General features: G+C 68.6%; 49 protein-coding genes and 8 pseudogenes (1 of these 57 running past the window's edge). 24 read left to right on the top strand and 33 right to left on the bottom strand.

All coding sequences use genetic code 11. The annotated features are described in order from the left end of the window. Positions 1-20: 20 nt before the first annotated feature. Genes EOT10_RS16575 through EOT10_RS16615 form a run of 9 tightly spaced genes read right to left on the bottom strand, consistent with a single transcriptional unit; the run spans position 21 to position 10,361 of the window. Complete coding sequence (locus tag EOT10_RS16575; protein ID WP_189491653.1) at positions 21-425, bottom strand: hotdog fold domain-containing protein; 405 nt, start codon at positions 423-425, stop codon at positions 21-23. A gap of 54 nt (positions 426-479) precedes the next feature. Next, on the bottom strand, positions 480-1,484 hold the full coding sequence (locus tag EOT10_RS16580) for an ABC transporter ATP-binding protein (RefSeq protein ID WP_127828993.1): 1,005 nt from the start codon (positions 1,482-1,484) through the stop codon (positions 480-482). After that, positions 1,471-2,481 carry an ABC transporter ATP-binding protein gene (locus tag EOT10_RS16585; protein ID WP_127828994.1) on the bottom strand — a complete coding sequence of 337 codons (1,011 nt, stop codon included), beginning with the start codon at positions 2,479-2,481 and terminating at the stop codon, positions 1,471-1,473. Before EOT10_RS16585 ends, EOT10_RS16580 begins: the two co-directional genes overlap by 14 nt. A gap of 17 nt (positions 2,482-2,498) precedes the next feature. Next, positions 2,499-4,049 carry an ABC transporter substrate-binding protein gene (locus EOT10_RS16590; RefSeq protein WP_127828995.1) on the bottom strand — a complete coding sequence of 517 codons (1,551 nt, stop codon included), beginning with the start codon at positions 4,047-4,049 and terminating at the stop codon, positions 2,499-2,501. A 36-nt stretch (positions 4,050-4,085) separates the two neighbouring features. After that, positions 4,086-4,973 (bottom strand): ABC transporter permease, encoded by an 888-nt coding sequence (locus EOT10_RS16595; RefSeq protein WP_127828996.1) that lies wholly within the window; start codon positions 4,971-4,973, stop codon positions 4,086-4,088. Between the two features lie 10 nt (positions 4,974-4,983). Next, the gene (locus EOT10_RS16600) at positions 4,984-5,904 is read right to left on the bottom strand and encodes an ABC transporter permease (RefSeq protein ID WP_127828997.1); all 921 of its coding nucleotides are present in this window, start codon (positions 5,902-5,904) and stop codon (positions 4,984-4,986) included. Continuing rightward, a complete protein-coding gene (locus tag EOT10_RS16605) occupies positions 5,901-6,737 on the bottom strand; it encodes an enoyl-CoA hydratase/isomerase family protein (protein ID WP_127828998.1) in 837 nt (278 codons plus the stop codon). The genes EOT10_RS16600 and EOT10_RS16605 overlap by 4 nt, the downstream gene beginning before the upstream one ends. Then, positions 6,734-8,869 carry an acetate--CoA ligase family protein gene (locus tag EOT10_RS16610; RefSeq protein WP_189491656.1) on the bottom strand — a complete coding sequence of 712 codons (2,136 nt, stop codon included), beginning with the start codon at positions 8,867-8,869 and terminating at the stop codon, positions 6,734-6,736. Before EOT10_RS16610 ends, EOT10_RS16605 begins: the two co-directional genes overlap by 4 nt. Before the next feature lie 46 nt (positions 8,870-8,915). Continuing rightward, positions 8,916-10,361, bottom strand: a complete 1,446-nt coding sequence (locus tag EOT10_RS16615; RefSeq protein ID WP_431313294.1) for an aldehyde dehydrogenase family protein — start codon at positions 10,359-10,361, stop codon at positions 8,916-8,918. 177 nt (positions 10,362-10,538) lie between these two features. Between EOT10_RS16615 and EOT10_RS16620 the strand changes: the two genes are divergently transcribed. Then, on the top strand, positions 10,539-11,339 hold the full coding sequence (locus EOT10_RS16620; protein ID WP_189491659.1) for an enoyl-CoA hydratase-related protein: 801 nt from the start codon (positions 10,539-10,541) through the stop codon (positions 11,337-11,339). Positions 11,340-11,376: 37 nt separating this feature from the next. Beyond that, on the top strand, positions 11,377-11,505 hold the full coding sequence (locus tag EOT10_RS42590) for a hypothetical protein (protein ID WP_262985414.1): 129 nt from the start codon (positions 11,377-11,379) through the stop codon (positions 11,503-11,505). A gap of 98 nt (positions 11,506-11,603) precedes the next feature. Here EOT10_RS42590 and EOT10_RS16625 read toward each other — a convergent pair whose 3' ends face one another. The 7 genes from EOT10_RS16625 to EOT10_RS16655 form a co-directional block, all read right to left on the bottom strand. Next, complete coding sequence (locus EOT10_RS16625) at positions 11,604-12,245, bottom strand: TetR/AcrR family transcriptional regulator (protein ID WP_189491662.1); 642 nt, start codon at positions 12,243-12,245, stop codon at positions 11,604-11,606. A gap of 127 nt (positions 12,246-12,372) precedes the next feature. After that, positions 12,373-13,737, bottom strand: a complete 1,365-nt coding sequence (locus tag EOT10_RS16630; protein ID WP_127829002.1) for an MFS transporter — start codon at positions 13,735-13,737, stop codon at positions 12,373-12,375. 78 nt (positions 13,738-13,815) lie between these two features. Beyond that, positions 13,816-15,138, bottom strand: a complete 1,323-nt coding sequence (hisD, locus tag EOT10_RS16635; protein WP_127829003.1) for a histidinol dehydrogenase — start codon at positions 15,136-15,138, stop codon at positions 13,816-13,818. Between the two features lie 153 nt (positions 15,139-15,291). Further along, positions 15,292-16,290, bottom strand: coding sequence for a LacI family DNA-binding transcriptional regulator (locus tag EOT10_RS16640; RefSeq protein ID WP_127829004.1), 999 nt, complete (start codon positions 16,288-16,290; stop codon positions 15,292-15,294). Between the two features lie 67 nt (positions 16,291-16,357). Continuing rightward, complete coding sequence (locus tag EOT10_RS16645; protein WP_127829005.1) at positions 16,358-17,527, bottom strand: NAD(P)/FAD-dependent oxidoreductase; 1,170 nt, start codon at positions 17,525-17,527, stop codon at positions 16,358-16,360. Further along, positions 17,524-18,963, bottom strand: coding sequence for a sodium:solute symporter family protein (locus EOT10_RS16650; RefSeq protein ID WP_127829006.1), 1,440 nt, complete (start codon positions 18,961-18,963; stop codon positions 17,524-17,526). Before EOT10_RS16650 ends, EOT10_RS16645 begins: the two co-directional genes overlap by 4 nt. A 331-nt stretch (positions 18,964-19,294) precedes the next feature. Then, the gene (locus EOT10_RS16655; protein WP_127829007.1) at positions 19,295-20,017 is read right to left on the bottom strand and encodes a GntR family transcriptional regulator; all 723 of its coding nucleotides are present in this window, start codon (positions 20,015-20,017) and stop codon (positions 19,295-19,297) included. Between the two features lie 143 nt (positions 20,018-20,160). Here EOT10_RS16655 and EOT10_RS16660 point away from each other — a divergent pair, with 143 nt between their 5' ends. Then, positions 20,161-21,738, top strand: coding sequence for an alpha/beta hydrolase domain-containing protein (locus EOT10_RS16660; RefSeq protein ID WP_127829008.1), 1,578 nt, complete (start codon positions 20,161-20,163; stop codon positions 21,736-21,738). On the opposite strand, the gene EOT10_RS16665 is transcribed toward EOT10_RS16660, so the two are convergent. After that, the gene (locus tag EOT10_RS16665; RefSeq protein WP_189491665.1) at positions 21,735-22,256 is read right to left on the bottom strand and encodes a VOC family protein; all 522 of its coding nucleotides are present in this window, start codon (positions 22,254-22,256) and stop codon (positions 21,735-21,737) included. The genes EOT10_RS16660 and EOT10_RS16665 overlap by 4 nt on opposite strands. 202 nt (positions 22,257-22,458) lie before the next feature. On the opposite strand from EOT10_RS16665, the gene EOT10_RS16670 reads away from it, so the two are divergent. Beyond that, positions 22,459-23,643 (top strand): low temperature requirement protein A, encoded by a 1,185-nt coding sequence (locus tag EOT10_RS16670; protein WP_223281008.1) that lies wholly within the window; start codon positions 22,459-22,461, stop codon positions 23,641-23,643. A 139-nt stretch (positions 23,644-23,782) separates the two neighbouring features. Here the strand turns inward: EOT10_RS16670 and EOT10_RS16675 are convergent, their stop codons facing one another. Next, positions 23,783-26,857: a glycoside hydrolase family 18 protein gene (locus tag EOT10_RS16675; RefSeq protein WP_189491667.1), complete on the bottom strand. Its 3,075-nt coding sequence runs from the start codon at positions 26,855-26,857 to the stop codon at positions 23,783-23,785. A 296-nt stretch (positions 26,858-27,153) separates the two neighbouring features. Here EOT10_RS16675 and EOT10_RS16680 point away from each other — a divergent pair, with 296 nt between their 5' ends. Further along, on the top strand, positions 27,154-27,654 hold the full coding sequence (locus EOT10_RS16680; RefSeq protein WP_223281009.1) for a DNA glycosylase AlkZ-like family protein: 501 nt from the start codon (positions 27,154-27,156) through the stop codon (positions 27,652-27,654). 27 nt (positions 27,655-27,681) lie between these two features. Here the strand turns inward: EOT10_RS16680 and EOT10_RS16685 are convergent, their stop codons facing one another. Continuing rightward, positions 27,682-28,377, bottom strand: coding sequence for a DUF4232 domain-containing protein (locus EOT10_RS16685; RefSeq protein ID WP_127829012.1), 696 nt, complete (start codon positions 28,375-28,377; stop codon positions 27,682-27,684). 308 nt (positions 28,378-28,685) lie between these two features. Next, positions 28,686-28,874 (bottom strand): annotated as a pseudogene (locus EOT10_RS41955) (site-specific DNA-methyltransferase); the annotation flags it as partial. 14 nt (positions 28,875-28,888) lie between these two features. Between EOT10_RS41955 and EOT10_RS16695 the strand changes: the two are divergent. From EOT10_RS16695 to EOT10_RS16705, 3 genes and pseudogenes are all read left to right on the top strand, one after another. Next, positions 28,889-29,164 (top strand): annotated as a pseudogene (locus EOT10_RS16695) (IS256 family transposase); the annotation flags it as partial. A gap of 24 nt (positions 29,165-29,188) precedes the next feature. Further along, positions 29,189-29,914 (top strand): 2-phosphosulfolactate phosphatase, encoded by a 726-nt coding sequence (locus EOT10_RS16700; RefSeq protein WP_317617349.1) that lies wholly within the window; start codon positions 29,189-29,191, stop codon positions 29,912-29,914. Further along, on the top strand, positions 29,911-30,432 hold the full coding sequence (locus EOT10_RS16705; protein WP_127829014.1) for an AAA family ATPase: 522 nt from the start codon (positions 29,911-29,913) through the stop codon (positions 30,430-30,432). The genes EOT10_RS16700 and EOT10_RS16705 overlap by 4 nt, the downstream gene beginning before the upstream one ends. An 847-nt stretch (positions 30,433-31,279) precedes the next feature. Here EOT10_RS16705 and EOT10_RS16710 read toward each other — a convergent pair. After that, positions 31,280-32,090: pseudogene (locus EOT10_RS16710) on the bottom strand (IS5 family transposase). A 239-nt stretch (positions 32,091-32,329) separates the two neighbouring features. Here EOT10_RS16710 and EOT10_RS43120 point away from each other — a divergent pair. Further along, positions 32,330-32,431 (top strand): annotated as a pseudogene (locus EOT10_RS43120) (transposase); the annotation flags it as partial. Here EOT10_RS43120 and EOT10_RS16720 read toward each other — a convergent pair. The 4 genes and pseudogenes from EOT10_RS16720 to EOT10_RS16730 form a co-directional block, all read right to left on the bottom strand. Continuing rightward, positions 32,414-32,848 (bottom strand): annotated as a pseudogene (locus EOT10_RS16720) (winged helix-turn-helix domain-containing protein); the annotation flags it as partial. The pseudogenes EOT10_RS43120 and EOT10_RS16720 overlap by 18 nt on opposite strands. 228 nt (positions 32,849-33,076) lie before the next feature. Beyond that, positions 33,077-33,232: a hypothetical protein gene (locus EOT10_RS41315; RefSeq protein ID WP_189491670.1), complete on the bottom strand. Its 156-nt coding sequence runs from the start codon at positions 33,230-33,232 to the stop codon at positions 33,077-33,079. 100 nt (positions 33,233-33,332) lie between these two features. Beyond that, a pseudogene (locus EOT10_RS41960) lies at positions 33,333-33,523 on the bottom strand (TetR family transcriptional regulator); the annotation flags it as partial. A 152-nt stretch (positions 33,524-33,675) separates the two neighbouring features. Further along, a complete protein-coding gene (locus EOT10_RS16730) occupies positions 33,676-34,446 on the bottom strand; it encodes a transposase (protein ID WP_127829016.1) in 771 nt (256 codons plus the stop codon). Positions 34,447-34,546: 100 nt separating this feature from the next. Between EOT10_RS16730 and EOT10_RS16735 the strand changes: the two genes are divergently transcribed. The 5 genes from EOT10_RS16735 (at position 34,547) to EOT10_RS16755 (ending at position 39,467) form a co-directional block, all read left to right on the top strand. Next, positions 34,547-34,960, top strand: coding sequence for a hypothetical protein (locus EOT10_RS16735; RefSeq protein WP_127829017.1), 414 nt, complete (start codon positions 34,547-34,549; stop codon positions 34,958-34,960). Positions 34,961-35,243: 283 nt separating this feature from the next. After that, a complete protein-coding gene (locus tag EOT10_RS16740) occupies positions 35,244-36,851 on the top strand; it encodes a GMC oxidoreductase (protein ID WP_127829018.1) in 1,608 nt (535 codons plus the stop codon). Positions 36,852-36,879: 28 nt separating this feature from the next. Continuing rightward, positions 36,880-38,292, top strand: coding sequence for a lipase family protein (locus tag EOT10_RS16745; protein WP_127829019.1), 1,413 nt, complete (start codon positions 36,880-36,882; stop codon positions 38,290-38,292). A 408-nt stretch (positions 38,293-38,700) separates the two neighbouring features. Then, positions 38,701-38,907: a hypothetical protein gene (locus tag EOT10_RS16750; RefSeq protein ID WP_127829020.1), complete on the top strand. Its 207-nt coding sequence runs from the start codon at positions 38,701-38,703 to the stop codon at positions 38,905-38,907. Positions 38,908-39,278: 371 nt separating this feature from the next. Next, a complete protein-coding gene (locus tag EOT10_RS16755; protein WP_127829021.1) occupies positions 39,279-39,467 on the top strand; it encodes a DUF6381 family protein in 189 nt (62 codons plus the stop codon). A 146-nt stretch (positions 39,468-39,613) separates the two neighbouring features. Here EOT10_RS16755 and ku read toward each other — a convergent pair whose 3' ends face one another. Next, positions 39,614-40,381, bottom strand: a complete 768-nt coding sequence (ku, locus tag EOT10_RS16760; protein ID WP_189491673.1) for a non-homologous end joining protein Ku — start codon at positions 40,379-40,381, stop codon at positions 39,614-39,616. Positions 40,382-40,838: 457 nt separating this feature from the next. On the opposite strand from ku, the gene EOT10_RS16765 reads away from it, so the two are divergent. Next, complete coding sequence (locus EOT10_RS16765; RefSeq protein ID WP_127829023.1) at positions 40,839-41,519, top strand: class I SAM-dependent methyltransferase; 681 nt, start codon at positions 40,839-40,841, stop codon at positions 41,517-41,519. Between the two features lie 10 nt (positions 41,520-41,529). Here EOT10_RS16765 and EOT10_RS43125 read toward each other — a convergent pair whose 3' ends face one another. Together EOT10_RS43125 and EOT10_RS16775 are read right to left on the bottom strand one after the other, a co-directional pair. Then, the gene (locus EOT10_RS43125) at positions 41,530-41,739 is read right to left on the bottom strand and encodes a hypothetical protein (RefSeq protein ID WP_431313295.1); all 210 of its coding nucleotides are present in this window, start codon (positions 41,737-41,739) and stop codon (positions 41,530-41,532) included. Positions 41,740-41,801: 62 nt separating this feature from the next. Further along, positions 41,802-42,152, bottom strand: a complete 351-nt coding sequence (locus tag EOT10_RS16775; protein ID WP_223281010.1) for a hypothetical protein — start codon at positions 42,150-42,152, stop codon at positions 41,802-41,804. A 181-nt stretch (positions 42,153-42,333) separates the two neighbouring features. Between EOT10_RS16775 and EOT10_RS16780 the strand changes: the two genes are divergently transcribed. Then, positions 42,334-42,774, top strand: coding sequence for a hypothetical protein (locus tag EOT10_RS16780; RefSeq protein ID WP_127829024.1), 441 nt, complete (start codon positions 42,334-42,336; stop codon positions 42,772-42,774). Between the two features lie 544 nt (positions 42,775-43,318). Next, positions 43,319-43,807: pseudogene (locus EOT10_RS43130) on the top strand (DNA glycosylase AlkZ-like family protein); the annotation flags it as partial. 50 nt (positions 43,808-43,857) lie between these two features. Here the strand turns inward: EOT10_RS43130 and EOT10_RS43135 are convergent. Then, positions 43,858-44,331: pseudogene (locus tag EOT10_RS43135) on the bottom strand (MFS transporter); the annotation flags it as partial. Positions 44,332-44,915: 584 nt separating this feature from the next. Between EOT10_RS43135 and EOT10_RS16790 the strand changes: the two are divergent. Continuing rightward, positions 44,916-45,344, top strand: coding sequence for a helix-turn-helix domain-containing protein (locus EOT10_RS16790; protein WP_223281041.1), 429 nt, complete (start codon positions 44,916-44,918; stop codon positions 45,342-45,344). Here the strand turns inward: EOT10_RS16790 and EOT10_RS16795 are convergent. After that, the gene (locus EOT10_RS16795; RefSeq protein WP_127829026.1) at positions 45,292-46,068 is read right to left on the bottom strand and encodes a GntR family transcriptional regulator; all 777 of its coding nucleotides are present in this window, start codon (positions 46,066-46,068) and stop codon (positions 45,292-45,294) included. The two genes, EOT10_RS16790 and EOT10_RS16795, sit on opposite strands and share 53 nt — an antisense overlap. Before the next feature lie 380 nt (positions 46,069-46,448). Here EOT10_RS16795 and EOT10_RS16800 point away from each other — a divergent pair, with 380 nt between their 5' ends. From EOT10_RS16800 to EOT10_RS16825, 6 genes are all read left to right on the top strand, one after another. After that, positions 46,449-47,453 carry an ABC transporter substrate-binding protein gene (locus EOT10_RS16800; RefSeq protein ID WP_431313296.1) on the top strand — a complete coding sequence of 335 codons (1,005 nt, stop codon included), beginning with the start codon at positions 46,449-46,451 and terminating at the stop codon, positions 47,451-47,453. A 92-nt stretch (positions 47,454-47,545) separates the two neighbouring features. Beyond that, positions 47,546-48,379 carry an ABC transporter permease gene (locus tag EOT10_RS16805; protein WP_223281011.1) on the top strand — a complete coding sequence of 278 codons (834 nt, stop codon included), beginning with the start codon at positions 47,546-47,548 and terminating at the stop codon, positions 48,377-48,379. Beyond that, positions 48,367-49,206 (top strand): ABC transporter permease, encoded by an 840-nt coding sequence (locus EOT10_RS16810; RefSeq protein WP_127829028.1) that lies wholly within the window; start codon positions 48,367-48,369, stop codon positions 49,204-49,206. Before EOT10_RS16805 ends, EOT10_RS16810 begins: the two co-directional genes overlap by 13 nt. After that, positions 49,203-50,306 carry an ABC transporter ATP-binding protein gene (locus tag EOT10_RS16815; RefSeq protein WP_127829029.1) on the top strand — a complete coding sequence of 368 codons (1,104 nt, stop codon included), beginning with the start codon at positions 49,203-49,205 and terminating at the stop codon, positions 50,304-50,306. Before EOT10_RS16810 ends, EOT10_RS16815 begins: the two co-directional genes overlap by 4 nt. Positions 50,307-50,359: 53 nt before the next feature. Further along, the gene (locus EOT10_RS16820; protein ID WP_223281012.1) at positions 50,360-51,079 is read left to right on the top strand and encodes an HAD family hydrolase; all 720 of its coding nucleotides are present in this window, start codon (positions 50,360-50,362) and stop codon (positions 51,077-51,079) included. A gap of 4 nt (positions 51,080-51,083) precedes the next feature. Then, a complete protein-coding gene (locus EOT10_RS16825; RefSeq protein ID WP_127829031.1) occupies positions 51,084-52,949 on the top strand; it encodes a phosphocholine-specific phospholipase C in 1,866 nt (621 codons plus the stop codon). A 286-nt stretch (positions 52,950-53,235) separates the two neighbouring features. On the opposite strand, the gene EOT10_RS16830 is transcribed toward EOT10_RS16825, so the two are convergent. The 3 genes from EOT10_RS16830 to EOT10_RS16840 all read right to left on the bottom strand — a co-directional run. Further along, entirely contained in the window at positions 53,236-54,753 is a 1,518-nt protein-coding gene (locus EOT10_RS16830) for a PucR family transcriptional regulator (protein ID WP_127829032.1), read from the bottom strand. A 183-nt stretch (positions 54,754-54,936) separates the two neighbouring features. Further along, a complete protein-coding gene (speB, locus tag EOT10_RS16835) occupies positions 54,937-55,926 on the bottom strand; it encodes an agmatinase (RefSeq protein WP_127829033.1) in 990 nt (329 codons plus the stop codon). Positions 55,927-55,999: 73 nt separating this feature from the next. Beyond that, positions 56,000-57,281, bottom strand: the 3' portion of a protein-coding gene (locus EOT10_RS16840) for a purine-cytosine permease family protein (RefSeq protein ID WP_127829034.1). The gene runs 164 nt beyond the window's last position; the window shows 1,282 of its 1,446 coding nt (coding positions 165-1,446); its start codon lies off the right edge, out of view; its stop codon occupies positions 56,000-56,002.

Consider the following 57,281-nt stretch of genomic DNA (forward strand, 5'->3'; position numbering starts at 1 on the left):
TGATGAAGCGTCACATCCCGCTACTCGCTGTCGAGATCAGCACGCGGCATGACGCTGACGTAGTCGCCTCGTGCGACGACCTCCGGCGGCTCGTGGACGATCCCCTTCGTGGTCTGACCGCGCTCTCCCGGATCTGTGCTGATCAGTTTCACGACCTCGGTACGCATCGTGCGGGACCGGTTGCCCACCCGGATGAGTTCGCAGCGGACCTCGATGTAGTCACCGACGTGACACACCGCGGTGAAGTCGACGCTCTCCCAGCGGGCGAGGTATCCGGCGGACTCGCCACGCATCACACCCAGCATCGCGCCGGCGTCGGACATCAACTGCATGTAATGCGCGGCCGGGATGACTCCACCCGCGTACTTGGTGTCATCGGCCCGCAGTCGCACACGGAGCGTGGTGCTGGTCGGGGTGCCGTCCATCATGTGCCTCCTGGTCGTGGAAGAAGTGGAAGAGGTGGAAGAGGTGGCGCCCGGTCACTCGGGGAAGTGGCATGCGACGGTGCGCTCGCCGGCGCCGGCCGGCTCGAGTGCGGGGTCGAGCGAGGCGCACAGGTCGCTCGCCTTCCAGCAGCGGGTACGGAACGCGCAGCCCGACGGCACCCTGGCGGGCGAGGGGAGGTCGCCCTGAAGCACGATGCGGGCACCGCGCGCGTTCGCGTCGGGGTCGGGTGCGGGCGCCGACGACAGCAATGCCTTGGTGTAGGGGTGCTTCGGGTCGTCGTACACGGTGTCGGTGGGGCCGTACTCCACGATGCGGCCGAGGTACATCACCGCGATGTGATCGGAGATGGTCGCGACGACGCTCAGGTTGTGTGCGATGAAGATGTACGCGACGCCGAGCTCGTCCTGGAGGTCCTTGAGCAGATTGATGACCTGTGCCTGGATCGACACGTCGAGCGCGGAGACGGGTTCGTCGCAGATGACCACGTCCGAGCCGGAGGCCAGAGCCCGTGCCAGACCGACGCGTTGCTGCTGTCCGCCCGAGAGCTGGCTGGGCCGCCGGTCGGCCAGGTAGCCGGGGAGGCCGACGGCGTCCATCAGTTCCGCCGCACGTGCGTCGCGCTCGGCGCGTGGGCCCTTGGAACGCAGCACGTCGAGCGGTTCGCGGATGATCTGCTGGACGGTCATCCGCGGATCGAGGGAGGTGAACGGCGACTGGAAGACCATCTGCACGCGCCGCATCAGCTCGTCCCGCCGGCGTCGCCCCACCGCGTCCACGCGGTGTCCGGCGACCGAGAGGGAACCGCTGGTCGGCTCCTCCAGGCCGACGAGAAGTCGGGCGAGGGTGGACTTGCCGCATCCCGACTCGCCGACGACGCCGACGGTCTTGCCGGCGGGCACCTCCAACGAGACACCCCGGACGGCCTGGATGAGGCCGCCCTTGCCATGGCCCGGGTACGACTTGACGAGTGCGTCCGCCGACAGCACGGGATCCGCCACCCGGGCCTCGTCCCGGACGGCCGGATCAGTCGGCACCATGGAAATTCTCCTTCCAGTATCGGCAGGCCGACGCGTGGCCCGGTGCGACGATCTCGAGGCCGGCGGGAACCGACGCGCAGTCGGCCCGCGCGTAGGCGCACCGGGTGTGGAAGCGGCATCCGCTCGGCCGCGTCGTCGGGCTCGGCGGCGAGCCGGGGATCGACGCGAGACGCTCCGCGCGCCGGTCCGACCGTGGTACGGCGTTCAGGAGGCCTTCCGTGTACGGGTGCCGTGGCGAGGTGAAGATGTCCCGCATGCCGCCGGACTCGACCACGGCGCCCGCGTACATCACGGTGACGCGTTCCGCGATCTCGGCGACGACTCCCATGTCGTGCGTGATGATCACGAGCGCCATCCCGGTCTCCTGGCGCAGGTCCCGCAGCAGCTGCAGGATCTGCGCCTGGATCGTCACGTCGAGTGCCGTGGTCGGTTCGTCGGCGATCAGCAGGTCCGGATCGAGGGCGAGTCCGGTGGCGATCAGAACGCGTTGCCGCATCCCGCCGGAGAACTGGTGGGGATAGTCCTTGAGGCGTTCCGCCGCCGACGGAATCCCCACCAGGTCCAGGAGTTCGACCGCTCGCTTCCGGCAGCGTCCCGCGCTCCAGCCTTTGCGGATACGGAGCGCCTCGGTGAGCTGGTAGCCCACGGTGAGGGACGGGTTCAGCGAGGACAGCGCGTCCTGGGCGATCAGCGCCATCCGGTCGCCCCGGATCTCCCGCATGCGCCGGTTCGACAGGGTGGCCAGTTGCACGCCGTCGAAGGCGACCGCTCCCCGGATCCGTGTGCGTCTGTTCTCCGGATACAGGCGCAATACGGCTCGCATCGCCGCCGACTTGCCCGAGCCCGACTCTCCGACGATGGCCACCGACTCGCCGCGGCCGATGGACAACCCGAAGTCGTTCACGGCGGCGACGGTGCCGAGCGGGGTCATGAATTCGACCGAGAGCTGCTCGACCGTCAGCAGTGGACTGTCGTTCTCGCGCGTGGCTGACGTCATGTCCCCTCCTCGGCCGGTCACTTCAGCCTGATGTCCTGGAGGGTGATTCCCTCACCCATCTCCGGCGTCCAGACCATGCGGTCACTCAGGCCGTACATGGCGTCCGGCTGCCACATGGCCCCCACGGCGTACTGGTCGTGGATGACCTTCTGGGCCTTCTGCCAGAGCTCGGTGTTCTTCTTCTCGTCCGTCGTCCGGCCGGCCTCGGCCGACAGGTCGTCGAATTCCTTGATCCGGGCGATGCTCGACGTGGCGGAGGACTGGATGAAGGAGTTCAGCTTGCTGGCGTCGCCCTCACCGAAGTCCCAGCCGATGATGTAGAAGGGGCCCGCGCTGCCGCTCGTCATCTGGTTGATGAGACGGCCCCACTCGACGGTCTGGGGCTTGATGTCAAAGCCGGCCGCGTCGAGTTGCTGGTTCATCGCTTCGTAGATCTGCTTGTCCGCCGGGTAGCGACCCTCCGAAGTCTTGGTGTGGAGGGTGAGCTTGCCGGTGTACCCGGCCTCCTTGAGGAGTTCACGGGACTTCTTCGGGTCGTAGCTGTACGGCTGGATCGACTTGTCGAACTGCTTGACGTCCGGGTCCATCGGAACATTGAGAACTCGTCCGTGTCCCTTGAGGAGTTCGTCGACGATCCCCTTCACGTCGATGGCGTGCGCGAACGCCTCGCGGACCTTCGGGTTGTCGAAGGGCGGCTTTCGCATATCAAGGAGCACGGTGTTGACGAGGCCCTTGTGGCTCGATGCCACGTGCACGCCGTCCGCGTCGTCGACGTGCTTGACCTCTTCGACCGGAACCCGCTCGATCATGTCCACTTCGTGGGCGCGCAAGGCGTCCACGCGTGTCTTGTCCTCGGGCACGAACACGAAGGTCGCCCCTGTCACCTGCGGCTTCCTGCCCCAGTACGAGGTGTTCGGCGATACGGTCACCGACTGCCCCTTGTTCCAGGAGGCCAGCTTGTACGGGCCCGTGCCGATGGGCTTCTCGGCGACCTTGGCGTAGCCGGCCTCGCTGAAGTACTTGGGTGGCACGATGTAGACGCGGCCGGTTCCGCCGAAGGGCTGCATGCGTCGCGGGAGCACGGGATCGGGGTACTTGGTGACGATGTCGACGGTGTATTCGTCGACCGCCTTGACTTCCTTGACGGACGCGATCTGACTGGCGCTGACCGACGAGGTCGTCTTCGGGTCCAGGATGCGTTCGATCGAGTATTTGACCGCCTCGGCGTCGAAGGGTTCGCCGTTCGTGAACTTGACGCCCTTGCGCAGTTCGAAGCGCCAAGTCGTGGGGGTGACGAGCTTGTAGGACGTGGCGAGCTTCGGGACCAGCTTGTGCGTCTTCTTGTCGAGGTCGAGCAGGGTCTCGTAGATCTGGTTCATGATGGCGAGGTCGGGACCGCTCGCCGAACGCTGGGGGTCGAGCATGTCCACCCCGGCACTCAGCGCGATCTTTATCCTGCCGTTTCCGCCGCCGCCCTTCGCCGAAGGGTCTTCGACGGAGCATGCTGAGCTTCCTGCCAGGAGGGTTCCGGTGGCGATAGCCGCCACCAGCCGGCTGGATCCTCTCATTACGGATCTCCTTACCTGCGCACAGGCACTAGGAACCTAATTCGGGGACAAGCGGTCACGGACCGCTTCACTGATGATGTTGACGCTGAGAACGAGGAGGAATATCGCGATTCCCGGGGTGATGGTGATCCACCAGGCCGATGCCATGTAGTCGCGTCCGTCGCTCAGGATCTCGCCCCATCCCGGGGAGGCGGACGGCGCCGAGAGGCCGATGAATCCCAGGCCGGAGATGATGACGATCGCGTTGCCGAAGGCGAGGGCGCCCAGGACCAGGATGGACGAGGCGACGTTCGGGAGAATGTGCCGGAAGACGATCCGGAGACCCGATCCCCGCATGACGCGGACGGCCAGAATGTATTCCAGTTGGCACACTTCGCGGGTCTCGATATGGACCACGCGGGCGATTTCGACCCATGACGCGAGTGCGACCACGAATACGACGAGCCAGAAGCTTGCCCCCAGAATGCCGACAACGGCAAGAGCGAGGAGGAAGAAAGGAAAGGAGAGCTGAAGATTGGTCAGCAGAATCAGCAGATCTCCGAGCCGGCCACCGCGATATCCGCAGTACAGGCCCAGAAGGGCGCCGACGGCGGTGCCGATCACGACGGCGAGGGCCGCCTGCACCACGATCGTCTGCGCTCCGGCCAGCACGAGGGACCACAGGTCCCGGCCCAGCGCGTCGGTGCCGAACAGATGGCTTCCGGCGGCGGTCCGGCTCCCGGGCGGCAGGAGCCGGCCCCTGAGATGCTGCGCGCCGGCGTCCATCGGCGCGAGCTTGTCCCCGGCGACGGTGATGACGGCGAAGGCCGCGACCATGAGGACCGCGATGACGGTCGGTACGCGATGGCGCAGAACGCCGCGGAACCTCCGGACACCCACCGACGGGCGGGCCTTGGACGCGTTCGCTTCCAGCGTCGTGGTCATCGGTTCCTCCTCACACCGCTGTCCTCAGGCGCGGGTTGGCGGCGCGGGCCAGCACTTCGGTCAGGACCGTGACGACGGCGAAGATCACGGCGACGTAGACGACGATTCCCTGGACGACGGGGAAGTCGCTCCGGCTGATCGAATGGACGGCCAGCGTGCCGACCCCGGGCCAGGCGAAGACCGTCTCGGTCAGCACGGCCCCGCCGAGCAGGCTGCCGAACTGCACTCCGCCGAGCGCGAGGACCGGCAGCAGCGCGTTGCGCAGTACGTGAACTGTCATGACACGGCCTTCACTTGCCCCCTTGGTCCGGGCGGTGTCGACGTAGGGCATCGGCAGCACGTTGAGGACGGAGGCGCGGGTGAGGCGGGCCATGTTCGGAAAGAGGTAGAGCATCAGGTTGACGCTCGGCAGGACGAGGCTCGCGACGCCGGCCGTGCCGAAGGTCGGCAGCCACCCCAGCGTGACGGCGAAGACCTGGAGCAGCAGGAGCCCCGACCAGAACGACGGAACCGAGTTCCCCACCACGGCGACGGCCTGCACGACCCGGTCGAGTACACCTCCCCGCCGCATCGCGGCCAGGGTTCCGAGGGGTACGGCGACCAGGACGGTCAGCGCGAACGACGCCGCTGCGAGAATCGCGGTGTTCGGCAGGTAGCGCAGCACGACGGCCGACACCGACGAGCTGTCGAAGTAGGACTTCCCCAGGTCGCCCCGCGCCGCCCCGCCCAGATACGAGAAGTACTGGGAGAGGAGCGGCTTGTCGATCCCCAGCTGTGCTCGCAGCTGGGCGCGCTGTGCGGCACTGGCGTCCTGGGGAAGGATGAGGCCCGTCGGGTCGCCACTCATGCGGACGAGGACGAAGGTGAGCGTGAGCGCGCCGAAGACGACCAGAAGACCGATCGCAATGTGCTTGACCAGGAGTTTCCTCATGGCTGGGAAGGTTCGACGGGGCGCGGGGTGGGCTGGTAGTACTCGGTGCGCCACGCGGCCGCCTTCTTGGCGCCGTTCTCCTCGACCTGCCGCTTGAACTCTCGGGTCACCTCGTCCTCGAACGTGGCCACGTGGGCCGCGGTGTCCACCCAGCCGTCCATGTGCGCGATCATTCCGGCGGTCTCGTAGGCGCGGTTGATGCCCTGCTTGGTGGCGCGCAGTGCTCCGGAGGGCAGCTTCCGCAGCCGGTCGGTGACGTCGTGCACCCGTTCGTCGAAGCGTTCGTCAGGTACGGCCTCCGACACGAGGCCCATGCGGAGGGCCTCGGCGGCGTCGAACCGGTCGCCGAGCAGCAGCACTTCCTTGGCCTGCTTGTGGTTCACCATCCACGGCACCATGAGGAATGCGATACCGGCCCCGAACTGGACCTCTGGCAGGCCGAGTTGACAGGACTCGGACGCGATGGTGAAGTCCGCCGGAAGTGCGAGTTCGAAGGCTCCGGCCAGGCAGTATCCGTGGACGGCGGCCACGACGGGCTTGGGCGAGTTCCAGATCGTCCAGCGGGTCCGGTTGGAGCCGGAACGCAGGCTGTCGATCCGCGATTCGGCGTCCCCGTCCGCCACCTGCTCGGCCAGATCGAATCCGGCCGAGAACGCACGGCCCCTCCCCCGCAGCACGATCACGCGGCAGGCGTGGTCCTTGGCGGCCCGCTCGACCAGCCGCCCGATCTCGTCGTACATCGGGAAGCTGAGGGCGTTGAGCTTGTCCGGGCGGTTCAGCCAGATGGTGAGGACGCCCTGCGACTGTTCGGCCTGTACCCATTCATCGGTCATCGTCGGCTCCTCGGGTCTCCCGTTTCCGGCTCGCTCTCCAGAACGACCGCGGCGTCGACGGCCTGCAGCCTGCTGCCCACCACCGTGAGCGGATTGATGTCGACGCTCTCGATGTCCGCGTCGGCACGGCACATGGCGTGCAGCGCGCTCACCTGCCGATGGAGGTCTTCGAGGTCGACGGCCGGCTTTCCGCGCCAGGCACGGAGGTACGCGGCCACCGGCGAATTCTCGATCGCGTGGGCGAACTCGGTGCTGTCGAGAGGCGGAATCATCACGGCGACGCGGGCCGCGACCTCGCTCAGGACGCCGCCGATGCCGACGACGACCGTGTGTCCGAAGGTCGCGTCCTTGCGGATGCCGAGCAGCAACTCCCGTTCGGCGGCTATCTGTTGTGACACCGTGCAGGCGATCCCCGGTCCGGCGCCGGGGATCGCGCTCATCTGCCGGAACGCGGCCGCCACCTCGTCGGCCGAGGAGAGCCCGAGCCGGACGCCGTTCACGTCCGACTTGTGGGCCACGTCGGCGAGTTGGGCCTTGAGGACCACGGGGTATCCGATGGCTTCCCCGGCCGCCACCGCCTCCTCGGCGGAGGTCACAAGTTCCTGACGGACCGTGGTGACTCCTGCGTCCGCGACCCGCTGGAGGGACTCGTACTCGGTCAGGGCGTACCCCGGGCCGGCCCCGGACGGCGATGCCTGGTCCTGCCCGGTCCCTTCCTGTCCCTCGGTCCGGGCCAGGAAGGAGCCGCGCGCCTTGAGTGCCGCGAGGGCGGCCGCCGCCTCCGCGAGTGAGCCGTAGCACGGCACACCGCTGAGGCGCATCGCGGTGAACGCCTCCTCGTGTTCCTTCGCGAAGGGCGTGTAGAAGACGATCGGCTTGCCCAGCTCCTCCTGCAGGGTGGCGAGGAGCGGGGCCGCGCTCTCGAAGGTTCGTCCGTTGTCGTCGACGAGGCCCGGGCGCCACCCTTCGCCGTACAGGCCGTAGCTGAGGCCGCCGTGGAACTCCGGGCGGCTCAGGGGGTAGCGCATCAGGGTCTTGAACAGGGTGAGGTCCTCGGTGAACCCACCGGTCATGTCGACAGGGTTGGACATCGGAGCCCAGGGCGGCAGGTACTGGCCAAAGGTGTCCCGCAGTTCCTGGTCGAAGGCCGGGACGGTCATCCCGGCTCGCTCGACACAGTCGGTGCCGACGGTGGAGTGCCCTCCTCCCGATCCGACGATGGCTATGTTGTCGCCCTTCATCGGCGGACAGCGCAGGAGCGCCTCGGCGACGGCCATCACGTGGTCCAGGTCGCGGACCTGCACGACCCCGGCCTGCTCGAAGGCCGCGTCGTAGATGTCCTCGGCGGCCGAAAGACGCGAGGTGTGCGAGGCAGCCGCTCGGCGCCCCGCGTCGGTCACACCACCCTTGATGGCGACGATCGGCTTGCGCTCGGCGACGGCACGGCACCGGGCGATGAAGTCGGCACCGGCGTCCTCCTGGAGACTTTCCAGGTAGAGCAGGATCACGTCGACGGCGTCGTCCTGCCCCATGTACTCGACGTAGTCGATGGCGGGGATGTCGGCCTGGTTGCCGAAGCTGACGAACGACTCGAAGCCGAGGTCGTGCCGCCTGGCGTTGTCGAACAGGGTGAGCGCGATGTTGCCGCTCTGCGAGACGAAGCCGATCCGGCCGGGTGCGAGGTGTTCGACGTCGGTCAGGTTCATCCTGCTGCCGGTGCTGAACACGCCCATGCAGTTCGGGCCGACGACGCGCATGCCGAGTTCGTTGCACCGGGCGACCATGTCCCGCTGGATCCTGGCACCGTCGTCGCTCATCTCGGCGAAGCCCGCCGTGAACACGACGCCGACCTTGACCCCCGCGGCCGCCGCCTCGGTCATGGCCTGCGGCGTCGCCTGCATTCCGACGGCGCCGAAGACGAGGTCCGGCACCTCCGGAAGGTCCTTAACCGAGGGGTAGATCGGTTCGCCGTCGACCGTGCCGCCGTTGCGACCCACGGCGTACACGCGGCCTTCGAAGCCGTATCCGCGTACCTTGCCGAAGAATTCGTTCCCACTGCGCGTCGATGTCGCGGAGACACCGATGATCGCGATGCTTTTCGGGGCGAAGAGTGCCCTGAGGTAGTGGTCCACCTGGATTCCTCCTGTCCTCACTGACTCACGTGGCTGACCAGGTTCTTCAGTCGCGACCCGCATCCGCGGGAAGCTGGAGGGACTGCGGTTCGAGGTACTCGGCCATGCCGTGCACGCCGAGTTCGCGGCCGTAGCCGGAGTGCTTGAACCCTCCGAAGGGGGCGGCGGGGTTGAAGGCACCGCCGTTGACGTCGACCTGTCCGGTGCGGATGCGCCGGGCGACCCGTACGGCGTGGTCGGTGTCGCCGGACCAGACCGAACCGCCGAGCCCGTACCGGGTGCCGTTCGCGATCTCGACGGCCTCGGCCTCGTCCCGGTAGCCGATGACCGACAGGACGGGCCCGAAGATCTCGTCCTGCGCGAGGGTGGACGCCGGGTCGACGTCCGTGAAGATCGTGGGCCGTACGAAGTAGCCGTCGCCGCATCCATCGGGGGACGTTTCCCCGCCCGCGAGGAGTCGGGCTCCGTCGCCGAGGCCCGCGCGGATGAACGCTCGTACGCGTTCCCGCTGTTGGTCGCTGATCACGGGGCCCATCCGGGTCTTGTCGTCGGTCGGATCACCCACGGTGTGCTTCTCGGCGGCCGCCTGTGCCAGGTCGTTGACGTGTTCCAGCCGGTCGGCCGGCACGAGGAGGCGGGTCCACGCGTTGCACGCCTGGCCGGAGTTGAAGAACGCGTTGGCGACGCTGACCTTCACCGCGGTGGAGATGTCGGCGTCGGGCAGGACGAGACTTGCGGACTTGCCGCCGAGCTCCAGCGTCACACGCTTGACGGTGCGTGACGCGGCGGCGGCCACGGCTCGCCCGACGCCGACCGATCCGGTGAACGAGACCAGGTCCACGTCGTCGTGGTCCACCAGCGCCCGGCCGGTCACGGGCCCTCCGGTGACGACGTTGAGCACACCCTCGGGCAGGCCCGCGTCCGTCAGGATTGCGGCGAGCATCAGGGCCGACAGCGGGGCCAGCTCACTGGGCTTGAGGACCACCGTCGCACCGGCCGCCAAGGCCGGGACGACCTTGCTGGTGACCTGATGCAGGGGGAAGTTCCACGGAGTGATGGCGGCGACCACGCCCACGGGCTGATGGACGATCAGCGAGTGCCCGATCCGCTGCTCGAAGTCGTAGGACGCGAGCAGGTCGGCCGTCGTCGCCGTGACGATGATGGGCAGTTGGGCGTGCACGGAGCGGGCGATCCGGATCGGAGCACCCAGCTCGGCCGTCACCACCTGGGCGATCTCCTCCCGGCGGTCCTCGAGCAGCTTCGCGGCCCGGCGCAGCACGGCGACCCGGTCCACCACGGGCGTGGCGGCCCATGTCCCGAGCGCCTTGCGCGCCGACCGGACCGCGTCGTCGACGTCTGCGGGTCCTGCGTCGGCAACGGTCGCGATGACGCGTCGCGTCGCCGGGTTCTCCACCTCGATGAGCGGCGCTTCGCCGGCCGGTGACGGTCGAGTGACACCGTCGATGAACTGGCCATGGTGGGGCGTTGGCACGAATCCCTCCTTCCAGGGCACGGCCGTTCCACCGCGTGATCGATCGCGGGGTGTTGGTGACGTTAAAACTAAACACTCACTTAGACAAGGGCTCCGTACGATGACTAGGGCCGGTATTCACTGGGGTATAGACCTAAACGATCGCTTAGAACTGACGATTGGCGGAGGCAACCCATGATGAGTGACACCAAACCGGTGGACCTGCGGGTGGAGGCCGGCATCGCGACGGTGACGCTGAATCGACCGGACCGGCTCAACTCCATGACCGCGGAACTGCTCCACCTGGCGACGAGCACGTTCGAGACTGTCGCCAGCGATCCCACGATCCGTGTGCTGGTGCTCACGGGAGCAGGCCGCGCCTTCTGCGCCGGCGGCGACCTCTCCCAGGGCGCCGGCGGAGCGGTCACCGCGGGCGTCGGCCCCGCGTCGCGAGCCAAGCTGCTGCGGCAGTTCATGGAGACGTCGAGGCTGCTGCACGAGATGCCGGCCGTGACCATCGCCGCCGTCAACGGGGCGTGCGCCGGCGCCGGGTTGTCGTGGGCGTGCGCCTGCGACCTCCGCTACGCCTCGGCGACGGCGAAGTTCAACGCGGCCTTCCTCAACGCAGGCCTCTCAGGCGACTTCGGCGGAACATGGACGCTGCCCCGCATCATCGGCGCCGGCCGGGCCCGGGAGAAGTACCTGGTGTCCGAACCGTTCGACGCCGCCGAGGCGGAACGGATCGGACTCGTCTCACGCGTGTTCGCCGGCCCGGACCTGCTGCCCGAGGTGGAGGCCATCGCCCGCCGGATCGCCGCCTCCGCTCCCCTCGCCGTCTCACGCATCAAACAGAACCTCGCCGACAGCACACGCGTGGACTTTGGTCACGCACTCGACCTCGAGGCACAGCGCCATACCGAATGCGTGGAGTCCGACGACGGCAAGGAGGCCGCGCAGGCCTTCATGGAGAAGCGGGCACCACGGTTCACGGGGCGATGACAACCACCTCTCCGCGAACTGCTACAACCGCGGTGATGTGAACGTGCCGTTCGGCGGCTTCAAGCAGTCCGGTTTCAAGCAGGCCGGTTTCAAGCAGGCCGGCTTCAAGCAGTCCGGCTTCAAGCAGTCCGGCTTCGGGCGCGACAAGTCACCGCACGCGATCTAGCCGTACACCCAGCTCAAGACCTCTTGGTTCCACCTCGGCGACTGAGCACGAGGTGGAGCGGGCGTCCCGTCGCCGGGACGCCCGCTCCACCTGCCGCGTCACACTCCCCCGTACGTGGGCGCCTCGAACTGCGGTCCCCGGGACGCGCCCACCAGCGACAGGGCCATGTGTCCGTAGCGCCATGCGATTTCATCAGGACTCAGCGGCCCGGAGGGGCGGTACCAGCGGGCCACGAAAGTACACATCACGACCACCGCGCGGCTCGCCTCGCGTGGCCACGGCGCCGCGAACACACCTTGATCGCATCCGTCCTGCACGCACTCGTCGAACATGCGCTGCAGCGTGTCCCGTTGTGCGATGTGCCGCTCGCGGTTGGCGTCGTCAAGGCTCCTGATCTCGCTGTTGACGATGAAACTCGAGGCGACGTCGGACGCGTTCCAGAGCACATGCGACTGCGCGGCGGCGAACAGTCGCGCCACGGGATCCGGGCCGGCCCGCCTCAGCGCCTCTTCCGTCCGCTCGATGGAGTTGGCCATGAACCTAGTGATGATCTCCATCAGAAGGTCCTGCTTGGACGTGTAGTAGTGATAGAGCGCGGCCGCGGTCACACCGGCCTCCTGGGTGATGTCCCGGACCGACGATCCGTCGTAACCGTGCTCGTAGAAGCAGCGAACGGCAGCATCGATGATCACCTGACGGCCGGGGCGGCGCGCGCCCGCCCCCGTGTTGCCACGTGTCACAGCCAGAGACATCCCTTGCAAGTCGCGGCCCTTGTCAACCCTTCGTTCCCCACCCGCGCCACCCTACTCGCCCCTGTCGGGGCGCCATGAGCGCGGTGAGCGAGCCGGGGCGCGCGACGAACGGCGGCTACACAGCCTGCTTGGTCTCGCTCACTCGTCGCGTCTGATGCGCGGCATCACCGATCTCGTCGAGTTCACGGTCCCGCCGGTCGGGGGCGAAGGCGATGGCCGCCATCGCGATCAGCGTGGTCGCGATGGCGAAGGCGATCACCATCCACAGGCTTCCGCCGGCCCACAGGACCATCGCTCCCGCCAGGGCGGGCGTGAAGCTCGCCAGCAGGACGGACGCCATCTGGTAGCCGATGGAGATGCCGGAGTAGCGCACCGCCGTCGGGAACATCTCGCAGTACAGGGCGGGCAGCGGCGCGTACACCATGGCGTGGCCCAGGGCGAGGAAGAGCACCACACCGGCGACGATCGCCCACAGCCGTCCCGTGTGGACGAGTGCGAAGACGGGCCAGGTGGTGACCACGACGAGGGCACCGCCGATGAGGAAGGTGCGGACGCGTCCGATGCGGTCGGAGACGGCGCCGAAGACCGGGATCATCACGATGTTCACCGCGGCACCGATCATCGACGCCGTCAGGCCGTAACTCCTGGGCACGTGCAGGGTGGTGGTGACGTAGGACAGGATGAACGTCGTGAACAGGTAGTAGTTCCCGGCCTCGGCGAACCGGCCGAAGATCGTGATCAGCAGCGACTTGCGGTGATCGCGGAAGAGGATCGCCGCAGGCGCCTTGCGGCGATCGAGGTCGGCCTCCATCTTCGCCTTCTCCGCGAGGAATTCGGGGCTCTCCGTGGCCCGCAGCCGGATCGCGAAGCCGACGCCGGCCAGCACCGTGCTCAGCAGGAACGGCACGCGCCAGCCCCACGTCTCGAACGCGTCGCCGGACATCCACGACGCGAGCGAGACCGCGGCGGTGCCCAGGAGCAGACCCGCCGAGACTCCGATCTGCGGCCACGCACCGAAGTACCCGCGCCGCTCACGCGGGGCGTTCTCCACCGCGATGATGGCCGCCCCTCCCCACTCGCCGCCGACGGCGAATCCCTGCGCGAGACGCAGCACGCACAGCAGCAGCGGTGCCGCGATCCCGATCTGCTCGTACGTCGGGACGAGACCGATCGCCGCGGTCGCGACGGTCATGATCGAGAAGGTGAGGATCAGCGTGGACTTGCGCCCGATACGGTCCCCGAGGTGCCCGGCGACGAACGCGCCGACGGGGCGGGCCAGGAAGCCGACGCCGAAGGTGGCGAGCGAGACGATCTGGCCGATGCCGGGTGCGAGGTTCGGGAAGAACAGCGGCCCGAACACGAGCGCCGCGGCGACGCCGTAGATCGTGTACTCGTACCACTCGACGATCGCGCCGATGGTGCCTGACTGCAGGGATCGGCGTCTGATCTGCTCCGGTGTCAAGGGGGCTGCGGTGGCCATGGGATCTCCGTTGATCGGGGGGCGGAACGGGGACGTGCGGGGAGGGGGCGGGGCGGTCGCCGCCCCCTCGGGCAGGGGTCAGACGCGGGCGGCGCTCGCGTAGTGGTCGGTCCAGGGCAGCTGGGCGCCGGCGTACTTGGCGGCCCGGACGTCGCCGGATCGGGCGTGCCCCTCGAACAGCTCGACGCGGGCGGCGCGGCCGCACAGCTCGCCGAGGGCTGCGGACGCCTTCGGGTCACGGACCTCCTGGTACGTGACCGTGCGCAGGTACATGCCCACCCACAGGCCACCGGTGTAGCGGGCGGCGCCGCGGGTCGGCAGGACGTGGTTGGTGCCGATGACCTTGTCGCCGTACGAGACGCAGGTGCCCTCGCCGAGGAAGAGGGCGCCGTAGACGTGCATCTTGTCCAGGGCCTCACGGGGGTTCTCGGTGAGGATCTGTACGTGCTCGTAGGCGAAGGTGTCGGCGATGCGGTAGGCCTCGTCAAGATCGTCGGCCAGGACGATCTGCCCGTGGTCGCGCCAGGCGGGGCCCGCGATGTCGCCGGTCTGCAGGCCGGGCAGGATTTCGTCGATGTGCTCCTGCACGGCGGTGGCGACGCGCTCGCTGGTCGTGATCAGCGCGGCGGGCGAGTCCGGACCGTGCTCGGCCTGCGAGAGCAGGTCGACAGCGGCGACGAACGGGTCGGCGGTGTCGTCGGCGACGACGAGGATCTCGGTCGGTCCGGCGAACAGGTCGATGCCGACCTCGCCGAACAACTGCCGCTTGGCCTCGGCCACATAGGCGTTGCCAGGTCCGGCCAGCATGTCCACGGGCGTCATGGTCTCGGTGCCGACACTCATCGCGGCGATGGCCTGCACGCCGCCGAGGATGTGGATCTCGTCCGCGCCCGCGAGGTGCATCGCGGCGACGGTCGCGGCGGGGATCTCGCCGCGGATCGGCGGGGTGCAGGCGACCACGCGCGGCACCCCGGCGGCCTTCGCGGTCACGATGGTCATGTGCGCGGAGGCCGTCAGCGGGTAGCGGCCGCCGGGGATGTACGCGCCGACGGACCGGACCGGAACATGGCGGTGGCCGAGGAAGACGCCGGGCTCGGACTCGATCTCGATCTCGGCCATGGAGGCGCGCTGGGCCTCGGCGAACCGGCGGACGTTGGCCTGGACGGTCTTGATGTCCTCGATGACCTGCGGGTCGAGGCTGTTCATGATCTCGGCGAGCCGGGCCTCGTCGAGCCGGAAGGACGCCGGCTCCCAGCGGTCGAAGCGCGCGGAGAGTTCACGGACCGCCTCGTCGCCTCGGGCGCGGACGTCGGCGATCAGCTCGCGGACGGTCTGCGCGACGGCGTCGTTGCCCGACGGGGCGGTGGACTGGCTGACAGCGGCCTTGATGGTGCGGGACACGCCGAGCTCCTCACTCAGGGATGGATACGTATCCATTGGATACGTATCCACATCATGGAAGGCAGATGCTCGACGGTCAAGAGGCGATGTACGCGAGGTGATGTACGAGAGGTGACGTACGAGAGCTGATGTGCGAGAGGCGAGGGGAAGCGGTCAGGCGGGAGGCGCCGTGGTGGAGCGCTCCACGAACTCGACGGGCAGGACCTCGTGCCGGTGCGGCAGGTCGGGATCGTCGAGGCGGTCCAGGAGCAGCTCCACTCCGACCTGGGCGATGCGCTCCAGGGGTTGGCGCACGGTCGTCAGGTCGATGCGCTCCCACGCGGACAGTGACACGTCGTCGCAGCCGACCACGCTCAGTTCGGCCGGCACCGGGACGCCGGCCGCCGCGGCCGCGTTCAGCGCCGCGTACGCCATCACGTCGTTGTGGCAGAACAGCGCCGTGGGCGGCTCGGAGCTCGCCAGCAGGGTGCGCACCGCCTCGTACGCGGTGCTGTAGTCGTAGGCGCCGTCGATCTCCGTGAGCGTGACACCGCCCGCGCCCCCGACCTCGCGGCGGAAGGCGAGCCCGCGCTGCTGCGCGGTGCTCGCCCCTGCGACACCGCGGACCATCGCGATCCTGCGGTGTCCGAGGCCGAGCAGATGCCGGGCCGCGAGCTCACCCGCGGTCACGTTGTCGGCCTCGACCTGGTCGGCCGGGAAGCCCTCGAGCGTGCGGTGGCACAGGACCACCGGGATGCCGTGGTCGGTCGTCCGGTGCGCGAGGGGCTCCCCTTCGAGCGCCGACGTGAACACGACCCCGTCGACGCCTTCACGGCGCAGCAGCGCGAGCCCCTCCTCTGCCGACATCACGTCGGTGACCAGCGAAAGGCGCAGGCCGCGTTCGTGCAGGACGCGCTCCACGGCCTTGACCATCACCGGGTAGAAGGGGTTGGTCAGGTCGCGGATCACGACGCCGATCAGGCCCGAACGCGCACCGACGAGGCTGCGCGCGGCCTGGCTGGGCTGGAAGTCGTACTTGGCCACGACTTCGAGGACGCGCCGCTTGGTCTCGGGCGCCACGCTCCCGCCGTTCAGCACCCGGGAGACCGTCGACTGCGCGACACCCGCCTCCCGCGCGATCTGCACGCTCGTGACCGTGGGCCGCCGCGCCATGATTCCTTACCTCCGGGTCGTGTCGAGGCAAGGATACGGATCTACGTCCGCGCCCGGGGCCGAGAGGTCACTGCTGTCCGGCGAAGCGGGCGGGCTGCAGGGCCGGCAGGCGCGTCCGGCCGACCAGGCGTCCGGGGCGGAAGTCGGTCAGGAGGTCGTCTGGTTCGCCGGTGATCAGCTCCTGCGCGGCGAGTCGGCCGAGAAGGGGGCCGAGGGTGATGCCGCTGTGGGTGGCGAGGGTGTAGACGCGGGTGCAGTCGCCGAGGAAGCCCGCGACCGTGAGGCCGTCGGCAGGCAGGGCACGCTGTCCGACCCGCAGCGATTCCAGGCGGGCGCCTTCGGTTCCGGACAGCAACTCGCCCAGGCGGCGGCACAGTTCGGCAGCGTGCGGGCCGTCCGCGGCGGGCGGGTCCGCCGGGTCGGCGTGCGCGTCGAGGTCGAGACCCTGCACGATGAGGCGGCCCGCACCGTCGGGGCGGACGTTGATCCGGGGGGTGGTGAGGACTCGGTCGAGGCGGGTCGGGAGCGGGTTCGTGTAGCCGAGCAGGCCGACGGTGGCGGTACCTGCGGCGTCGGGGTCGGCCATGGGGACGCGATGACCGGCCGTCGCGGTGAGGTGCTCCGTCCAGCGGCCGGCCGCGATCACGACCGCGTCGGCCTCGTCGGCAGTGCCGTCGGACAGTTCGACGCGTACGCCGTCCGCCGTTTCGCGCAGGCCGGTGACTTCCGCCGGACGGCGCAGCCGGGCGCCCAGGTCGCGGGCCTCTCCCCACAGACGGGAGACGAGCAGGGCGGGGAAGACATGGCCTTCCTCGGGGTAGTACGCGATGTGTCCGGCATCGGGGGCCAGGCGCAGGTCGGGGACCAGACGGCGGGCCTCGCGCGGGGTGATCCAGCGCACGGGGTACTCCCGGTCGAGGAGTTCACCGACCGACGCGGCGAGCCGCTCGGATCCGGCCGAATCCCCGGCCCACTCCAGGTTTCCGTTGCGGACGTACCAGGCCGGGGCCGTGCCGGGCTGTTCGGCAAGTGCTTCGTGCTCGGCCATTCCGCCGACGTTGAGCTCGTGGTACGAACGGGGGTTCTTGTTGTGGGAGTTGGTCCAGGCGAACGAGGTGGCGGAGGTGCCGGCCAGCGCGTGATCCCGTTCGTAGACGGTCACTTCGGCTCCGGCGCGGGCCAGGGAACGGGCGGTCGCGGCGCCCAGGACACCGAGTCCGATCACGGCGGTCTTCATGCGTTGCTCACAATCTCTCGCGGGGTGGTGGGGACGCGCTTCTCGGATGTGCTCGCGGTCAGCAGCAGGAGGACGACGGCAGAGGCGGCGATGCCGTAGACCGCGTACGGCACGGTGGTGCCGAGGTACTGGGCGACGCCGCAGCCGGCGAGACCGGCGAGCATGCCGCCGATCGCGGCGGCGGGGCTGAGCCTGCGGCGGCGGTGCAGGAGGTAGCCGAGGAAGATCGGGGCGGCGAGCGCGGCGGCGGAGTAGGCGTACGAGGCGACGAGCCAGGCGAGTGCGGTGGGGAACGCGATCGCGAGCAGGGCCGCGACGGCCGCGACGGCGACGGTGATGAGCCGGGAGAGCATGACGGTCCCGCGCTCGCCCGACCGCCCTCCCGCGACGGTCTGGTAGACGTCGCGCGTCAGGGTGGCGACCGTGGACTGCAGTGCGGCGCCGCTGGTCGCCACGATCGTCGCCACGAGGAAGGCGGCGAACAGGACGAGCATCCACGTGGGGAGCTGGGTGAGCAGCCACCCCGCCGCATCCTCCTGGTTGGCGAGCCGGGGATTCATCGCGTGGACGGCGAGACCGATACAGCCCGCGTACACCCCGCTGACCAGCATGGTCAGTCCGGAGAACGCCAGGCCGCGGCGGGCGTCGGAGACCTTCTTGGTGGCGAACACCCGCTGGTAGTAGAGCTGGTTGGTGAGGGTGCCGGGGATGATCGCGGCGGCCCAGAGCCAGATCTGCTGCCAGCCGACCGCCGACACTCCGGCGGGGCTCCACAGCCGCTCCGGCACGGTCGCGGTGATACGGCCCCAGCCGCCGGCCAGATGGATTCCGTAGAACGCGACGACGAGTGCCATCGCGATCTTGAAGAGTCCGAAGACGAAGTCGGCCCACGCGACCGAGGTGAGGCCGCCGGGCAGGACGAACGTCAGCGAGGCCAGGGTGATCACGGCCACGAGCGCGGGCGTCGATATCCCGGTCAGCTGGCCGAAGAGCTTGGCGAAGGCGACGAACTGGGTGACGATCCAGCCGAACGGGACCACGAGCGCGGCCAGTGCGGCGACGGCTGTGACGAGCCGGTGCTGCCCGAAGAGCCGGGTGACGACGTCGGGGACGGTGGTGAAACTCTGTTCGCGCAGCCATCTCGCGATCAGTGTCAGCAGGAGGAAGCCGACCAGGACGCAGCCTTCGTAGACGAACACGGACCACCCGGACCGGTAACCGATGCCCACGTGGGCGATGAGGACGCCACCGCCCGCCGCCGCGGCGAACTGGGTGATGACGACGACGAACAGCGGTAGTGACTCGTTGGCGGAAAGCCAGTCGCGGGACGTCCTGGCGCGGCGTCCGAAGTAGAGGGACATCGCCGCGCCCCAGCCGATCACCAGCAGACTGGCGACACTGATGCCGATGATCTGTCCGGTCGAACCTGTGTGCATGGGTGCCTCCGGCGGCCGGGCGGCGCGGCCCGGCTCAGGTGGGTGAGGGCGTGCTCGGGAACCGCCTCACGGGGAGCGGGGCGGGGCGAGCCTGGGTGAGGAGAACAGGAGCCGCGCCCGGATGAAGCCGGGGCGGCGCACAGGGAGGGAAAGGCCCGATTCGGGTGGCCGTGCGCAAGTCGGTCGGGCGATAAGGGAGTTACGCGTCCACGGACAGGGCGTTACGCGTCAGCGGAAGGGGAGTTATGCGTCAGCGGACCGGGAGTTACGCGTCAGCGGACGGGGAGTTACGCGTCAGCGGACGGGGAGTTACGCGTCAGCGGACGGGGAGTTACGCGTCCGCTGACGGCTGGACGGTCTGTTCCAGGAAGAACTCGACGAGGTCAGGACGGCTGATGTCCCAGCGCGCCTCGGCGAGTTTGCCGTCGGCCAGCCAGGTCAGGCGGCGCAGCCGGATCACCGCCTGCCCCTCGGGCACCCGCAGCCGAGCCGCGGTCTGCGCGTCGAGGGCGATCGGGTCGATGTAGATACGGGACTTCGCCGCCGGCACGCCGAGCCGGGCGAAGTAGTCGTGGGTGGTCAGGTGGTCGAGGTCTTCCTCCTGCAGTCGGGGGGCGAGTGCGAACGGGACGGCGGACAGTTCGACCGCGATCACGCTGTCGTCCAGGTCGTACTTCAGGCGGCGCAGCCGGTGCACCGGGGTCTCGTCGTCGACGCCCGGCATGGCCACCCCCGCCTCCCGGGCCGGGACGACGGTCGCGGACTCCACGGCGTGCCGCCCCGGGATCTCCGGGCCGCGCAGCGCCGGGTTCACGAACCTCAGCAGGTTCTCCTGGCGTGCCCCGTCGGTGACGAAGGTGCCTCGCCTGCGGTGTCGCTCCACCAGTCCGGCCTGTGCCAGTTCGGTCAGTACGCGCTGCGCGGTCGCGCGGCCGATCGCGTACTGCTCCTGGAGTTCGGCCTCCGTCGGAAGCCGGCTCCCGGGCGCGAGGGCACCCGAGCGGATCCGCTGTTCGAACTCGTGGCGGATGCGCAGGTACACCGGGACTGTCATGGCCAGAAATGTAGAGCCCGTCAATTGACCGGTCAATACCCGTATTTCCCAGTCAATTGCCCCTTCGCACGCATCTTCTCTTGACGATCCATCGACCCTCGCCCAATTCTTTGGATACGTATCCAGCCTACGGAGGAGAGTGCATGCCCAGCACAGTGACGGCCCGTCGGACGCGTGGCGCGCTGCCCCGGCACCTACGAATTCTGGCGGCCGCGACCCTGGTGGCCGGCGGCCTGGCCGGCGCCACCTCACCCGCGCAGGCCGAGCCCGGCACCGGCTCCCGCGGCGGCGAGGGCCTGCCCGTGATCTCCGGGCCGCTCCCGGACACCCCGACCTCGCACGCGTTCGGCGCCGCCGCCTACGAACAGGTGCCCGAGGACCTCGCCAAGTCCGGTTACACCGAGGGCGAGTACACCGTCAGCGGCACGGCGAACGTGTACGACTGGCCGGAACCCGGACCCGCCGTCGTGCGGACCGCGGACGCCCCGTACACCACCCGCATGCTGGTGCGGCGCCCCTCGGATCCGAAGAAGTTCAGCGGGCGAGTAGTCGTCGAGATGCTCAATCCGTCCAGCCGCTTCGACCTCAATATCGGCTGGGCCCATATGCACCGGCAGATGGTGCGCAATGGCGACGCGTGGGTCGGCATCACGGTGAAGCCCACGGCCCTGGAGGCGCTGAAGAACTTCGACCCGGAGCGCTACAGGAACCTCTCCCTCGCGAACCCGCTGCCTCTGAACGACCCCCGCAACTGCACCCGAGTACCCGCGGATTCGTCCCGCAGCACCGAGAACGGTCTCGCCTGGGACATCGACGCCCAGGTGGGACGGTTGATGCACAGCACCTCCGCGGCGAACCCGCTCTCCTACGACGGACGCGTGACGGTCCGCCGGGTCTACGGATTCGGGTACTCACAGACCGGCGGCTACCTCTACAACTGGATCAACGGCGTGCGGCCGCTCGCCGACCGGGCGAACGGCGGCCGCCCCCTCTACGACGGCTATCTCATCGCGGGCGCCGGAGGATCCTTCGTCGGCATGGTCCCGATGAACCAGTGCGCCCCCGTTCCGCCCGCCGGCGACCCCCGCTACCGGCTCAAGGACGTCGGCGTGCCGGTCATCCACGTCATGACACAGTCGGACTACCTGACCGGCATCGACTCACGCCGCCCCGACAGCGACGCACCCGAAGACCGCTACCGCCACTACGAGATGGCCGGCACCGGCCACTCCAGCCCCGACCACCTGTACTACTCGGCTCGCCCCTCCGACATCGAGAGGACCGGGCGCGAAGCCCCGCGAATGATCTGCAACGAGGGCCCACGCAGCCGCTTCCCCAGCTACGTCTTCCTCGACGCGATGCTGCGCAACCTGGAGGGGTGGACCGAGGACGGCGTCACCCCACCACACGCGGCCCCCATCACCGTGAAGAACGGCACACCCGTGCTGGACGAGCACGGCAACGTCACGGGGGGCCTGCGCTCGCCCTACCTCGACGTGCCCACCAGTACCTGGTACGGCAACTCCACCCCCGGCTCCTGTGATATCGCCGGACACGAAGTGCCCTTCTCCCGCGCGCAGTTGTCCGCCCTGTACCCGTCGCACGGCGCATACGTGAGCGCGGTCTCGGCGAACACCCGTCGCCTGGTGTCCGAGCGTACGATCACTCCCGAGGACGGCCGCGCGCTGATCCGCGAGTCGACGACGTCGGACGTCCCCTAGACCTTTCCGCTCCCGCTGAGCGTCCGGACGTCAGCTCGCGAATCCGCCCTTGGGCTCGATGATCTCCAGGTTGGTGCCGTCGGGGTCGTTGAAGTACGCGACTTTGGTGCCGAGCGCCGCTTCGGGGGTGACCTCGCCGGGATGAAGGTGTAGTCGTCGCCGAGGAAGTCGTAACCGGCCTCCTTCATGCGCCGGTACACGGCGTCGAAGTCGTCGACCTTGAAGCACAGGTGCATGGAGCCCGGGCGGTTCGCCTTGCCGTTCGTGCGCTCGCCCACCGGGTCCTGGAACTGGATCAGATCGATGCCGAGCCCGTCCATGTTGATCGTCGCGTACCGCAGCTTCGCGTTCGGCAGCCCCTGTGTGCGGCCGAAAGGCTCGCTGTTCATCGTCCCCTGCGCGACGGGATCTCGACCGGTCAGGGCTGTGTAGAACGCGATCGAGGCGTCCAGGTCGGAGACGGAGATCCCGACGTGAGCCCCCAGGGTGAGGTTCATCGGAGTCGCGGAGACTGCCATCGGACATCCCTTCTCAGGAGCCATCGGTGCTCTTCGATTCTTGCGAGAAGGCAGCACACCCGCATCTCACGGACGGACGGCCGACCGAGCGGCCCGGCGCGGCGCGGCGCACGGTCCCGCTCAGCGCGCGGGACCCTGCGCCGTCGGCCTACCGTGAACACATGTCCAGCCGTGTCACACCGCCCGCAACGGGTTCTCTGCCGTGAGCAACGCGTCGATCGGGGTCCTGCGCAGGAGCGTGGCCCCGCTGGAACTCTTCTTCGACCTGGTCTTCGTCTTCGCGATCGGCCAGCTGGCCGAACACCTGCTGGCGGAGCTGTCCTGGCGCGGTGTCGCCGAGACCGCCGTGATGCTGATCGCGGTACTCAGCACCTGGGCCCTGACGAGCTTCGACGCCACCTTCCTGGACGTGAAACAGGCGCGGACCCGGCGGCTCGTCCTGGTGGTGATGGGGCTCGGGCTTTTCATGAACGCCCAGATCCCGCACGCTTTCGCGGACCGACCGTGGGCCTTCGTGATCCCACTGGTGGCGATCCTGCTGCTGACCGACCTCGTGGCAGCCGTCTCGGCCCCGACACCGTTCCTGCGCCACCACTACCGCCGGGTGACGGCCTGGGCCGCCGTCTCAGTCCCGTTGTGGCTGATCGGGGCGGCCATGGACCACGGGCCGCGGCTCGCGTGGTGGGTGGTGGCCGCCGCCGTCGACATGACCGGCGTCTGGCTGGCACACCCGCTGCCCCGGGATGTCCTGTCCTCCCGCGAACTGGTCTTCGACGCCGACCACATGGTGGAGCGGATCCGTCTCTTCATCATCCTTCAGCTCGGCGAGACGGTGCTGACGATCGGTACAGCGATCTCCGCCGCTCCGGTACAGGCAGCCACCGTGACCACCGGCCTCGGCGTGTTCGTCGCGCTGGTCTGTCTGTGCGCCAGCTACTTCAGGGGTGGCGAGGACATCCTGGCGCGGCACGTGGCGAGCGCTGCCGACCGGCTGCTGCCGGTGCGTCACGCGGTAAGCGGTCAGTACAGCACCCTGGCCGGCCTGGTCGCTCTCGCCGTCGGCGCCGAACTCTCCATCAGCCATCCCACCGGACACGGCAGCGCGCGGGTCGGTCTGCTCCTGTTCGGCGGCGCGATCCTGTACATCGTCACTCAGGCATGGTGGTACTACACGTCCACCCGCCAGGCCTGGGGCGCACGGATCGTCGCGTGTCTCGCCTGCGCCGTCGCAGGCGTCGCGGCGGTCTGGCTGCCCCCTCTGGTCTCGGTGCTGCTGCTCGACGCCATCCTGCTGACGCTGGTCGCCGTGCTGGGCCGGGTGCACCAGGAAGTACTGCGTGCGATGGACGCCGGGGACAATCCCCGGCCCAGGCCCCTCGCGCCGTGACCTCTACAGCCCTGCCGCAGCGCGCCCCGCCCGTACGGCTGGAGCCCGGACCGGACACCGCTCCGCCAGGGCGGCCCGCCCGCCGGCCCGGGGGTCCGGGAAGGCGGGCGGGCGGGCCCGAGGGTGAATCACACCGGGGTCAGGTCGGATCCGACTCGTAGTCGGGCCGTTTGGCGAGTTTATCGGCGTCCCAGAGTTCGAGAGTGCGCTTCAGGCAGTCGCTCTCGGAGGCCACGTCCTCGGCGAGCTGCTGGCCGATCTCGTTGTTTCGCTCGTCCGCCTTGTTGTCCGCGTCCGAACCCGGCCTGCCGCGCTCGTGCGCATTGCCCATTTCCGTCGCGAAATCCTTGCCCAGCCTCTTGGTGAGCATGCACTGCCAGAAGACGTGACGGACGGAGTTCTGCTTCTCCGGGTCCGTCATGTGCTCCACCACCTTGTACACCTGGAGGTGCACCCCGATCCACGGGTAGAGCTTGTCCCAGTTCTCCTTCCTGCGGATGACATCGACTTCCTCTTCGCTGATGTTCTTTCCGATCAGCGCCACACACTTCAGGACGCCTTGGAACCCGTCCCGTCGGACTTCGTCGCCGATCTTGCTCACGATGGCGGCGACCGTGCCCATCTTCTCGGCACTGTCCTTCTTCTTGACGGCGTTGTAGGCCATCCCGACAATGCCCGCCCCGGTGACGGCAACGGTCAGAGCGGTGATGATGACCGCCTCGGGAATGAGGACCACGGCGATGGCAACGCCGAGGAATGCCGCGAGGATGTCGCCGCCGATGCTGCGGGCGGCGATCCCACCGGCCCCTTCGTCCCTCCGGCGGGCGGTCTCCAGCATGGTGTTGAAGACGTCTTTGCTCGGAACCGTGTTGCACTCGCAGCGGAACTTGGCGTCAGCTGCCACGCTCATGGTCATCGTCCAGTCGCCGGCCCGCGGATCCTTGACGATCACCAGCCGCACCGATTCGCCCGACATCTTGACGAGTTGACCGTCCTCGTCGACGTCCTTGTCGAACGCGTTCCCGTCGGGGTCCTTGAGGCTCATGACGACCCCGTCAGGGAAGTCGACCGAGTCGTCGTCCTTCGTGACCACCGCGTAGAGGAGCGGCGCGTTCTCACCGATGGTCATCGTGTTCGTGAGGTTGAGGCGCTTCACGTTGTCCCAGCCGTCCGGGACAGCGACGCTGCTGACCTGGCAGTACATGCAGTCGTTCTCGCCCTGTGACTGCGTCGTGGGCGCGGGCACCGGGCTCGGACGGTCGCTGACGTCGAAGATGCCCCAGAGGCCGCCGATGCCCTGGTCGTCGATTTCCGTCGGCTCGTCGAAGTACTGACCCGCGATGACCGCGGGGGTCTTCTTCGCGCATTCCTTCCAGTCGTCGTGGAGGGAGAGGCCCATGAGGCGCGAGCTGTAGCGCGTGTATCCGTCGGGTGCGCCGTCCTGCTTTTCGACGTGGCTCCAGAACCAGTCCAGGACATCGTCGTTGTCGAGCACGTCGAACTCTCCCCAGAGTCCGAGTGCCCCCTTGTCCACGATGCGCGTGGGGCGGTTGAAGTACTGCCGTTTGATCACTGCCGGTGCGTTCTGCGCGGCCGCCTTCCAGTCCACGCCGCCGGGGATGTCCCACAGGCGCGCGGAGAACTGCCGCATTCCGTTGTCCTGGGTGCCGTCGTCCTGGAATTGCAGGGCGCTCTTCGCCTCCCCCAGGAATCCGACCGAGTCCCACAGGTATGTGCCGGCCACCGGCGTGGGCCGTTCGTGTCCCGGTGAGGGTTCGAGTACCTGGTTTCCCGAGGCGCGGTAGAGCGCCTCGATGATGCCCTTGCCCTCTTCCCAGACGTCGTTGGTCAGTTCCCAGATGATGACGCCCTGGGCGCCGACGTCCTTGAGGAACTTCAGCTTGGAGACCGCGGTTTCCGGCGTCTCGAAATAGATGTTGTGGGCGTACGGGTAGGTCCCCGCGGGCAGCGGTTCGCTGAGTTTCGGGCGTGGGGTCTCGCCGCGCACCTTGATGTTGGCGTCCTTCGCCTCATGGGCGTTCGGGAACGCGTCCAGGATCTCCTTGTACTGGAGCACCTTGTAGCCCGGCGGAACGTCGCCTGTCTTGTCGTCCCGTTCCTTGGCCGCACTGAAGTCGTAGCCGTACACAGGCACGCCCGCAGCAATCTTCTTGCGGTCGACGGCCTGTCCCTTGCCCTGCCAGTTCATGAACAGGGGGTTCGTCCAGTACCAGAGGCAGTCCTCGACGGAGAGGATCGGGTTGTCCTCCAGGGCCTTGTCACCCGGGGCGCCGGGCTTCGCCCCCGCTCCCGCCGCCGGCCAGCCGCCCTGCTGTTCGTCCAGGTACGACTCCAGGTAGACGTCCGCCTTGCGGATCTCCGCGGTGTCCTTGCTGCGGATCGCGTGCAGCGCGGTGTGCGGGCCGACCGGCGACCGGTTCCAGGAGCCGGTCAGGTCGTAGGTCATCACGCCGAGCCAGTCGACGTGTTCGGCGAGGTCGGGATCGTAGTTGTTGCCGTACCAGGAGGTGCCGAAGACGGCTGCCGAGACGGTCTTCTTCGGCATGGCCTGGCGCAGCTTCTTCGCGAACAGCGTCAGGCCCCTGCCCGCGGGATGCGGCCCGTCGCTCTTCATCCGGCCGCCCTGGTCCTGCTGTCCGGGCCGGCCCCACCAGCACTCGAGGTCGAGGTCGACACCGTCCAGGCCGTTGTGCGTGACGAAGTCCACGACAGTGCGGACCGCCTTGTCGAGCTTCGGGGACGCCGGGTCGTTGCCGACCTCCGTCATCAGGTCGAGAAAGGCGTAGTCGTTGGCACCGCCAAGGGCGACCATGACCTTGGTCCCGTACAGGTTCGCGGCCATCAGCACGTCCGACAGGACCGTGCCGACCTCCCGGAGCGAATCCTCGTCGAAGGCCCCGGAGTTCTTCTCGCTGAACGTCAGGAACGCGACGATGCCGTGCGTGAGGTACCGGTACATCTCACCCTTGGCGTAGTCGAACTCCTCCTTCTTCCGCCAGGAGGGGATGTAGGCGATGACGTTCGCCTTCTCGGTCTGCTTGTGCGGGGTCGTGTCGTAGAGCTCGTCGAAGAAGCGCCAGCCGTTCTTGTTCGGGTCCCCCACCCCCGGCTCGTCGGCCCAGAAAGCGGCGCGGAAAATGTTGCCCTTGTACTTGGTGACGGAACCCGTCTGGTAGCCGCTGGGGTTCTTCACCCACGTTTCGACTTTCGGGTAGTCAGAAGAAAGGCCCACCGAAACTCACTCCCCCTGGCTCCGCGACGGCCGTTGCCGGCCGCCCGCACGAGCTGATCAATCGGTCAAGCCTCACCCAACCAAGAGGTCCCCCTGACTCGGAAGCTCTGGAATAAGCCCTTCCGGATGGATCTACGCGCGGAGAGATACAAATACGGGTCGGTGCAGGTCAGTTGCGGCGACTCTGCTGCCGGCAGGACCGCGCCGGCTCATGCGGGACCACGGTGCCACCTGCCGTTCACGGAATTCCGTGTGTCTTGATCCGCAGCCCTGTCGCGCGGGACGCGCTTCCCTCGGACGTGGCCCGGTTCGCCCTCGTACAGAAGGGGAGGGTCCAGGCGGCGCTGAAGGAACTGGCGGACGAGGTACGTCAGTTGAAGCCTTCGGAGGGCGACGTCGCCGCGCCGCGCCGCCTCCTGCCCATGTGGGACAGCACGCTCCTCGCGTACGCGGATCGAGGCCGCGTCATCCCGCCCGCGTACCGCAAGCACGTGACCCGGGTGAACGGGGACGTGCTGCCGACCGTGCTCGTCGATGGGTACGTGGCGGGAGTCTGGCGCGTCGCGAACGACGGCGCGGGCATCGAGATCGGCGCGTTCCACGAGCTGCCCGGGCCCGCGGGGGAAGCCCTGGAGGCTGAGGCGCGGGGCCTGCACGCGCTGCTCGCGGCCGGCGACCTCACGGCGTACCGCCGCTACGACCACTGGTGGGCCAAGGGCCTGCCGGTGACGCGGACCCGGGTACTGGCGTCGGGCTGAACCAGGCCACCGCGCCCCCTGCCCTCCCTACTGCTTGCCGGTGCCGACCGGGTCGACGGTGACGCCCTGGCCGGACTGGGAGCCGTCGGTCACGGGGAGGTTGAGGCTGATCGATACGGTCTTGGAGTGGGTCTCGTTCGGCGGCGTGACCACCATCTGCGTGATCCGCACGCCGGAACCGCCGCTGTCGTTGCGCGGAGTGTGCAGCGTGAAGCGGGTCGTGGCGCCGTTCTGGAGGACGACCTCCGGCGCGGCGAGGTTGCTGCGCGCGGCGCTGATGCCGCCCTGACCGTTGTCGGCCTTGAGGTCAACGCCGGGGAAGCCCTTGAGGGAGCAGGCGTCGCTGGTGTTCTTGAGGCTGACCAGGACGTCGCCCTCGCCCATGCCGTGGGTGGCGGTGATGGTGAGGTTGGCGGTCCTGCAGGGCCCGGTGTTGATCTGGCCGTGCCCGGTGCCGTCGGTGTTCCCACCGGCGCTCCCGCCGCTGCTGCCACCGGAGTTGCCGCTGGAGCTCGCTCCATTGCTCCCTCCGCTGGACGAGGAACCGCCGCCCGTGGTCGCATCCGAGGAGGAGGAGGGGGCGGCGGAAGCGGCGGGGGACCCGGAGTCGCTCGAACCGGCGGAGGCATCGTTGTCACCGCTGCCGGACTGGCAGGCGGTGAGCGAGAGACCCGCGGCGAGGGCGACGGCGGCTAGGGCCAGCTTCTGCTTCGTGGCGCGCATCGGATCTTCCTTGCTGTGGGAGGTGGCTGAACATCTGTCTGATCATTAAGACAGCCCGACAGGGGCGTTCCGTTCCTCCGAGGTGTGTCCCTGACAAGGCTGTTACATGCGAGGCCCGGACGGCGGCCTCCTGGGACAGTTCCGTGACGCGGCCCGGCACTCAGACCGCCGTACGCAACCGCGGGAGCGCCGCGCGGATCTCGGCGACGCCTGCGCCGGGCGGGCGAAGACGTCGACAGCGGTGAAACGCAGCAGCGACCTGACCACGGGGCCCGCCTGGATGCGGTTGAAACGGTCGATGTCGCGCCGGTGCCGCTCCCGGCTCCCGGCTCCCGGCTCCCGGGGCAGACCTGTACGAGCTGCTGCGTGATCTCGACGGGCTTCTGAGTTATGTGGACCCGGTCCTTGAGGATGAATTCGGAGTCCTGCTTCGGGCCCCCTTTGCGGGGCCGGCTGGTGGGCTTGATCCACGGGATGGTGCCGCTCCAGGTCCACCCTCGGTGGAAGCCCGGTGCTGGCGTTCTACGACTTCCTGGCGGAGCACTGGGTCCATCTGCGGACCATCAACCCAATCGAGTCGACGTTGTCCACGGTCAGGCTGAGGACGAAGGTCACCCGCGGGGCCGGCAGCCCGGCCGCTGCACCAGCCATGGTGTTCAAGCTCGTCGAGTCCGCCCAGGCCCGCCGGCGCGCAGTCACCGGAGCCCAGCTCGTGCCACTCGTACGCGCGGGCGCACGCTTCGAAAAGGGCCGACTGGTCGAACACACCGAGCCGCAAGCGGAGTGAGTAAACTGCACCAGCATGATCGGAATGGATGCTCGTTTCGTTGGTATCGCCGAGCTGGTCGAGGCCCCGTCCGTGGCGGTCGTGGTCGACGTCATGCGTGCTTTCACCGTGGCCGCCTGGGCCTTTGCCCAGGGGGCGGAAAAGATCGTTCTTTCCGAGTCGCTGGACGACGCCCTGGCATTGAAGACCCGCCACCCGGATTGGGTGGCACTCAAAGACGGTCCGCCCGCGGCGGGGTTCGACATGGTCAACTCTCCGTGCTTGCTGCGGGCTGCTGACCTTCGTGGACGGACCGTTGTGCAGAAGACCACCGCTGGGACGGTCGGCGCCCTTGCCGTCAAGGATGCACCGCTCGTGCTGTGCGCCGGCTTCGTCGTGGCGGAGGCGACCGCTCGGCTCTTGCGGACTCGCAAGAGCGACAGTGTCACGTTCGTGGTCACCGGCGAAGACGGACAGGCCGATGAAGATTTGGCGTGCGCTGAATACATCGCCTGCAGGTCGACCGACGCCGAGGCGGATGCTTCAGTGTTCCTCAGCCGAGCTGCCAAGTCGCGCGCCGCTGCCGAGCTTGCGGAGGGGGTGCGTCAGGGAGTTCATCCTGACGACGTTGCACTCTGTCTTGAGCTCGACCGGTTTCCCTTCGCCATGGTGGCAGCCTTGGAAGACTCGCTCATGGTCCTGCGTCCGTGCGCCGTACCAGCACAGGCCGACGCCCCCGGCGGACCGTCGACGCTAAGGTCAAATCCATGATCGTATGGCTCAACGGCACCCACGGCGCAGGCAAGACGACGACCAGTGCGTTCGTGCAGCAGCTGATCCCGTACTCACGGGTGTTCGACGCCGAGAAAGTCGGCGAGACACTCATGGACATCACGCCAGGGCTGCCCGCGACGGACAACTTCCAGCACTGGCCGCCATGGCGGCCGCTCGTAGTCGAGACCGCCCGACGCGTCCTCGACTACACCGGCGGCACCCTGGTGATGCCCATGACGGTCCTGGTCGAGCAGTACTGGCGCGAAATCAGCTCGGGCCTTGCCCAACACGATATTCCGATCCGGCACTTCGTCCTCCATGCCGACCAGGAAACCCTCCGCGCGCGCATCGCGGGCGACACCGTTCTCGGCCCCAACTCCCCGTTCCGTCTCCAATACCTTGAGCCCTACGCCGAGGCGGCCCGCACGTGGCTGCACGCCGAGGCCGAGGTCGTCGACACCACGCACCTCACACCCGCCCAGGCCGCCCTACAGATCGCAGAGGCCGTCAAGTGAGTTGACTCTCGTGGAAGGACGTACTGCGGGCCACCTCCGCAGCACGCCGGATACTCGATCGATCGCTTGTCAGTGAGGGCACGCAGAATGCGTTCATGAGTCACGACTACAGGCCCGGTGACGTGCTGTTGCTGGAGTGCCCCTTTGCTGAGACCGCCGTCACTGGGGCCATCCGTTACTACGTGTCTGTGCGGTGGCCATGGTTGGAGGTGGACCCGCAGGCCGAGAACATCAGATGGAACGGCCAGAGGGCACTTCCGACGTCCGCGGCCCACGAGTGGGAGATCTTCCGAACGGAACCGCCAGAGGCCTCGCTGAAGCCAGGTGATACCTGCCTGGCGGGAATCTCCGCGACCGTCGTGCGCATCCAGGCGGTCCATCGCTTCGATCCGCCCCTGGTCACCGGCATGCTGCCGCGGCCCGCGTCCTACGTCGAGGTCCTGCGGCAGGGCGAGACCCATGATCCTTACCTTGAGGACCAGGGCTGCACCATCGATCCGGCCGGCGGTGAACCGACGCACGGTGGAGTGACGCGCTGTACGTCGCCCCTCTCTGTCCATCCGGCGCGGTCCAAGGCTCCAAGCGGTGCACTTGTACCCAACCGCGGTCAACAAGACCGAGCACGACACACGGGAGATCGAAGGGTCGGCCGTCCTCGTCCGTGCCGTTCGTCGCGTAGGCGAGGATGCCCCATGCCTCAGTTGCACTGATCATCAGGTCATGCTCGACCCGGGTGAGTGCCGTCCATGGAGAATCGATCACGTGGGGAGGATGCCATGCGCACGGGAGAGGTCCAGTTGTGGCCTGCTGCGCATGCGTGTTCGGGAACACCGCTTGAGAAGTCATCTCAATTGGTGAGTCTGCGGTAGCAGATGAGGGTGGCAGGCGATGCTCGTGAAGGCGAGGAAGTGCTCGGCTTTGCGTTCGTAGCGTCGGTGGAGTCGGCGGCAGCCGGCGAGCCAGGCCATGGTGCGTTCAACGGTCCAGCGGTGGCGGCCCAGTCGCTGTGAGGACTCGACTCCTTTCCTCGCGATGCGGTGCTGAATGCCACGCTGGCGTAACCATCGGCGCAGATGGGAGTAGTCGTAGCCCTTGTCAGCGTGGAGCTTGTCCGGCTTGCGTCGCCGGCGTCCGCGGCGAGATCGGATCGGCGGTATCCCCTGCACGAGGGGGATCAGGGCCTGACTGTCGTGCAGGTTCGCCCCCGAGATTGCGACGGAGAGTGGCAGACCGGTCCGCTCGGTGATCAAGTGGATCTTCGACCCGAACTTGCCCCGGTCGACAGGATTCGGACCTGTCAGGTCCCCCTTTTCAGGGCCCGCATGTTCACCGAGTCGATCGCGCACCGGGACCAGTCCAACTCGCCGCGGGCTCCGAGCTCGTCGAGGACCAGGCGGTGGAGCTTGGCCCACACTCTGGCCTTCGACCACTCGGAGAAGCGCCGATGAGCCGTTGCCCCCCGACGGCCCGAACGAAGCAGCGGGCAACTGCTGCCACGTGCAGCCTGACGTAGCCACGAACACGATCGCGGCCAGCACCTCACGATCACCATGCCGGCGCCGCCCACCACCCTGAGGCCGCGACGGCGCCTCCGGCACCACCCGCTGGAACAACTCCCACAACTCGTCCGGCACCAGACGCTCAACGATCCCCACCATGACCGCCAGCCTACCTACCCCGCCAAATGAGATGGCCTCTAACTTGCGACGCGTCTGGGTTTGGTGCCTTATTTGTGTGAGCGGGGCGTCTGTATGCGTCGCCGGTCGCGAGGACGCGGCCCACGTCGTGCCGGGCGCTGGATGGCGGTTCCTGGGACCAAGTGGCCTTCCGGCCGCTCCCCGTTTGCCTCTAGGCCGTGTATCGAAAGTGGATCTTGAGCGATACATGATCACGGTTCATGGGGCGGGGAGATCTCACGGACGAGCAGTGGGCGGTGCTGGAGCCGGTGTTGCCGAAGGGGGCGAAGGCGGGTCGACCGCCCGTCTGGGCGCTCGATCGCCCGGCGAACCGGCTGCTGGCAGGACCAGCCATTGCGCCGCAGGAGCTTTCAGACACCCTGGACCGTGTACGAGATATGGAACCGGCGGCCGATCACCGTCTTGATCCGCGCCAGCGTCCACCGCTGGTCCTCCCAGCCGTGCGCCAACGGCCCCTTCTCCAACTCCCGCTCTAGCTGGTCGAACTGCCGCTCGCCGAGCCTCGGCGGCGACTGAGGCCCCCTTGACTCCAACGCCGCCGTGCCACCTTCCTGCCAGGCCCGGCGCCACCGCTCGACCGACCGCACCGTGACCCTCAGGTCGCGGGCGATCATTCCGCTGCTGTCACCACGCTCGAACCGCTCGGCGGCATCAAGCCGCACCCGCTTCCGGCGCTGCTGTTCCTGGGCAGTGAACCCGCCCCCCTGCGCGTATCGCACGGATGGGGCATACCCACGGATCGACAGCTCTCAGCACCTACGACAAGGCGAGTTCAAACGGAGTAACGAACCCATGGCTGCAGCGCGTGCGTACAGCCGCGGCGCGTAGGGGCTGAGTTGAACCGTCAGGTACCACCGTTTGTGGTCGCCGGGGGCCTGTCGGCTCCAGGTTCCTTCGATAGAGGTGACGACGATGCCGAGCGTTGGCGCCAGCATCTGCTAGGAGATCTACAGCCGATTCTCCGCCGCATCGCGCCAGTTCGCGGCGGACTTCCGCGTTTCGAGGGTGTTGGGGTCGTCGGCGCCCAGTACGCGGGTCTGGTCTTCGGCGAGTTCGGTGAGGGCAGTGGCGGCGCCGGCCGGGCGCGAGGCGGTGCAGACCACCCCCGCCGACCACCCCAGGCCCGCTATGTGCTGGCCGCGCTCACGGACAGTGTTGGAAAAGGGACTGGGTGGTGGAATTCGACATTGCCAAGATCTTCCAGCTTTCCTTGGTGGGGAAGTGCCGCCACAGCGTGCGGGCGGAGATGCCGACGGCCTTGGGCGGGCTATCTGCTCGCCGGTCGCGGCCGTGACGCCCTGCGAGGTGAACATGCGGACCGCCTCATGGGCGATTTCGAAGCGGAGAGCCGCCTTGCGCCGCTGAGCGAGGAGTGGTCTGGCATCCGCCTCCACCGTCCTCCGCCCGCGGTCCGGGAATGGCGTCTCACGCACGCTCGCTCCACCACCTTCTGTCGCTCGCTCCACCACCTTCTGTCGGTTGCGCAGCCTAAGGGTTGTCCCGTAAATGATCTTTGAGTCGCCTCGGGCATGGCGGGCCGCCATGCCTATCCGGCGAGGGCGAGGTTGTGCATCCGGGCGATGCCGAGCATGGCGTGGTGGACGCCGTCGCCTTTGAGACGGCAGTCGCGGAGGATCTTCCAGGTCTTCATGCGGGCGAAGACGTGCTCGACACGGGCGCGGACCTGCTTGTGGGACTTGTTGTGTTCTTCGTTCCAGTCCGGGAGTTCGGTCTGGCCGCGTTCGCGGCGGTGCGGGATGACGAGTCCGGTTCCCGGGTAGCCGCCGTCGGCGATCGTGGTGGTCTTGCCGACGGCGGCTTTGGCGCCGGATTCCTCCCACGCCTTGCAGTCGTTGCGGTTCCCGGCGAGCGGCTGGCCGACCACGACGACCAGGCGGGTGTCGGCGTCGATGACGACCTGGTGGTTGGTGGAGTACCGGTAGTTCTTCGACCGCTCGGCGATGGTGTGGTCGCGGGTGGGGACCAACGTGCCGTCCGCAATGAGCACGGCGCCCTTGGCGAACCGCTTGCGGGGCTGGAGGGCGAGCATCGGTCCGAGGTGGTCGATGATGCGGTCCGCCGCCGACTTCGACACCCTGAACAGCGGCGCGAGCTGGCGCATGGTCAAGTTCGTTCGCCAGTAGGCCGCGACCAGCAGTGCCCGGTCCTCCAGCGAAAGGCTCCACGGCCGGCCCTTGCGGACCGCGTCCGCACCCTCACGACGCAGCACCGTCACCAGCTTGCCGAACTGCCGCGGGCTCAGCCCGGTGAACGGGGCTATCCAGGACGGCTCCGACGCCGTGATCACACTAGCCACGGCGAGATCGTCTCACCCTGATCACGCTCCGGGGCCCGCCAGCCTCTGGCGGGACACATCTCAGTCGCCTGCACGAATTCGGCATGAGAGCCTCACGCCCGTGGCTACTGAAACCGAGGTAGGAGAGCTGTTGCACCAGCGCGGCTGGCGGACGGCATTCACGGTCGCTGAGAGAGTGAACGCGTGGGCCGCGCTGGTGAGCGCCATCGAGCGCGGTTACGGCGACGACATCTACGAGTACACCAACGACCTCTACTGCCGAAACTGGCTGCACGAGGCGTGGCTCCTGCTGGACGAACACATCGTCCAGCTCTGGACCCCGCAGATCAAAGTTCTGGACGATCGGTACAAGGCCGTGACCATCGACGACGACGGCCAAGCACTCGACCAGTTCCATAGGCTGCCCGGTCCCGACCTGTGGTGGTGGCGGCGACACCCCCGCATCCTCACCGGAGACCTCGGACGTTCGCTTCACTCGGCCGGTGCCGTCGGCGCTGACCCGGACACCGCATGACCCTCAGCCTCGCGGGATTACGGGACAACTCTTAGCGAAGACGTCTGGAACTGACGCATGCAGACGTCTTGTCAGTGAATGAAACGTCAACTTACTCTGCCGTAAGTAACCAGCGGGTAACCACAGTTCTCCCCCGCATTTGGCATGAACGCATCAAGTATGTAGCTCCACACCACGTCTCACGTTCGTAGGTCCTCTTACCTCGTCCCCCGACCGGCAGGGTCCGGGACGGTCGGCCGCCGATCGGACGGCGGCATCTCCCCCTCCCTTGAAGGAGTTACGCATGCCCACGCCCAGCAGGCGCGCCCTGCTCGCCGGCGCCGCCGGACTCGCAGCCGCCGGCGCCCTGTCGCCGACGGCCGCATCACCCGCCTCCGCCGCGCCGACCCGTGTCCGGCTGACCGAAGAAGACCACCGAGTCGTCGTGATCGGATCCGGCTTCGGGGGTGGCGTGGCAGCCCTCCGGCTGGCACAGGCCGGTGTGCAGGTGACCGTCCTGGAACGCGGCCGCCGCTGGCCGACGGGACCGAACGCCGAGACGTTCCCGCATGTCTCGAGGCTCGACAAACGGATGCTCTGGTACGGCACCCTCCCGGCGGCCGTCAGGCCGCTCGCGCGGCTGATCGGCACCCCGCTCGACTTCACTCCCTACACAGGGCTCCTGGAACCCGTGCTCGGCGACAACATCCTGAGCGTCTGCGCGGCCGGGGTCGGCGGTGGATCGCTCGTCTATCAGGGCATGACCCTCCAGCCCTCGGAGCCGGTGTTCAACACCTGGCTGCCCGAACAGCTCGACTACCGGCGCATGGACCGGATCCACTATCCGCGGGTCGCCGCCGTGCTCCGGGTGGCGACGGCGCCCGAGGAACTGATCAGCACCTCCACCTACTACGCGGCCCGGGTGTTCGCCGAGCGGGTGCGCAAGGCCGGATACGACGTCTCGAAGATCCCGATGCCGATCGACTGGGACTACGCCCTGGCCGAACTGCGCGGCGAGATGAAGCCCTCGTACACGAACGGCGACTGTGCACTCGGCGTCAACAACGGCGGCAAGCACTCCGTCGACGTGACCTACCTCCGTCAGGCCGAGGCCACCGGCAAGGTCACCGTGGCGACCCACCACAACGTCACGTCCGTGGCGCAGGCCTCCGACGGCCGCTGGGAGGTGCATGTCGATTGCACCGACGACTCGGGACGTGTGCTGGAGCAGAAGGTCCTCTCCACCCGTGCCCTGATCATGGCGGCAGGAAGTATCAACACCAGCAAGCTCCTCGTCCGCGCTGGAGCCACTGGCGCCATCCCCGATCTGCCCGACGGGCTCGGTGAGGGCTGGGGCACCAACGGCGACCGGATCTACGCGTGGTCGAACCTTCAGGAGGACTTCGGGAGCGAACAGGGCGGCCCGGTGGTCTTCGGCAGCAAGGCATGGGAGGACCCGGCCACCGCGAACACCGTCATCCAGGCGTCACTCCCGCCGCTGGGCCTCGACACCAGGACGACGATGCTCGTCGGCTTCGGTGTCAGCCCCGACCGCGGCCGGTTCCTGTACAACCCCGCCACCGACACCGTGTCGCTGCACTGGCCCCGAAACGGCGACACCGGCAGTCACCGCACGATCCAGCAGCGGGTTGCGGACATCTCCAAGGGGATCGGTGTGCTCACCGACACGAACTCCCTCGTCAACAGCACCTGGCACCCCCTGGGCGGTGCGCCGATGGGCACGGTGTGCGACCTGGAGGGCCGCGTGCAGGGCCAACGCGGCCTCTACGTGCTCGACGGTGCGCTGATCCCGGGCACGACGGGAGCGTGCAACCCGTCCATGACCATCGCCGCGGTCGCGGAACGGGCGATGGACGCCATCACCACGCACGACATCGACACATTCATCTGAACTCTCGACGACGAGCGAGGAGCACGCCATGAACCGCAGAGAAGCCCGTTCCCGTTCCGCCCGCACCATCCGCCCCGCCGCCCCGTCGACAACACCTCCCACCTGCCGCGGCGTTCCGGCTCGCGTGAGCCTGCTGGCCGGCGTCGTAGCAGGCGCCGTGTGCGTGGGCCTGTCGACGGCGCCGGCCTCGGCATCCACCGCGGAGCCCGTCGTGTCCCGCGGCGTCACCATCCCCACGTTCTACAACCCGCCGACCGAACTGCCCGCCGCCAACGGCACGTTGATCCGTACCGAGTCGATGCCGCTCGGGCTCAGCATTCCCGGCCTGGACGGCCGCCCCATGCCGGGCACCGCGACCCGCTTGATGTACAAGTCCACCGACTCCGCCGGGCAGCCCGTCGCGGTGACCGGGGCCTACATCGAGCCCTCGACCACCTGGAAGAAGCCCGGGCCGCGCCCCCTGGTGGCCGTGGCCTCGGGCACCATGGGCCAAGGTGACCAGTGCGCGCCCTCGTTCGCGCTGCAACATCCGCTGACCCTCAACGGCAACACCGTGTCCGTGGGCTACGAGGCCCTCGCCATCTACCGGATCCTGGCCACCGGGGCAGCAGTGGTCATCACCGACTACGTCGGCCTAGGCGTCACCGACCGCCTTCACACCTACGTCAACCGGCTCGACCAGGGGCACGCCCTGTTGGACGCGGCCCGCGCAGCCCGTGTCGTCCCCGGGGCGTCAGTCACCACGGACTCCCCGACCGGCCTGTACGGCTACAGCCAGGGCGGCGGCGCCAGCGCGGCCGCCGCCGAACTCCAGCCCTCCTACGCCCCCGACGTGCAACTTGCCGGAACCTACGCCGGCGCTCCACCCGCGAACCTGACGTCAGTCATCAAGGGCATCGACGGCAGCGCGCTGGCCGGGGCGCTGGCCTGGGCGATCAACGGCTTCGCCCAAGCCGACCCCGACCTGCGAACCGTCGTGGAAGCCAACGTCAGCGACGCGGGCAGGGCCGCGCTCGAGGACGCGTCAACCATGTGTGTCGGCGACGCGCTGTTCGGCCTCGGCTTCACCCGCAGCAGCACCTGGACCAGCAACGGCAAGTCCATCGGGGACATCATCGCCACAGACCCCCGAGCGAAGGCCGCCCTGGACAAGCAGCGCATCGGCACACATGAGCCGGCCGGACCGGTGCGGGTGGCCACCGGTGTCCAGGACGACATCGTGCCCCACTCGCAGGTCCGACAACTGGCCGTGGACTGGTGCGCCAAGGGTGCCGACGTGACCTACGAGGCCATCAATCTTCCCAACCTCGGCGACAAGATCCTCACCAACCACCTCGTGCCTCTCATCACCGACCAGGGTGACGCGATCTCCTGGCTGACGGACCGGCTCTCCGGCAAGCCGGCCACCTCCAACTGCCAAACGCTGCCCCTCCAGCCCTGACGCGCCCCCCTTCTGCCGGGACAGCGGCCTCCGGCGGAAGGGGGCCTCCCCACAACGAACCGTATGGGGAGGCCCACGCTGCGGATGTCGGCAGCAGAGGCCACATCGACCTCACCGAGTGGCCGGGCACCATCATCGCGCCCCACTGGCAACGCGCCACCGCCGGCCACCAGAATCACGTCATGGACGCAGGACTTGCAGGACGACGCGCGTCTTCGGGCTCGGCATGGTGACGGCGGCCGACCTGAGTGGCGTCGTACCCCACACCCCCGCAGCCGGCTGGACCGTGGCTGCGGCCACGATTGCGACGCTGCTTCGAGGCTGCATCCGCTGGGGCAGGTAGGCCCCGGTGTCCTATCGCTGACCCACGGTGCAAGGTAGAGGTTCCTTCGCAGGTCGCCGCAGCCCGTGCGGCCGCCCGCACCACGCCCGCCAAAACGTCCCACAAGGCACCGCGTCGCACACGAGACGGCATGGCGCGCGTGGCGGGACCTGGTCCGGGACACGCAGGCCGCGGTCACGCAGTACGCGAAGGAGCAGGGCATCGCCCGGCACGAGGCCGAGGCGGACGTGAAGGCGAAGGCCCGCGCCGGCGAGGCGCCTTCCGAGCCGTAGACGCAAGGCCCGACGCCAAGCTCGACCTGCGCAACTGATGGAGCCCGCCCGGCTGGAAGAGGCGCTGAAGTTCCGGGCGGGGCTCGCTTTGATCCTCGCGCGAGCGCGCTTGCTACCGCCTGCGCGACCCGGCCATTCGAGCGACCCCGGAACTGTGGCGAGGGCGCTGGGTGCGCGCGCAGAGCTCCGGCAACAGACACCCCGCCCCCAGTACAGCCGTGTATCCGGTGAAGTTCCTGGACGACGGGGACAGGCGGCGAGAGGGCTTTCCAACTGCGTAGATAGCAGTGGGTGATTGATCGAGATGCAGAGGGTGACGGGGCCTGTTTCGCTGATGTGGCCCTCTCTTCCTCATCACCCAAGGAGTGATCATGAGCGCTGCAGGCGAATCCGGTCGTGCCCAGCAGATGCGTGCTCGGGCCGCGGACCTGGAACAGGCCGCGGAACGTGCCACTGACCCGCAGGAGCGTCAGCGTCTGAAGGACCAGGCCCGCCAGCTCAAGGAGCAGAGCGAGCACGCAGGAGGCACGGGCAGGCCGGACATCGACCCGACGATGTAGCCCCGGTTCTGCGGCACAGACACCGGCCGGTGGCCGGCCTCCGTGGCATTCCTGCACGCGAGAGGCCCCGGCCGGTCACTGCTTCTCTCCACTCAAGAACAACGCCTCCGCCGCCATCGACCCCGGCAACGGATCCCGCCGGCCACTCAGCCACTCTGGTGCGCGCGTGCGGCTTTCACCGACTCCTCCAGTGCGGCCATCAGCTCCACCGCCGGCCCGGGCCCGGGCGGCGCGGCCAGCTCGCCGCCGGACACCTTCGCCTCGACCAGCTGCTCAAGTGCGTGACGGTACTCGTCTTGCAGCTGATCGACCTCGACACCCGCGAGTTCGCGCATCAGGACCTCAGCGAGCTCCAGCTCCCGGTCGGTGACCGGCGCGGACGGGGCGAGGTCCCCCGGATCGCGCAGTTCGTCCTGCCACAGCAGCGTCTGGAGGATGAGCACGCCGTGGCGTGGCCGCAGCAGCCCGATCCGTTCCCGGGAGCGGACAGCGACCTTGCACACGCCGACCGGCCCGGTGCGGGCGAGCGCCTCGACGAGCAGCGCGTACGGCCGGTCAGCCTGCGGGCCGCCGGGGCCCACGTAGTACGGCCTGCTGAACGAGATCGGGTCGATGTCCTGCCCGGGCACGAAACCAAGCACCTCCACGACATGCCTGGTCGCCAGCGGCAGACGCTCCAGGTCCTGATCGGTCAACAGCACCAGCCGCCCATCCGGCAGCTCCCAGCCCCGCCCGACCTCCTCGTACGGGATCTCACGGTCCTCGGCCTCACAGAACCGCCGGTGCTGCACCCTGCCGCTGTCCGCGGCATGGATCTCCCGAAGCCGGACGTGGTGCTCCTCGGTCGCCGAGAACAGCTTCACGGGCAGCACGACCAGCCCGAACTCGATCACGCCGGACCACAGGGCCCTCATGCCTCCAGCGTCCATCGCCACCGCTCGGGGTGTACCTCGGCCACGTGGCGTGTACCGGTCGCGGCGGAGGTGGACGACGGTACGACCCGGCACCCCACAGTGTCGCTGCGACGGCTGCATCCCGACCTGCTGTAACGCGGCTCCAGCGACCACCCGATGGATACATGTTCCGGTGTGCCCAGACTTCAGTGGCCGAGCATCGTGGATCGTGCTGCCGCCATCGTCACCAGCTACGACCGGGTCGGCGGCTGCACCCTCCGACAGGCGTATTACGGACTCGTCTCGGAGGGCCTGATCCCGCACACCGCGCCGACGTACCGGCGTCTGTCCCGCGGCCGGTCTGTTTCGACGACATCCAGTGCGACTACGCCCGGCTGTTCCTCGCCCCTTGGACGCCGTTTTGCCGGAGCGGCAACAGGAGTGGCGTGACCGGACCACGATGGGTGACGTTGGGCCCATGACCGACAACATCACAGCGGGATCGCCCGCGTCTGACACTTCCTTGCCTGGCGACGGATACGTCGGAGACCCCGCGGTGCGGGCGGAGTGGGACAACCGATACGCCGACCGACGACAGCTGTGGAGCGGCCAGCCCAACGGTGCGCTCGTGGCCGAGGTCGCCGGGCTCACGCCCGGCCGGGTGCTCGACGTCGGCTGCGGCGAGGGCGCGGACGCCGTCTGGCTCGCGCGCGGCGGCTGGGACGTGACCGCGCTTGAGGTCTCGGGAGTGGCGCTGGAGCGGGCGGCCGGGCACGCGCGGGACGCAGGCGTCGCCGTTCGCTGGGTACACGCCGCGCTGACGGAAGCGGCGCTCCCGCCGGCCTCCTTCGACCTGGTCTCCGCGCAGTATCCAGCCCTGCTGCGCACCCCCGACGCCGCAGCCGAGCGAGCGCTGCTCGCGGCCGTCGCGCCCGGCGGCGTGCTGCTGCTCGTACACCACGCGGGGATGGACACCCAGCAGGCGCACGACAGCGGCTTCGACCCGGCTGACTACGTGTGGCCCTCGATGGTTGCCGCCCTGCTCACCGACGACTGGAAGGTGGAAGTGAACGAGCAGCGACCACGCGTGGCACCCGACGGCGGCGCCGGCGCGCACCATACCGACGACCTGGTGCTGCGTGCGCGACGGCTGCGCTGAGCCCCTCCGCTCACAGCAGGCCCGGCATCTGGGCAGACTGGATGACCGAGCCACCGAGAACGGGCTGCGGCCTCTCCACTGTCACGGCGATCGCCGCGAGGTACGCGGCTTCGACCGGCCCATGGTCACTGACCGCCTCCTCGGCACCGGTGTAGTGGCCGTGCTCGTTACGGTCGGCGGGGTCGTACTTGGTGATCCGGTGAACTAAGGACGGCGGCACGTTGCTCCCTGCGCGGTCAGAAGGGGCGCCAGCATTGGAAATGGCCTTTCCAGTGCTGGGTATCAGCTGCTGAGGTCGAACACACCCCAGGTGGTGAACGGCTCGGCCTGGACGTAGATCCTGCTTCCTCGGCCGACAACCCGCCGACGGCCGGGGGCAGAGCCATCGGGCAGGGTGAGCAGGCCGACGTCCTTTGACTCGACGGATGTTTCGATGATCTCTCCGTGGGCGAGTCGGTCCCGCTCCTCGCCGTAGCCGCCGTAGAAGGCAACCCGCTCACCGTGGACGGCCACCGCATGGGAGCCCCGTACACGGTTCGCCCACACCCTCACGGGCCGATCGGGGCGGTCGGGGCGTATCTCGACGAGCGGGAAGTCCGTGTATGGGCACGCCCAGGCGGCGGTGCCCGACACGTTCAGGGCGTAGCAGTCGAAGAGACCGGGGATGCGGGCGTCGTCTGACGTCCAAGCGAGTCGGCCCGTGGCGCTCCAGCAGCGGATTGGCTACAGCACGATGGAACGCTGTCGCGCGTTGGACAAACCTGGTGGGGACCACCACTTCTTCCACAAGAACAACTGACGGACAAGGACCACAGTGAGCAAAGGCGACATCACGGATCGCTTCCGGCAAGCCGGACTGGGCGTCGGGGAGTTCGTGGACGACGGGACGAGTCCGACGGTCACCGAGGCGTTCCTGATGACGGCGAACATCGACACTGTGCCGTCGGCCCGGGTGCCGAAGCGTGACGAGGATGCCCTGCGCCGGGCTCAGGACCTGTGGCTGTCGGTAGCCGGGCAGCGGGGCGTCGTCACACCCGACGGCGCCTTCCTCACGGCCGCCGGTCTGAACGAAGGCTGGCTCCGCGTCACGCTCACGCCCGACACCGACCTCTCCCGACTCACGGATCCCTCCGGCGGCATCGAGTTCCTCACCCGCTCACCGGACGGTTCCCGGCTCTGCGCGATCTCCACCGAGGGCGGCGAGCACTGGGTCATCGACGAGGCGTACCCGCCGGCGGACGACGAGGACGACTGACGCAACCCCTCACCATGACCCGACGCACGACGGCACCAATGACACCAACGGCACGGGACCTGGAAGTACGAGACCGGGCGCTACGACCCGCCGGGCCATGCGCCCAGAGCGCGCGGAGGGAAGGAAGCTGCGCATGGCACTGATGGTCGTCATGAGACTCGCGTAGAAGCCGGAGCGGTCTGCGATGTCGCCGACGAGGCGGTGGACGGAATCGCTCAGTGCGGCGTTGAGGCGTAAGCCTCGGAGCGAAGGAGTGTTCAGGGAAGGGAGGCGATCCGGAGCAGGCGCGGCCCAACTCGCTCTCACACCGGGCGATCCCATCCTTTTCCGCAGGTCAGAACTGGATGAAGCTGTGGACTACCCGCAGACGAAGAACCTCCTGACAGCTTTGGCAGTAGCCACGCTCGGGAGAGCGGTCGGCGCTTACTGGACGTGCCTCTAGCATCCGAAACGAGTCGGCACTATACGAGGAAGCTCAACCGCACCTGACGGTTGGCATTATCCCTGTTCGTGTCCGCGAAACTCCGTTAAGACAACCCAGGCCATCCGGCTCTGGCGATGTACCGAGGCGGCAGCGTCCGGCATGCGCACCCTGGTCCTGCGCCACCTGTCCGCCTTCGGTCCCGCGCTCCCCTCGAACGTGGCCCGGTTCGCCCTCGTACAGAAGGGGAGGGTGCAGGCAGCACTGAAGGAACTGACGGACGAGGTACGTCAGTTGAAGCCCTCGGAGGGCGGAGCCGAACCCCTCTACGACGTACTGGACGGAACGACCCCGGCCGAGGACGTCGCCGCGCCGCCCCGCCTCCTGCCCATGTGGGACAGCACGCTCCTCGCGTACGTGGACCGAGGCCGCGTCATCCCGCCCGCGTACCGCAAGCACGTGACCCGGGTGAACGGGGACGTGCTGCCGACCGTGCTCGTCGACGGGTACGTGGCGGGAGTCTGGCGCGTCGCAAGCGACGGCGCGGGCATCGAGATCGGCGCGTTCCACGAGCTGCCCGGCCCCGCGGGGGAAGCCCTGGAGGCCGCGTGCCACGACCACTTGACGATCACCCAGGTCAGGATCGGCGCCATCACCACGGGGCCGAGGGAGGCCCCCGCTGAGACGATTCCCGCAGGAAGCGCCCGCTTCTCCGCCGGGAACCGGGACTGGACGGCCTGGTTGGCGAGCGCGAAGGCCGGCCCCTCGGCGAACCCGAGGACGAGTCGGCAGAGCATGAGCACGGTGAAGCTGACGGTCCCGACCAGCGGCAGCATGGTGGCGACCCACACGACCATGAGGCCGCCCAGGAGCCAGCGCAGTCCGATCTTCCCGGAGAGCGCGCCCAGGAGAATCGCTCCGGCGAAGAACAACCAGAAGAAAGCACTCTGGATGACACCGAATTGCTGTGCCGAAATACCCAGGTCCTTCAAGATGTCCTGTGCGGAAAAGCCGATCACGGCCTTGTCGGCGTAATTGAGGAGCATGAACAGCGCCAGCAGTACGGTGACGCTCCATGCGCCCGTCCTCGTTGCTGTGGCGGGGGCCGGTTCCGCCTTCTGCATCGTTCGAGTCATGAAAATTCCTCGCAGTGAGGGGCATGAGGGGCGAGGCGCCGGATGCGATGGACCGACGCGGTCGGGGCAGGGTCAGATGTCTGCTCGCCGGACAAACTGCGAAGACCAGGTTGCGATCTCGCGCACTCTTATTCAAGTCACGTCGACTGATCGCGTCCAAGACCGATATTCACCCGGACTGACTGTGGTTGCCTATAGATCGCACAACACGTGTGGTCCGCTAAATCACCAGCCACACAGGTGAGTTCGCGACGCCGACCGACACCTACACCTACACCGCAGGTACTCGTACATCGCTTGCGCGGGGGCGCGGGATGACCGCCGCTGCGGATCGCGAGCGGGCGCGCTTGAAGACGTGTCGAGGTAGTCGACTGCGATCAGGTGCCGGATGGTGGGCAGCCTGTCCACCATCTCAGCGATCTCCGGACGTCGGTCGAACTCCTTGCCTCCGTAGCAGTGACCGTCGGCAGCGACGAGAACCGTAGGCTGCGCAGGTACCCGGCAACGCGGTCACCGGGTCGTCGTACACCCATTTCGCGAAGGGACGACTTCACCCCCCGCACGACGACGGAATCGGCCAGCACCTGCGTCGTGAGCGGCCGGAACGGGGCTTCACGCCGGAGACGCTCGCGGGGAAGACGGGCTTGTCCCGCAGCTACCTCAGTAACGTCGAGCGCGACGTGAACAGCCCGACGATCAACACGCTGCGCACGATCGTCGACGCCCTCGGCACGACGCTCAGTCAGCTGCACAATCCCATGGGACGGCTCGAGATGATGCTGCTGGAGGTGACCCCCGGGGTGTCCTCCGGCGAGAGTCCGCACAGCCATGCGGGAGAAGAAGTCGGTCTCCTCCTGAGTGGAGAGCTGGACCACTGGGTCCCCGCCGGGCTTCTGACGACCAGCCGGGAACAGCTCGCAGGCCCCACGCCGGCGACCTACGTCTCCCCGGAAGGATCATTCAGCCGCGGCGACGTGAAAGTGCCGTCGAGGCTGCGGAGTTGTGCACCGTGAACGAAACCGTGCCCGGCAGGTAGCGGTCGTCCGACCACTCCAGCGGCGTGCCCGCCGGGTCCGTCGCACGCCGTCGCTCCCTCATGAGAGGCGAGCCCGGGTCGCAGCCGAGCAGGCGGGCGTCCTCGTCGTCGGCATAGACGAGGTCGACGGTGTGCTCGGCGTCGGCGAACACCACCCCCTGGTCCGCCAGGGGCTCGGTGTGTGAGATGGCATCGGGGTCGAGGCCGGCGATCACGGCGCCGATGTGCTCGGGGTAGATGGTCCGCTCGATCATGATCGGGACACGCGACAGCGTTCGCAGTCGCAGCACCCGGTGGATCTGCGTGCCGGGCTCCAGGCCGAGCTGCTCGGCCTCCAAGGGGTTGGCGGGACCGCTGCTGATGTCTATCGTGCGCCCGCCCGGTACTTCTCCGAGCGCGCGTGCCCAGCGGGTGAAACTCAGCAGTTCGAAGAAGCTCTGGGTACGTGCGGTGCCGAGCACGACGCGCCGCGTGCCACGACGGGACGTGACCAGGCCGTTGGCGCGCAGCACCGCCAGCGCCTGACGGACGGTGCCACGCGAGACGCCGTGCTGCTGGGCGAGCTCTTCCTCGCTGGGCAGCCGGCCGCCGGCTCCATAGGCCCCGGAAGCGATGGCCTCGCGCAGTTCGGTCGCCAGCCGCCGGTATCGGGCCCCGGCCGCCCTGCCGCCCGCGCCGCCCGCAGCCCCCGCGCCTGCCATGTCGCTCTCCTTCTCCCTGAGCCGCCCGTCGCCGCTCTGACGTGACCCTATCCGCTCGCCACCCCTGGCTGACCGGCCCGGTGGCCGACGTCCGCCGACGCACACCCTCTTCCTGCGAAGGCCGTCGACACGTGCACCGGAGTTCACCTTCCGGTCACCGCTCTCCGAGGTAATGCATCACGTTGCTTCAAGTTGTACAGCCAACTTTGATCCCTCAGGAGAACCCTGTGAGACTGCGCCACGTCCGCTCCGCGGGCCTCGTCTGCTCTGTCGTCCTGGCCGCGATTGGGCTCAGCGCATGCAGTTTGACCAGCACAAATGATGTAAGCGGCAGCGGCGGGAAAGCCGCAACCGCGACCTCGGCGAAGGACCTCGGCGGCATGGACGCCCTCGTCGCGGCCGCAAAGAAGGAGGGCAAGTTGAACGCCATTGCCCTTCCCCGTGACTGGGCGAACTACGGCGAGATCATCGACACCTTCGAGAAGAAGTACGGGATCAAGGTCGACGTCGAGAACCCCGACGGCTCCAGCCAGGACGAGATCACCGCGGTGACCTCCCGCAAGGGCCAGGAGCGGTCTCCGGACGTCATCGACGTGGGCAGCGCCTTCGCCATCAGCGCGGCCCAGCAGAACCTGCTGGCGCCGTACCGGGTCAGCGCGTTCGACCAGATACCGAAGACGCAGAAGGACGCTCAGGCCCGCTGGTACAACGACTTCGGCGGCTACGTCTCCATCGGCTGTGACGCGGCGCGGGTGAAGAAGTGCCCGGAGACCTTCGGTGACCTGCTCGACCCGCAGTACAAGGGCCAGGTCGCCCTGACCGGCAACCCGGCGAAGTCCGCCTCGGCCTTCGGTGCCGTGTACGCCGCGGCACTCGCCAACAAGGGCTCCTTCGACGACGTCAAGCCCGGCCTGGACTTCTTCGGCCGCCTGAAGAAGTCCGGCAACTTCAACCCCGTCGAGTCGAGCGCCGCGACCATTCAGAAGGGCGAGACGCCGATCAGCATCACCTGGGACTTCCTCAACGCCGGGTACGCGGACCAGCTCCGCGCCAAGGGCGTCGACTGGAAGGTCAGCGTCCCGGCCGACGGCCTGTACGCCCAGTACTACTCGCAGGCCGTCGTGAAGTGGGCGCCGCACCCGGCCGCGGCCCGCCTGTGGCAGGAGTTCCTGTACAGCAGCGAGGGCCAGAACCTGTGGCTCAAGGGCTACGCCCGCCCTGCGCTGATGCCCTCGATGCAGAAGGCCGGAACGCTCGACGCGACCTTCGCCGCCAAGCTCCCGAAGGTCCCCGGCAACGCCACGGTCTCCTTCCCGACCGAGGCTCAGATCGGCAAGGCCAAGCAGGCCGTCGCCCAGGGCTGGTCCCAGGCGGTCACCGGATGAGTGTCCTCCAGACAGCGGCCCGCGGTGAGCGCAAAGCGCGCTCCGCGGGCCGCGGGACCGGCCCCCGGGCCGGCCGGCGGGGCCTTTCCCGCATGACGCGGTGGCTCGGTGCCGCGCCGCTTCTCGTCTTCGCCGCCGTGGTGTTCGGCCTTGTGCTCGGCATGATGGTGTACGGCGCGTTCACGACGCCCGAGACCGTGCCGGGCGGAGCCCGCCTCACCGGAGCGAACATGACCGCTTCGCTGCACGGCGCCTACCTGACCGCGCTGACCGGCAGCGTCAGGCTCTCCGCCCTCTCCGCGCTGATCGCCACCGTCGTCGCCCTGCCGCTCGCCCACGTCGTGGTGACCTCACGGTTCCGCGTCCTGCGCGAGGCGGTCCTGGCGGGCTCCGGTGTCCTGGCGAACTTCGGCGGTGTGCCGCTCGCGTTCGCGTTCGTGGCGACGCTCGGCAACGCCGGCGTGCTGACGACCCACTTCCACCTGCTCGGCCACGGCTGGGACCTGTACAGCTTCTGGGGCCTGACCCTGGTCTACCTGTACTTCCTGGTTCCACTCATGGTCCTCTCGCTCACCCCTGCCCTGGAGGGGCTTCGGCGGCAGTGGCGGGAAGCCGCCCACAACAACCGCGCGAACACCTTCCGGTACTGGGCACATGTCGCGCTGCCCATCCTCACGCCCTCGCTGCTCGGCGGCTACGTGCTGCTGTTCGGCACCGCGTTCAGCGCGTACGCGACCGCCGCCGCGATGGTCGGCAGCTCGGTGCCGCTGGTCACCATGCAGATCGCGGACGCGCTGTCCGGCGACGTCCTGATCGGCCAGGGCAACGTGGCGCTCGCGCTCGGTGTCGACATGGTGCTGGTCGCGGGGCTCGTCATGGCCGTTCAACTGCCGCTGCAGCGAAGGAGCGTGCGATGGCTCGCCTGAGTACGTTCCGATTCCCGTTCCGATTCGGCCGCGCCGCCGTGCTGTTGCTCGCCGGTGCCTACTTCCTCGTCCCGCTCGCCTGCGCCGTCGCCTTCAGCATCGGCGCCGGCGTACCGGGCCGGAGCGTCAGCTTCGATGCCTACACCGGCGTCATCGGCGCCGACGGCTTCACCGACAGCCTGACGCTGACCCTGAAACTCGCCGCCGCCACCATCGCGCTCGTTCTCGGCCTGCTGGTGCCCGCGCTGGTCACGGTACGGCTGGCCGCACCGGGCCTGCGCACACTCGTCGAGATCGTGTGCCTGCTGCCGCTCGTCGTACCCGCCGTCGCCCTGGTCGCCGGAATCAGCGCGGTGCTGCGCTGGGGACCGGACCATTTCGCCGGCACGCCGATCTTCCACGTCCTGGTCGCGCTCCAGGACCCGAACTTCCCCGTCGTCCTGGTGCTCGCGTACACGCTGATGGCGCTGCCGCTGGCGTACCGCATGCTCGACACCGGGCTCGCGGCCATCGATCTGCGGGTGCTCGTCGAAGCCGCCCGGGCCTGCCGGGCGTCCTGGCCGCGCACCCTCTGGCAGGTGGTTCTTCCCAACCTGCGCGGGGCTCTGCTCAACACAGCGTTCCTGACTCTGGCGCTGGTGCTCGGCGAGTACACCGTCGCCGCGATCCTCGGCTACCGCCCGTTCGCCGTGTGGATCCTCGCCATCAGCGGCTCGCAGGCCCAGATGTCGGTGGCGGTGTCGGTGATGGGCCTGCTCTTCACCTGGGTGCTGCTGCTGGTCATCGCCACAGCCGGACGCACCCGCCGTCCCAAGGAGACCTCATGACCCTTCAGATCGTCGAACCCGAAACCAGCGACCGGACGCGGACCGGTGCCACCGTCGAGTTCCGCGGGCTTCGCCGCTCCTTCGGCGCCACGACGGCCCTCGACGGCCTGGACCTGACGGTCGAGCCGGGCGAACTCGTGGCCCTGCTCGGACCGTCCGGCTGCGGCAAGACCACCGCACTGCGGACCCTCGCCGGATTCGAGCGGCCCGACGCGGGCACGGTGCTCGTGGACGGCGAGGACATCACGGCAGTCCCCGCGCACCGCCGCGACGCGGGCATGGTGTTCCAGTCCTACAGCCTCTTTCCGCACCTGACTGCCCTCGACAACGTCGCCTTCGGGCTGCGGATGAGCGGCATCGGCAAGGCCGAGCGGCGTGCTCGCGCCGCCGAACTCCTGGATCTTGTCGGGCTGCCGCAGCACGCCGGCCGCTATCCGCATCAGCTGTCCGGAGGCCAGCAGCAGCGGATCGCCCTGGCGCGGGCCCTGGCGCTGCGGCCACGCGTGCTGCTGCTCGACGAGCCGCTGTCCGCGCTCGACGCAAAGGTGCGTCTGACGCTCCGTGAGGAGATCAGGCGCCTCCAGAAGCAACTCGGCATCACCACCTTCTTCGTGACGCACGATCAGGAGGAGGCGCTCTCCATGGCGGACCGGGTCGCAGTGATGCGGGCCGGGAAGCTGGAGCAGTGCGCACCCCCCGCGGAGCTGTACGCGCGCCCGTCGACCGCGTTCGTCGCGGAGTTCGTGGGCGTGATGAGCCGGATACCGGCCCGCCCCGGGCCGGACGACGGGACCGTGCAGGTGCTGGGCCGCACGCTGCCGGTCGACGGGCGGCTGCCGGACGCCGACGGTACTGCGGACGTCGATGCAGTCGATGTACTGGTACGGCCGGAGGCGGTCGAGGTCGCCGCGGACGAGGAAGGTACGTCCCGGATCGTGGGGGCGTCCTTCCTGGGCGCGACGACGCGGCTGGCCGTGCGCCTTGCCGACGGCGCCGAGGTGACGGCCGATGTGCCGACCCACGCCATGGCCACGCTCCCGGTCGGTGCGGCAGTGACGCTGACGCTGCCCGACCGCCCCGTCCTCGTGGACGCCCGATGAGACGACGCCACCGTCTCGGAACGCACCACCACCCCACACCGGAGAACCTCACCTTGACCTCTCACCTCGCCACAACACCCCACCACCTCCCCGCCGCTGTCCTCTTCGACATGGACGGCACACTCGTCGACACCGAACGCCTGTGGTGGGCCGCGGCGGAACAGGTCGCCGACGGGATCGGACGGCCCCTGACCGACGCGGACATGCCTCATGTGCTGGGCCGCGCGTCCGCGCACACCGCCGCCCACCTGCACCGCACCGCCGGCCCCTCTGCCTCCGACCTCGACGTCGACTCGCTGGCCGCCGAGCTGGATGCCGTCTTCACCGCCCGCGTCGCCCGTGAGATCGTCCCGCGACCGGGCGCGGTGCGGCTCCTGGACGAACTGGCCCTGGCCGGTGTGCCGACGGCGATCGTCTCCGCTTCGCCGCGCCACGTCGTCGACCTCGTACGCAAGGCGCTGGGCCACGACCGGTTCGCGCTGACCGTCGCGGTCGAGGACACCGCCCGTACGAAGCCGGCGCCCGACCCTTACCTTGCCGCGGCCGCCGAACTGGGCGTCGAACCGCACGCGTGCGTGGTCGTCGAGGACACGCCGACGGGTGTCGCCTCGGCGGAGGCAGCCGGGTGCGCGGTCCTCGCCGTGCCCTCCACCGTACCGATCGAGCCCGCGCCCAACCGGACGGTCCTCGACTCCCTGGAGAACGCGGACCTGACCCTGCTCAGCTCCCTCGTCGTCTCAGCCGTGCCAGTCGCGTCAACGGAAAGGAACTGACCCCATGGACGACATCCGCCACGTCGTGATCCTGATGCAGGAGAACCGCAGTTTCGACCACTACTTCGGCACGTTGAACGGCGTGCGCGGGTTCGACGACCGCCAGGCGCTGACGTTCCCGAACGGTGACAGCGTCTTCCGTCAGCCCGCCCCGGCCCGGCCCGACGGTGGTGTCCTGCTGCCGTACCGCATGGACTCGACGAAGTTCGACGCGCAGAACGCGGACGGCCTGCCGCACGACTGGGAGAGCGGTCACGAGGCCATCAACAACGGCGCGATGAACCGCTGGACGTCCGCCAAGGGCGAGCAGAGCATGGGCTACTTCACCCGTGAGGACATCCCCTACCAGTACGCGCTGGCGGACAGCTTCACGCTCTGCGACGCGTACTTCTGCTCACTGGCCGGCCCCACCAGCCCCAACCGCCTCTACCTGTGGACCGGAACGGTCGGCCCGGGCCGCGACGGCACGACGGGCCCGTGGATCGACAACACCCCACTGCCCGAAAGCCCGGTCTGCGACTGGACCACCTACGCGGAGCGCCTGTCGGCCGCCGACGTGTCCTGGCGGATCTACCACACGCCCGGCCTGGACGAGCGCGACGGCAACTACGAGGACAACGCCCTCGAATACTTCAAGCAGTTCCACGCCCTCGACCACGACGACCCGCGCTACATCGACGCGATGACGAAGTGGGACCTGTCGGCCTTCGACGCGCACTGCAAGGACGGCACGCTCCCCACGGTGTCCTGGCTGGTCTCGCCGTACCTGTACTGCGAGCATCCGACCGCCAGCCCCGCCTACGGGGCGCACTGGGTCAACACCGCGCTCCAGTCGGTGTTTTCGAACCCCGAGGTGTGGCGGCACACGGCGTTCCTCGTGATGTACGACGAGAACGACGGCTACTTCGACCACGTGGTGCCGCCCTTCCCGCCCGTGGGAACCCCTGACGAGTTCGTCGACGGGCAGCCGATCGGCCTGGGCAACCGCGTCCCGATGTGGGTGATATCGCCGTGGTCGCGAGGCGGCTGGGTCAACTCCCAGGTTTTCGACCACACTTCCGTACTGCGCTTCCTGGAGGTCGTCACCGGGGTACAAGAGCCCAACATCTCGGAGTGGCGCAGGTCCGTGTGCGGTGACCTCACGAGCTGCTTCGACTTCACCCGGCCCGACTTCTCGGTCCCCGAACTGCCGGACACCCGCGCACTGATGGAACAGGCCGACGCGGCGACGGACCTGCCGGCGGTGGAGCTCCCGGCGCCGGGCGCACAGGTCATGCCCACCCAGGAGCCGGGGGGCATGCGACCGCACCGGCCGCTGCCGTACCGCCCCTGGGCCGACGTCACCGTGGACCGCACCACCGGCAAGGTCATCTGCACTCTCGCCAACGAGGGAGCGGCGGCCTTCCACTTCACCGTGTTCCCGAACATCGCCCGGCCGTTCGCCGGCACACCGTTCACCGTCGCGCCGCACAGCACCGCCACCTACGTGTGGGACGCGGTACGCACTGCCGGCCGCTACGACTTCACGGTCCACGGCGCCGACGGCTTCGTCCACCGCTTCGCGGGAACGCTCGCGGGGGGCGACCAGGACGAGACCGCCGTCCCTCGGGTGGCGGCGGTCCTGGGGAGCAGCGAGCCGGGCAACGTGTCGGTCGAGTTGCTGCTTGGCAATGACGGCGGAACCGCCGTGTCGTTCACCCTCACCCCTAACAGCTTCGGCGGCACAGCGCGCACGAGGCTGGTCGGCCCGCGCGAGCAGGTCACCGTGCCGTGGCCCACGGACGACGGGCGGTACGACGTCACCGTCACCGCCGACAGTGACACGGGCTTCGCCCGGCGATACGCGGGCACGGTGCACGTGGCCCGGTAAGCGTCATCCACGGCTACAACGACAGGGGAGGTGCGAGGCAGGCCCGCCGAGCCTCCACGTCACGCTCTGGTGAGCAGTCCTGGTACGGCCGGATCGGCTGGGACAAGCTGGAGACGGTCATCGGCCATCTGCTGCTGCCCGGCCGGTGCACAGCGCTCGCCCGCCGCGTCCCGCCCGGCCTGGCCCGCACCGGCACCTCCATCGTCAACACCCTTGTCGCGAACGGTGGTTTGCGGTACCGGTGAGCAGGCGCCCTGTCAGCTCTTGGAGGGGCAGGCGCGCCCTGCTATACGTTCGGCTCAGCGGCGCTCGGCAGCATCGAACGTGCTTGCAGGGCCAGCCATAGCTCGGCGATGTCCCGCGTGCGGTCGAGGCTGAGCCCGGTGATGTCTTCGACCTTGCGGATGCGGTAGAGCACTGTCTGCCGATGCACATGCAAGGCGTCCGCCGTCTTCTGCCAGGAGCGCTGATTGTCGAAGAAGCTCTCGAGGGTGGGCAGGAGCTCGCCTCGGTGGCTGGACTCGTACTCCAGGAGGCGCCCGAGCAGTCGGTCGACGAGTGCGATCGCGTCTTCGATGCTGGCGACGCCGATGAACGGCGTCGCCTCCCCGTACCGGAAGGTACGTTTCCCGATGCGCTCGGCCGACCGGCTCGCCCAGTGTGCTTCCCGTGCCGCCTCGGGGATGCGCTCCACGGTCTTGATCGCGGCGCTCAGTCCCACCGATGCGGAGGGACCGATGTTCGAGCGGATGACGCGCAGCACTCTCTCCTCGTCCGGCGCCAGCAGGTAGAGAGCACCGGAGCGGTGCACGACCAGATGCGGAACTCCGTTGCGCCACAGGTCGACGTGCAGCTCACGCAGCCGGGCGCTGTCGTCGGAGGAGACGGCGTACAGGATCGCGGAGGTCGGGTCGATCCCGGCCTCGCGGAGCCGGCTGTGTGCGCTCCTGGGTTCGGCGCTGCCGTCCATGAGCCGGGCCAGGAACTCGGCACCCTGGCGGCGGCGGTGCTCCAGGTCCACCAGCGCTTGGGACATCTCCAGGGCGATCACGGTCGCGGCGTGCTGCATGAGGACGGCGTCGAGCACGTTCCGCCCGTCACACACCAGGGCGAGCACGGCACTTGCCTGCGTGGGTATGTCCACGAGTCGCAGTTCCCGGCCGTCGCTCATGCGCGTGACGAACGCGCCGGCGCTGACCTGTCGGGATCCGGGTTCGGCGCGCGACAGGGCCTCGCGCAGTCCCGCGTCGGGTTCAGGGCTGCCGGGGAACCACGGTTCGGCCGACTCCCGGTGGCACACGTGCAGTTCACAGCCCAGCAGCTGCGACAACGCGGTGGCCAGCTGGGTCGGCTGCCGCTTCTCGGTGACCGAGCGCTGCAGGGCGTGGTAGATCCGCTCGGTGCGCATCAGCCGGTCCGACTGCTGCGGCAGGTTGGCCGCCGCCACCTCGCGTGAGATCGCGACGAACGGCATGGGGTACTCCACCGAGAGCACCGGGAGGGCGAGCGCATCGCTGGCCCTGGTGAACCGCGCGGTAAGCGGCGGGCAGTACATCTGCTCGCCGATCGCCAGGGCACTGGCGCCGGCGTCCACGAGGCGGCTCACCAGCTCCTCCTGCTCGCGAGCCGCCTTCGGGAACGACATGCCGTTGGTCAGCAGCAGCTCTCCGCCGGTCAGCCACTGCCACGGCTCGGGCAGGTCGCACGTGTGCGTCCAGCTGACCTCCCGTTCCAGCCCGTCCCGGCCGGACAGGAGGCGAAGCCGCAGGTGCGGCATCTCCAGCAGTTCCGCGACAGTGATCATCGTCGGACGATAGTCGACACAGCGGTCGATATCACCTGCTCGTACAGAAGGAGCAGGCGCGGTCAGTGTTCAGTCACGTTCGCCGACCGGCCTGCCACGTGCCCTCCCCAGACGCTGGGGACACCGGTACAAGGGCCAAGAAGGGTGATTCACAGCGTGTGCCACCGGCACTGCGCCGCGACGTCAGGCCGTGGCGGGAGCCGGGCGGTCAGGAGTGCGCACATCCGTCTTGCTCATCAGGGTGATGAGGTCGAAGGCCACCGTGGCGGCCGCAACACAGGTGATCTCGGCGTGGTCGTACGCCGGTGCGGTCTCGACGACGTCGCCCCCGATGAGGTTGAGACCGTCGAGCCGACGCAGCAGATGCAGCAGCTCGCGGCTGGTGAACCCGCCCATCTCCGGCGTGCCCGTGCCGGGCGCGAACGCGGGGTCGAGCACGTCGATGTCGATCGAGAGGTAGACCGGGGCGTCACCGACCCGGCGGCGCACGACATCGACGGCTCCGTCGATGCCAAGGACGTCGAGATCGCCGGCCCGGATGACCCTGAAGCCGAACGACGCGTCGTCGGTGAGGTCGAGCCGGTCGTAGATGGGACCGCGGATGCCGACGTGGATCGACTTGTCCTCGGCGAGCAGGCCCTCCTCGAACGCGCGGCGGAACACGGTGCCGTGGGTGACCGGAGCCTTGAAGTAGGTGTCCCACGTGTCGAGGTGGGCGTCGAAGTGGATCAGCGCAATCGGGCCGTGCTTGTCGCGTGCCGCGCGCAGCATCGGCAGGGCGACGGTGTGGTCGCCGCCGAGCGTCACGATGCGCCGGTCACGCCGGCCGACGACCTCGCGGGCGAATCCTTCGATCTGGCCCATCGCGTCGTCGATGGAGTACGGGGTGCACGGCACGTCACCGGCGTCGACGACCTGGACCGTCTCCAGCGGCGCCGTGTCGAGCTCGACGTGGAACCGCGGCCGCAGGTGCCGGGACGCCTGCCGGATGCCCATCGGCCCGAACCGTGCGCCCGGCCGGTACGACGTACCGCCGTCGAAGGGCACGCCGAGCACCGCAACGTCGTAGTCGGGCACGGCCTCGATGGACGGGATCCGGGCGAAGGTGCCGAGACCGGCGAAGCGCGGGACCACGGTGGCTTCGAGGGCACCGATCGGCTTGTGGTCGCTCATGGGGTGACTCCGATCAAGATGGGGGGCAAGCTGCGACGGGGAGCCGGGCCAGGTGCCCGGCCCGCCGATGTGCTCAGGCTCCGGTCTCGCCCTGGGCGAGCACGGGGACCTCCTCGACAGCCACGGCCGTCCGCAGCCCGGCAACCGCCCTCGCCGTGAAGTAGTACAGCGGCGAGACGACGACCAGGCCGGCGATGAAGGAGATGTCGGTGTTGCCGAGCGCCTTGGCGATCGGGCCGGTGTAGGCGGTTCCGATGATCATGAACGGGATCTGCACCACGACACCGACCAGGTAGCAGAGCACCGCGGGCCAGTTCACCCGGCCGTAGCGACCGCCGTCACGCTCGAAGAAATCCTCGACGGCGTAGTCACCATGGCGCACCAGGTAGAAGTCGACCAGGTTGACCGCCGTCCACGGGACCAGGGAGCCGAGCAGCAGGGTGAGGAAGTTGTTGTAAGTGGCGACGAAGCCGCTCCCTGAGGTGAGGGCCACGGCGAGCGCGAGCGTGCACAGTCCGGCCGCGACGAGCGCACGCTCGCGGCCGCGAGCCGTGAAGCGCGGCAGGCAGGTCTGCACGATGGTGATCGTGCAGAGGGTGCCGCAGTACAGGTTCATCGCGTTCGTCGCGGCGACCCCGATGCTGAACACAGCCACGACCAGCAGGCTGATCCCCGCGGTCGCCTGGGTCAGGGCGGCGATGGGGTCCGCGCCGGGCAGGAGAAGGCCGATGCCCGCGCCCAGGAACATGGGCAGGATCGAGCCGATGCTGGTGCCCCAGTAGCTCATCCAGAACGCGGGCTTCGAGCCGGTCTTGGCCGGCATGTAGCGGGAGTAGTCCGAGACGTACGGCGCGTAGGCGATCTGCCAGACCGCGGCCACCGACACGGTGCTCATGAATCCGGAGAGGGTGGCTTCACCGGTACTGAAGAAGGTGTGCGGCACCGGGTGGACGACGAACGCCCAGACGAACGCCAGCAGCAGGACGGCGCCCGAGGCGTACGTCATGATCCGGGCGTAGGCGTGGATCAGGCTGTAGCCCCAGATCGTGGCCGCGATGCTGGCCGCCGCGAGCAGCACGATGCCGGCCTTGCTGCTCAGGTGCGGGATCACGGACGCCAGCGACTGTCCTCCGAAGACGAGGATCGAGATGAAGAACCCGAGGTACATGACGACCACGATCAGGACGATCAGCAGCGCACCCCAGGAGCCGAACTGCCCCTTGGTCTGCACCATTTGAGGGACCCCGAGCCGCGGACCCTGCGCGGAGTGCAGCGCCATGAAGACCGCGCCGAAGAGGTTCCCGACGACGATCCCCAGCGCGGCCGACCAAGCGGGCTGGCCGAACAGGGTGGTG

The sequence above is a fragment of the Streptomyces antnestii genome, assembly GCF_004005495.1.
GTDB lineage: Bacteria > Actinomycetota > Actinomycetes > Streptomycetales > Streptomycetaceae > Streptomyces > Streptomyces antnestii.

Coding starts and splice junctions, on each gene's coding strand:
- EOT10_RS16575 (WP_189491653.1), bottom strand. CDS start 425: ATGGACGGCACCCCGACCAGCACCACGCTCCGTGTGCGACTGCGGGCC.
- EOT10_RS16580 (WP_127828993.1), bottom strand. CDS start 1,484: ATGGTGCCGACTGATCCGGCCGTCCGGGACGAGGCCCGGGTGGCGGAT.
- EOT10_RS16585 (WP_127828994.1), bottom strand. CDS start 2,481: ATGACGTCAGCCACGCGCGAGAACGACAGTCCACTGCTGACGGTCGAG.
- EOT10_RS16590 (WP_127828995.1), bottom strand. CDS start 4,049: ATGAGAGGATCCAGCCGGCTGGTGGCGGCTATCGCCACCGGAACCCTC.
- EOT10_RS16595 (WP_127828996.1), bottom strand. CDS start 4,973: ATGACCACGACGCTGGAAGCGAACGCGTCCAAGGCCCGCCCGTCGGTG.
- EOT10_RS16600 (WP_127828997.1), bottom strand. CDS start 5,904: ATGAGGAAACTCCTGGTCAAGCACATTGCGATCGGTCTTCTGGTCGTC.
- EOT10_RS16605 (WP_127828998.1), bottom strand. CDS start 6,737: ATGACCGATGAATGGGTACAGGCCGAACAGTCGCAGGGCGTCCTCACC.
- EOT10_RS16620 (WP_189491659.1), top strand. CDS start 10,539: ATGAGTGACACCAAACCGGTGGACCTGCGGGTGGAGGCCGGCATCGCG.
- EOT10_RS16630 (WP_127829002.1), bottom strand. CDS start 13,737: ATGGCCACCGCAGCCCCCTTGACACCGGAGCAGATCAGACGCCGATCC.
- EOT10_RS16640 (WP_127829004.1), bottom strand. CDS start 16,290: ATGGCGCGGCGGCCCACGGTCACGAGCGTGCAGATCGCGCGGGAGGCG.
- EOT10_RS16645 (WP_127829005.1), bottom strand. CDS start 17,527: ATGAAGACCGCCGTGATCGGACTCGGTGTCCTGGGCGCCGCGACCGCC.
- EOT10_RS16650 (WP_127829006.1), bottom strand. CDS start 18,963: ATGCACACAGGTTCGACCGGACAGATCATCGGCATCAGTGTCGCCAGT.
- EOT10_RS16655 (WP_127829007.1), bottom strand. CDS start 20,017: ATGACAGTCCCGGTGTACCTGCGCATCCGCCACGAGTTCGAACAGCGG.
- EOT10_RS16660 (WP_127829008.1), top strand. CDS start 20,161: ATGCCCAGCACAGTGACGGCCCGTCGGACGCGTGGCGCGCTGCCCCGG.
- EOT10_RS16665 (WP_189491665.1), bottom strand. CDS start 22,256: ATGGCAGTCTCCGCGACTCCGATGAACCTCACCCTGGGGGCTCACGTC.
- EOT10_RS16685 (WP_127829012.1), bottom strand. CDS start 28,377: ATGCGCGCCACGAAGCAGAAGCTGGCCCTAGCCGCCGTCGCCCTCGCC.
- EOT10_RS16700 (WP_317617349.1), top strand. CDS start 29,189: ATGGATGCTCGTTTCGTTGGTATCGCCGAGCTGGTCGAGGCCCCGTCC.
- EOT10_RS16705 (WP_127829014.1), top strand. CDS start 29,911: ATGATCGTATGGCTCAACGGCACCCACGGCGCAGGCAAGACGACGACC.
- EOT10_RS16740 (WP_127829018.1), top strand. CDS start 35,244: ATGCCCACGCCCAGCAGGCGCGCCCTGCTCGCCGGCGCCGCCGGACTC.
- EOT10_RS16745 (WP_127829019.1), top strand. CDS start 36,880: ATGAACCGCAGAGAAGCCCGTTCCCGTTCCGCCCGCACCATCCGCCCC.
- EOT10_RS16755 (WP_127829021.1), top strand. CDS start 39,279: ATGAGCGCTGCAGGCGAATCCGGTCGTGCCCAGCAGATGCGTGCTCGG.
- ku (WP_189491673.1), bottom strand. CDS start 40,381: ATGAGGGCCCTGTGGTCCGGCGTGATCGAGTTCGGGCTGGTCGTGCTG.
- EOT10_RS16765 (WP_127829023.1), top strand. CDS start 40,839: ATGACCGACAACATCACAGCGGGATCGCCCGCGTCTGACACTTCCTTG.
- EOT10_RS16795 (WP_127829026.1), bottom strand. CDS start 46,068: ATGGCAGGCGCGGGGGCTGCGGGCGGCGCGGGCGGCAGGGCGGCCGGG.
- EOT10_RS16800 (WP_431313296.1), top strand. CDS start 46,449: ATGGACGCCCTCGTCGCGGCCGCAAAGAAGGAGGGCAAGTTGAACGCC.
- EOT10_RS16805 (WP_223281011.1), top strand. CDS start 47,546: ATGACGCGGTGGCTCGGTGCCGCGCCGCTTCTCGTCTTCGCCGCCGTG.
- EOT10_RS16810 (WP_127829028.1), top strand. CDS start 48,367: ATGGCTCGCCTGAGTACGTTCCGATTCCCGTTCCGATTCGGCCGCGCC.
- EOT10_RS16815 (WP_127829029.1), top strand. CDS start 49,203: ATGACCCTTCAGATCGTCGAACCCGAAACCAGCGACCGGACGCGGACC.
- EOT10_RS16825 (WP_127829031.1), top strand. CDS start 51,084: ATGGACGACATCCGCCACGTCGTGATCCTGATGCAGGAGAACCGCAGT.
- EOT10_RS16830 (WP_127829032.1), bottom strand. CDS start 54,753: ATGATCACTGTCGCGGAACTGCTGGAGATGCCGCACCTGCGGCTTCGC.
- speB (WP_127829033.1), bottom strand. CDS start 55,926: ATGAGCGACCACAAGCCGATCGGTGCCCTCGAAGCCACCGTGGTCCCG.